Below are 53,350 nucleotides of genomic sequence, written 5' to 3' on the forward strand. Positions count from 1 at the left end.
GTATGCTGCTCCAGGATTTTTTGCCCAGCCCGCCGCTCCGCGACTACGTGCGCCTCATTCAGGTCATCCACTTTGTGTTTCCCGCCGGCGCGGCCCTCCCCTTTAAAGCTTACCCGCCCCGGCCGGAGCAGTGCCTGGCCTTTTACCCGCGCGACGCCGAAGCGGTCGCCTACGACGGCCGGCCGAAGGTGACCCGGCCGCGCGCGGCGCTCATCGGCCAGCACGCGGTGGTGAGCAACCGCTACGTGGGCCGCGAGTTCCTGGCCCTGCAGGTGGTGCTGCAGCCCGGGGCCTTGTACCGGCTGACCGGCCTGCCGCAGGGCGAGCTCACCAACACCTTTATTGACGCCGAAGCCGTGTGGGGCGCCGAGCTGCGCCAGCTCACCGCGCGCCTGGGCAGCGCCGCCGGCTGGCCCGAGATGCTGCCGCTGCTCGAACGCTTTTTGCTCGGCCGGATCGCGCGGCGGCGCGCGGCGCCCCACCCCGCCGACGCGGTGGGGCAGTTGCTGCTGCGCCCCGGCCCCCGGCTGGGCCTCGACGCGCTGGCCGATTATGCCTGCCTGAGCCCCCGGCAGCTCGACCGCCAGTGCGTCCAGCGCCTGGGCGTGGGCCCGGCCCTGTACGCGCGCATTGCGCGCTTTGACCGGGCCTTCCGGCTCAAGAACCGCCAGCCCGAACTGGACTGGCTCAGCGTGGCGGTGGCCTGCGGCTACCACGACCACCAGCACCTGGCCAAGGACTACCGGGCGTTTACCGGCCGCTCGCCGGGGGCCTTCTATCGGCAAGACACCCAGGCCCCCGAGCGGGGGTTCGGCTTGGTGGAGGCCGGAGGCAATGCCAAGCTCTTGCCGACGCAAAACGTCTAAATTGTACCAATGCCGGGGGCGAGAGAGGGCAGAGATTTGTACCTCTTCTCACCCTTACCCCCGTTACGCATGAAACGTCGGCACTTTTTCGTCACCAGCCTGTGGGCGGCTCCTGGCGCGGCTTTGGGAGCCCCCTTTGCGGCGTTCGCCCCCGACCCCTCGGATGCCCCGCCCACCGGCCCCAGCTTCACCGTCGACGCCGGGGCGGGCCGGTTCGGGGAAAAAACATTTGTGGGCCCGAACCCGAACGACCTTAAGATAGCGGGGCAAGACACCGGCGGCGCCCTGGCGGTGTTTGAGTACACCGGCACCGCCAAGGGGGGGCCCTCGCTGCACCTGCACGAGGCCCAGGACGAAGTCTTCTACGTGGTCGCCGGCGAGTACCGGTTTGTGGTGGGCGAAGAGCAGCGCCACCTCCGGCCCGGCGACACTATTTTTCTACCCCGCCAAGTGCCCCACACCTGGACCCAACTCACGGACACCGGCAAACTGCTGTACTTTCTGCAACCCGCCGGGAAAATGGAAGACTTTTTCCGGGTCCGTTCCGGGAGCAAAACCCCGCTTACCGGGGCCGAGCGCGAACAGCTGTTCCGCGACCACGGCATGCGGTTCCTGGGGCCGCCCCTGCCCGTTAAACCCTAAGGCAGGCTCCCCGCGCAGGAGCTGGATGCCCCACAGCATAGGACAGCGTCTCGTTCAGCGAAACGGTCCCAAGGTAAACGAGCCCGTTAAGAATCAGCTATCAGGCGCGCTCCGGCAGCCTGCGGGTTAAATCCTACGGGCCACTCAGTGTGCTCGTCGTATACGGCTCCTTCAAAGGTGGCCTTCTCCAGGTTTGTGCCGAGCAGGCGCGCCCCATGCAGTTGAGCGCCGTTGAACTTGGCGTAAGCGGCCTGCGCCCCAGTCAAGTCCACGCCGCGCATATCGGACTGGCCGAAATTACACCCAATCGCCTGGCAGTCCCGGAAGCAGCAGTGGACTAGCGAGGAGCGGTCTAGAAAGGCCGTGTCCAAGTTCGCCGCCGTGAAGTCGCTGGCATCAAACACGGCCTCAGCCATAAAGGCTCCGCGCAAATTCGCCCGCCGGAAAGAGGCCCGCGGAGCGTGAACGTTGTTGAGCAAGGCGCGGTGCAACTCTTGCTGGTCCAGCACCATGCCCTCGTGGGTGTCACCGGGAATATCAACCGTGTCGTCGTCGTGGGTGAGGCACTGGATTTTCATAACGGGAACGAAGCGGTAGCGGAGTTGGACCAAGGTAGAGCAGGACTAGTAAGAATGGCTCATTACCTGGATTGGCCAGTTTACTAAAACGGTCGGAATGGCAATTACTTTCGCTTGCTACATCTATTACTTATGGCTCTTTGGCACCTGACATCGGAATACGTGACCAGCCTGCTGTTGTGGCGAACGGGCCCAGCGGCCTTCCGGGTCATGCAATACGACGAGCCAACGGAAGTGCTGACCAATGCCGATTACTTCCTCTTCGACCAGAAATACGAAGCGGTGCTGCGACAACTTGAGGGGCAACTAGACTTCGGCCCGGTCACCGTAACCGACGGCATGCGCCACTTTGCCTGGGACCACTACCTAGAAGTGCGCATCCACCGCGCGATCGAAGCCAACGCAATTTGGAACCCAGGCAGTCTTGGCTTAGACATCTACCGCTTCGGGGAGCAGTACCTGTTTGTGTCGGAAGCCCTGAAAACAGAGTTTGAGAAGGTGCACCCGAACGGGCTGCATTTCAGTGCAGGGCTCTCTGAATTTGCTTAAGGAGAAGTTTACTTTAATGGTGGTGCCGTAAACGAACCCTGTTCAAAAAAGGAGCCATCTTGCAAACTCTTTTGTCGATGGTGATGATGCCCTTGATTCGTTTTGTGTGCGGGACGGTCGCGGGGTCTCTGCTCGGCATTCCCCCGCCTGCTTGTGGGCAAGGGCCCGCGGCGCAGGATTCGGTGAACCACGGGCCGGGGCGCGCCTACGTGGTGCTGCGCGGGGCCCCGTTTCCGGTCCACCACGTGCGGGCCGACTGCAGCGGCGAAGGCTTCCTGTCCGTGGCCCCGGTGCGCGTCGACGTCCTCAACCTGCTGGTGCCGCCGGCGGTGTGGCGCCGCTGGGCCGCGCCCCCACCGGGCGTGTGGGGCCCGGCCGACACCTTGCTGGTGGTCTTCTCCGTGCTGCCCGACGCCCGCGGGGCCGTCCACTGGGACCGCCTGGCCCCGGACACGCTCCCCGCCGGCCAGCTCCTGCCCCTACGCGCCCTCGTCCGGGCTGGCGCGGCTGCCGTCGCGGCGTCCCTTCGCCCAGGCGCCTCGCGCGACCACGAGCTGACCACGAGCGCGCGCCTGGTGCCCGTGGTGTACCGCCACGGCGCCTACTGGGCCCCGCGGTCGGGGGTGCTCACGCAGTACGTGCGCGTGCGGACCCGGGCCACGCGGCGCCTGGCCTGGCCGGATTACGCGACCCTCGACGTGGGCCGCCCCCGCGTGGACCGGGACGCCCCCTGGCGCACGATTCGGGCCTTGTTACCCGCGGACGCCCCCTACCCGTTCCGGCGGTTTCTGCCGCCCCTGGGCCTGGCGGTGCAGGAGGCGCTGGGGGGCGTCTACACCGTCTGGTCCCGCCCGGAGCAGACCAGTTCTCACCCCGGCGCGAGGCTCTCCGGCCTCGGCACGTTTGCCTACCGGCCCGGCGTGGGGGTGCTCCACGGGACCTACCCCGGGTACTTGCCCCTGCTGGGCTGGCACCACGTCTTCTTCGACCGCGTCGCGGTGGACGACCCCACCCGGCTACACTAACGGCCGGCTGCCCAATCCACGATTCCGTTAAGCAAAACGCTCCGAAGAGCGAAAGGATGGTCTTCGCTCCCTTAAATGGAGGCGGCGGGCTACCTTTCGTTCTTACTCGCTGTTGCCCTGTGGTTTCTCTTGCCCAACTTCAAGCTCAGCTGCGTCCGCTGGTCGGGGCCGAAGTGCTCGACGGCGACCTGCTGATTTTTCCCACCGACGCGCCCGAGGGACTCTTCGACACCTCCACGGCGTTGTACCTGTCGACCACGGCCGGGGCCTTTGCCCTGGACCTGTTCCCCGACGGGCAAACGCCCCGCGTGCGGCCTGCGGGCCCGTTGGAGGACCTGCCCCGGCAAGAGGCGGGCTTGGCCGCCCGGCGCCCGGTCTGGGCGCGCCTCATCGCCGAACTCAACGCCGGGCAGCCCGTGCCGCTGGGGCACGAACGCTTTGCCTTGGCCACCTTTCCGGACGTGGGCCGCGCCCTGCACGCACGGATTGAGCAGATTGCCGTGTATGCCTTCGCCGACGACCATGCCCCCACCGGCCTCAAGCTCGTCTTCCCGGACGTCGTCGTGCAGTGCGTGCCGGGGCTATCGGGCAACGTGGTCCTCTGCGGGGAACTGCACGATTACTTCGCCTTCCCCGTCCGCGAACATCCGGTGTGAGCCAGACTTGACTCGTTCAGCGAAAGGGTCCGAAGGTAAACGAGCGTCTGGGTTAAGTTTGCTGGCCAGTGGAGCCAATTATACTTGGCTTGAAAAACTAATGGTTACCCTGACCGAGCACCTGTTTACCCAAGTCAATGCCGTGCTCGCGGAGTGGAATCCGATTGGCGTGCCCGACGGCCCGGCCCAGGACGAGTACCAGCCTTACGTAGCCATCGTAGTCGAAACCTGGAACCGGTCGCGGGACGTGGAGGCCGCTTTGGTGTGGGTCTACACACAGCCGCTGGGATATGACATCAACCCGGCTTTTTCCCGCGCTACCCGGCGCTTTGCCAGCCAACTCAATCAGTTGCTGCAGGCACAGGAGGGCGCTTAAACCCGCTGCACTTGTTCAATCAAACGGTCCGAATCGCAAAACGAGCGTTTTCGGCTACCTAAGAAGCATTTCTGGGTCGTGTAGGTAAATCTTCAAAAAGTCATGAAAGGAGTCTGCTACTGCCTCTCTGCCTTTCTCATGCTGATAATGCAAATAGATTCTGGGGTCGTTTTGGTGGCGGCTAAACCCAAAACTGCTCAAATTGATGCAGTAGTCAGCAAAGCAGAGTAGTTCGGTGGGATGGCTGCCATCTACCTCCTGGGCAATGCGTTCCGTCGACCAGAAGGAAAACATAGCGCTGTCCCAGTCAAAGTCTACAAAGCCGTTGGCTCAGCGTAGGTAGGCCGTGAAGCTGGGATCTAAGGACATGTCATAGGCTTGTTCTAGGGCACGAATAGCCTCTGGGAACGCCCCAGAATTATAGGCCACATCTTGGCTTTTCCAAAAGGCCACCGCTTGGTCCAACGTATCCTCAAAAAGCGCGCTCATAGGTCAATTAGCATGGAAGAAGACGGCACACTTCTGAATGGGCAACGAGCATAGAAGTAAGCTGGCAGGGTATCGGGCCGTGTTCACGTAAACGGTCGTTTAAACAAGGAAAAAGCACTACTACACTCTGCAAGCTACGCCCGGTAGAAAAGCTTGTCGGACTGCTTTCGAAATCAGGACGGTTTTTGGCCTGCTTTCAGATAGCCGCCACAGTGGTGCGTTTTTTGTCTAGAGCCTAATTTCAGGGGCGGATTTAGGAGGCTCTTCCTAAGTAAATTCCTGCAGCCTTCTCCCCCAGAACTTCCTGCGCCGGGCGTCCTCCCCCGCCAACGCACCGGCGACCAGCTCAGCGATGCGTTTGAGCTTGGTCGTTTCCTTCACCTGGGGGTGCTCCAGCACGGCTTGCATTGCCCTCAGCCGCTTGCGCAGTTTATATGCCTTGTTTTGGTGCGCTTTGGGCATTTGCTGGGCTATGGCTAATTCCTGTTCCAGCTGCAGCGTCTTGCGGCGCTCCTGCTGCAGTTGGGCTCCTGGCGCAGGGCGTCCGTTTGGCTAACCTGGGGGGGGGTGGTTGTAGTAAGCAGTGGCCAAGTCCAAGGCCTGATTGCCCAATGCCGCCGGAATGTCGGCATTGGGCAGGGCCGCTTTCGCCCGCTGGATGTGGACGGGCGTAATGACGGGCGGCGCTTGGCTCATTGACAGTGGATGGTGGTAAGGGATGGCTCGTATTCCGGTTTGGGGTCTCCCTTGGGATTTAGCTGCCGATACCGCGGTTAAAGGACTGACGGTGGTACCACCCTGCCAGGAGTTAGGAAAGAGTGGTTTTAACCAGCCAGTCCTCCCCATCACGCTTCACAAGAGCGAATCCCTGACTTAAGTAAACAGCCTCCAGGTGCAGCTCAAAAGTGGGTGCCTGCAGCTGTCGTTTCAGAAACGGCCCGGGGTTCTCGTACATATCCCGCACTTCCCGCAACGGAAAAGCAACTTCTTCCAGCAGCGGCCTCTTGGTCTTCGTGGCAGCACTAGCCTTTTTGACTGGAATCATCTTGGGGGCTTGTTGCCCGGCCAAGTATTCTTCTAGCAGGTACTTCTCCACCAACGCTTTGTATACCGCACCCGCCGGTTTTTTTACTTTCCCCAATTGGTGCTGCTTGCCAATGCGCGATAACACAAAATCGACATATTCAAGGGGGTACTCCTTATCCTCCAATTGTTTGGTAATCTGCTTAATGCTGCGCAGGCTTACCCCTATCAGCCGCAACGCTTGGACCCAGGCAGGTTCCTCAGTGGAAACTTTCTTAACATTTTGAGAATGTTGAGAAAGCTTTGTTTTTTCAATATTCTCGTCATCCTGTATTTCTGCCAATTCCTCTGAGCCGGTGTTGGCCGTGTCATAGCCGAACAGGAACTTGATGCGCTGCACCAACTGATTCTGCCGCTCCAGCTCGTAGGTAAATGGCATGTCGGTACGCGCCAGCTCCAGCTGCGCCCGGTCCAGTATGCGCGCTTTGAAGTTGCTAAAGCGCGGGTATTCGTTCTCGGCGATGTTGAGCATGAAGCGCAGCTGCTCCGGCGTGACGGTTCGCTGCCCAAAGTCCGAATACTCTTTCAGGAGCCAGTAGATGCGCACCGAACTGGGGCTCTTCAACTTGCGCAACTCGTCCAGGTCGGCCAGGGTGAAGTTGCCGCTTTCGCGCAGCTGCAGCAGGTACGGCATGATGAGGGGATTAAAGGCCGCCACTATCCCACCCAGGTCCCCGTCGTAACCCGCCTTGGCCATCAGCGGAATGTAGTCGTACTTGGGCCGCCGCCGCCGTTTGCGGGTGCCGTCCTCCAGTATTTCAATGTACAGCTTAAAAGAAGTGATGTCGTCGCACATCTCGTCCAGCTGCTGGTAAGCCGAACCGCCGTGCCGCTCGAACAGCAGTTCGCTGACCGGGATAACGTGCTCCTTGAATTCGGTGTCGTCCAGGCTGATGCGGGCAAGCAGCGCCAGAAACAGGCGCATTTGCAGGGGCACGAAGCTGAAACGCGCGTTGACAAGCGCATTGTGCTGGGCTACTATTTTGTCGGCGTTCTGTTTGGGCGGCTTTTTCATGGGGAATAAGTCGGGCACTGGTAAGCAATAGCCTGCTATTTTGTAGTAATCTAGCGTCCTTTTTGTAGCAACCTGGGCTGGGCAGCGTCCTTTTTGTAGCAACCTGAGTTCGCGTAGCGTCTATTTTGTAGCAACCTAGCGTCCTTTTTGTAGCAACTTGGCGGGGTAGCGTCCTTTTTGTAGCAACCTGAAATCTGCGAGCGTCCTTTTTGTAGCAGCCTGGCGTCTATTTTGTAGCAACCTAGCGTCCTTTTTGTAGCAACCTGACCTCATAAATTATTGTTTGTCAATGCGTTCTGCAGCCTGTAATACTAATGTTATAATTTGAGTTTAAAAAACAACTAGCTAGGGAGTTTTTTTAAGCGTCTATTTTGTAGCAACCCCGTTTTCTTAAAAGTCAAAAAAAGTACAAGCGCAAAGGAATTTCTAGGCGGTTGTACTTTTTTATACTATGTATTGGTAGTCAGTAGGTTACTGATTTATGCTAGTATAAAAGTCATTAGTATTCAATTGCATTTTTAAGGTTCACTAACGGAAATGTGCAATATCAGCAGCAGCTTGAGAAGCATTTGCAGCAGTAGTTGCCGCAAATGCCTCCCTGCACTTGCTATGCGACAGTGATTTTTATGGCTCGGCTACTGGGGGCTGCAGCTTGCGGTTTGTTTTAAGCAGCTTTTCCAGCACGGGAGCGGGCAGCGTCCGCTGCGCGGCGGGCAGCTGCGCCAGGGCGGCTTGCAGGGTGTCCTCTAAGAACTGCCGGATTTCGAAGCCGGGCTCCCAATACTCCGCCTGCTTGAGCTGCAGGTACGTTTCGTCGCGTACGTAGGACCCAAAGGGCACCCAGCGCCCGGTGGGACCGGCCGGGGCGGGTACGTCCGCTGAGGGGATTGGAAGAGAAGCGACCGCATGAGTTGCAGGCAGCGAACTCAGAGCCCCGAACATCAACTCGTCGGGGGTGGGGGCAACGGGCTGGGTCAGCGTGCTGCCGAAGCGCTTTTTGGGGCCGGTGCTCATAGACGGGCGATGATTTCAGTGGTGAGGTTGCGGTAGTCTTCGGCCCCGTTGCTGGTGGGCGCGTAATCGAACAGGTTTTGCTTTTCAATCTGCGCTTCCGACAGCTTGCCGTTTTGCCGGATGCTGGTGGTCATGAGCAGCGGCCCCGTCACGGCGTTGTCGCGCATGATGGCCACCACGTCGTGGTGCAGCGACAGGCGGTAACTGGCCGAGTACTTTGTCAGGAACAGCCCGCCGACCTTCAGGCGGGGGTTGAAGTTCTTGCCCATGATGGCGCAGGCGTCGAGCAGCGTGGTCAGGCCCTCGTAGCCGTAGAACTCGGGCTGCACGGGAATGAACACGGCGTCGCTGGCCACCAGCGCCGCGTAGGTGAGGCTGGTGAGCGCCGGGGGTGTATCAATCAGCACGTAGTCGTAGTCGGCCGCTACTTCCTCCAGCTGGTCGCGCAGGAAGAACTGGTAGGTGGGCTGCTGCCCCAGTATCTTCTCGAGTTGCGTCAGCTCCCGCGCCGACCCGGCCAGGCCCATCCCCTCCCCCACCCCGACGATGATTTGCTTGAGCGTGCGCTCGCCCTTGATGACGGTGCCCAGATGAGTCGCCACGTGGGCGGCAAAGCTCATGGTCAGGTTGTGCTGCGGGTCGCAGTCCAGGAACAGCACCCGCTGCCCGCGGCGGGCCAGCTCCTGACCGACCGTCAGCGTGGAAGTGGTTTTACCAACCCCTCCCTTATGGTTGGCAAAAGTGATAATTTTCATGAGGTAGCAATGAGGGTGATGGGGCAATATTACAAAGCACGGCCCGAATGAGCATACTCCGCATACCAGTAATACTGAAAATGTCCAACATTCTGAGCATGCTAAACATATCAGAAGTTTCGAACTCAGCTAAAGCTTCATTGGGCTGAATAGTGCGTTTTTGCGCGCATTAATCGGATTCTGGCAATAATTAGAATGTCGAGAATGCTGGATATGCTAAGCAAGTAACTGCCTGAAAATATGTTGTACTTGTTGGGCATACCCAGAATGTTGAATATGCTGGGTGTATTTTACACTTTTTCTGAAATCCAGGTATACTCAGCATACCGTGATGTAACAACCATATTTGCCCGCAGCGGCCATGGTGGGGGAGGGGAATGCCTCAGCCCGTTGAATCAGGCCAATGGGCATCGATGAATGCCCGTAAGGAAAAGTAGCCTGGTCCAACGGGCCGAGGCATCAAAGGCAATGCAACCGGTGATGGCATAGTCGAGTAGATTAGGCCGGCGCGGTGGGGCACATTGTCTGATGCACATTGTCTGATTATAGAAATCGAACGCCCCCAAGAGTTGAGTCCAATTCTGTTTTTGATGCGAGATAGTCCACGCAATCACTTCAGGCCCGAAATTCTGAGGCGCTCGAAGCAAAAACGAAAAATAAAATGGCCGTCCATTCCTGCCGGAATGACGCCCAAAATGAGGGAGGCGTTGCCCAACCAGCAGCGTACTTACGCCCCTGCGCTTGGTCAGCGAAAGCCGTCGCTCCAGCGGGTGTTTCCCGGTCTGTCAAAAGCTAAGTTCGAAATCAGCCACAACGTCGCTTAAAACAATACCTAAGGGCAGTAATCGCATATTATCGTTCCACATATTCCACATAACCCACATTATGTGGAATAACATCTTGTGCGTATTTAAACACAAACCTTGTACGTAAATAAGTACAATTATAAGAGCAGTAAAAATTGCGCTTGATGTGCGTATTTAATTACAGATTGTCAATCATTTATATTGGATTTGGGGCAGTCATGACTTGCTAGCTGAAGATAGGTAGAGTAATATTGCGCTGAAATAACTGCGCAATATCATTTTTCCAATTACCTGTCCGTAGCTGATGACCCTACAAGCTCGATTTCCCACCCTTTTTGAGCAGCCCTATTCAGGGGAATGGCTCGCCGAACAAGACGAGCATTTCACACCCAACACGGTTAGCGCCTACGGCCATGCGTTGGTGGATTACTTCCGGTTTTGTGCGATGCAGGGCATCAATCCTCCTGATGCCAATCGGGCCGACGTCTTGGCTTACGTCAGAGACCTCAAGACACGGTCCAAATCCGTTGCGCATGCTAGCCCTGCGAAGCGTCCCCAGTACGCGAGAAACACCGCGCATGAAGGATTTGCTAACGCCACCATACGCTTGAGAATAGCAACCGTCAGGCTGTATTACGACTACTTAACGGATGAAGGAATCAGGGTTAAAAATCCAGTTAAAAAAGGCCAATACACAAAGTTCAGAACGTTTGGTGGGGGGAAGCGCGGCCTAGTTGCTCGGTACGAGAAGCCCCCTTGGCTGCCGAATGAAACGCAGTGGCAGGCACTCTTGAACGCGGCGTCATCCGAACCCATTCGAAACCGTTTCATGCTGGCTTTGGCCTACGATGGGGGCCTGCGCCGGGGGGAGTTGTGCGCCCTGGAGGGCGGCGACATGGACCCTTCCGGGCCATTGGTTCGGTTGCGGGCAGCAACTACTAAGACTCAACGGGCCCGAGAAGTGCCTTATTCGCAAACAACGGCCGACCTGTACAAGGCTTACCTGAAGCACCGCCGGCGTTTAAACCCCACGTCGGACCTGCTTTTTCTGTCAGAATCACGGCGTAACAAAGCTCAACCCCTCACATTTTGGACTTGGTCCAAGGTAGTGCAGGCTCTGGGGAAACGAGCTGGCTTGCCGTTGCTTACAACGCACACGCTACGGCATTTGCGCTTGACTGATTTAGCCCGGGCCGGTTGGACGCTGCCTCAAATTGCGGCTTTCGCTGGACACAGTAGCGAAGACACCACGAAGTTATATATACACTTTAGCGCACAGGAATTGAGCGAGCGGTTCCGTCAAACGCTTGGTTCGCTGCTGGACTGGCGACAGGAAACGTTGAAAGCCTCTCTGGTATGAGTAAACACCAAACCTCTGATACAGTACAAAAGGAGGCCGTTGGGAATTGGCCTTTTCAACCTCCCTCCTTCGACAGGAGTTTCACCTTAACCCCTTTGGAGAAAATCGCGCTGGCCACTTGGAAAGCGCACGACAAGACGGGTAGGGGCAGCAATGCCTTCAAAAAGGAGACTAGACAGCGATTGAATCGGCTCATCCAGCCCATCGAGGCCGTTCTGCTGCACCAAGGAGTCCTCACAGGGGGAGAATTCCGCGTGATGAGTTGCGTTTCATTACTCCTGCACGAGATGCATCGACGGCAAACAAGCCTATGGGCTTGGGACGACACCGCGTGGATAGAAACAGTTGGCAAAACGTTAAGGGAGTTTAAAAGCCTTGACCATGTCACTCTAGGCTCCGCTGTAAAGTCAGCTGCTCGAGACCGTCAGTACCTATTGGCCTGCGCTTATCTCTTATGTAAAATTCCAATTTATCAGTTGGTTGCTGGTCATCAACCACTCATCTCCGCTCAATACATGTTTGGAAGAGCCGCCGTCGAGAAAGCGATGCAGACCCTGACGGCGGAGAGCAACCGAATCGGACGGACCTCATGGATGGTTAGCGTGGCCACCTGTTCGGCACTACTGGCCAATCGGTGCCCAGATGTCGAAAAGCTCACCCTACCTGTTTTAGAAAAGCTGTATGAAAAACATTCTTCGGGCGTAAAATTAAAAAGGAGTTATATTACATTATCTAATATACTATACAGTCTTGAAGTGCTACCCAATTGTCTGCCTACGCCCTGGAAGGGGAATAGGAGTGGGGTGACAACTGGAATGGCCGACTCTATACCCGCTGATTGGGCTCGTTTAATCCAGGCGTGGTATGAGAATTCAGAAGAAAGTGATGATGTGCGTGGTTATGTGAAATTAGTGGTTGCCAAAGCGGCAAGGTGGGCGGCTGAAAAATTTCCAGGCGCCTCAAGTGCACATCAATGGACCCGAGGAACGGCCAGAGCCTATATAAGGGCTGTGTCAAGGATGACGGGAGGACAGTGGCAACACCCGAAGTTCAAAGCACCGCGCAATCAGGGTGAGCCGCTAAGCGCTTATTATCAGGCGCGTTTGCTGGGTGGGTTACGAATGTTTTTCAAAGATTGTCACGAATGGAAATGGTTTCCCATATCCTTCAACCCAGACCGCTCCCTGGCCACTCCCAGGAGCATTTCGGCTAGACAGGGACCTAACCCCCGGCCAATTACTTACGCACAATGGACCAAGCTGTGTGAAGCGGGTTTGTCCCTAACGGAGGAGGATTTCCCTATTGCTCATCCAGCGCTGGTCAACCAGGGTGCTCTTCCCAGAATTTGTTATCCACTGGATTTGAATCGAGCAATGGCGCTCGTTTGGCTCCATACAGGATTGCGCTGCAATGAAATCCACCGGCTACGAGTAGGATGCATACGACCTGAACACCCCGAAGGAAACGAGAGCAGTTCCTCAACCCCCGCAATCTGTTTTTTGACCGTGCCTGTGGGCAAGAATGGTTTTGGTTATTCGAAGCCAGTCTCTCAAGTAGTGGGAAATGCTGTTGAAACATGGGAGAGAAGTCGTCCTTCTGTTCCCAAACAATGGGATGATAAAACGACCGAAGCAGTGGATTTTTTATTTGTCTGGCGGGGGAAACGTGTGAGTTATAATTACCTCAATAACACTATCATTCCTGTGTTATGCCGAAAAGCCGGCATTCCCCTCGAAGACGCCTTGGGGAAAATTACCAGCCATCGCGCTCGACATACCCTCGCCACCCACCTAGGTAATGCTCCAACGCCACTGAGCGCTTCCGACAGCCAGAATTGGTTGGGACAACTAACCCGTGGCTCTCTCGGATATTACGCTGATGAAAACGTGCACAAGCTTCTCGAGGCCTACGCTACGGCGAATCATATTAGTATTGACAAACGCCAGCTGGAGCAGTTAAAAGGACCCTCTACGACTGGCGGTGACCTGGTAACCGCAGGCGAATCCGAGCCCTCCGTCGACCTCGTCCACGGCTTCTGCACCTATGAGTTCTTTGCCAAATGCAGTCAGAAAACGCCGTGCACGAATTGCTCATTTTACAAACCCAAAGAATCGCTGTATAGCCAAGTGCAGGAAGCAAAAAGTAAGTTGTTACACCTGCTGCACCACCTGCCACTCATCAAGGAAGCCCGCCAAGCCGTTGAAGAAGCGATAGCAATGCATGAAACGATGCTTGGCCATCTGCGGTCTAACGAAGGAACCCACCCAAGCTGAAACGATAACACTCGAAAGGAAGAAGGCGACCCGGCTTCCTAGCTACGTCGGCAGCACCCCATGGAACGGATTGCCCAATCCAGGTTGGCTGTATACAGTAATCGCCCCCTGGCATTTTCCACCAAGCGCAGCGTTTATTGGGCCATAGGGTTAAGGGGCACGTCGGCCTAATCGGTGAGGACAGCCGGGTTGTCAGGCGAGAACCCGGATTGGACCAAGATGACACCGGATGGCGAGATATCCAGAAGCGCTGGCCGCAAGCCGTGGCTGGCGGACAGGGTAGAAGGCCGCGCGGCGGGCAAGGTGGTGCATCACACCCGCCTCCATGGGGTGCATCACTTGGCCAAAACGATGTCGGTGCGCAACTGCCCGCGCAGCTAACCCGACCTGATGACGGTTCGAATCTGACGACGGACGTTGCGTGTCGCGATAGCCTAGTACCAACGGATGGCTTTGGACGTGAACATCGCGCTGGCGCACGGGCGATGACGGACTAGCTACCAGCGCCTCGCAGCTTGCTTGACAACGCATACTCGGCTTCCTTCAGGCACGTGTACGGGCGTAAGTAGGTGTCTAGCAAGCAGACGTGGGCTCAGGCCGGATGGGGGAGAGCTTGAGGCGAAGGAGCATTCAGAGGCATTACCCGCGGAGGGCCTATTGGCGCCGCATGAGCAACGATTCCAGGTCTGCGGTGGCAAACTTATTGCCCAAGTCCAACAGATACACTTTCAGGTCTGGGTTGAACTTGCCTGTTACCAACCCTAAGTCCGCATCCACTCGCAGGGTGGAAAATAAAAGCATATAATGCTTTCAGCTATTGCCCTGCCGGAAGGTCTCGAACTTGATAGCTTGCATGAGCCGTTTTGTGGCCACCAACAGCGCAGCATACTGCTTTTCACCCTCAGTAGAGCCCGGAAAAATGTCACTAAATGCCAACTCAAAGGTTAATTGTTGTCCATCCCGAGTCAGGCTTTTCAGGGCCAAGGCAAAGAGGCGGGCTTCCTCTTGGCTGAAAGCCAGGGGGGAACAAATGAACACCTTGCTTAAAACATCAACCTCCGGGTCGTTGGGTATAACCGCATTCATGGCAGCAACGGAAAAATGGGTCGTTAAATATGTTTGTGTGCTTGTGTCCGGGCTTTCGAGCACACGAGGGAACGCTTGAGCGATTACAGCATCACAAGCCTGGCCCGGGAACGGGGAGAATTAGCGCATAGCATTGGGCCGGACGGGTGAGAATTAGCAAAAAACAGTGGAAGCATTACTGCTAGGGCAATGGACTAACATGATGCGGCAGCAGGAGTGGCCGATGGCGCGGAAGAGATAGAAGCCACGCCCTACAAGCGCTGACAGGCTCCGCATTTATTGCTGTTAGAAACCTCCTCTAGGCCCGGGTCATAAGCCAGGTAGGAAACGCGGTCTCCACACCGGGGAAAGGAATCGCCTGCTTCGTAGTAGTGGTAGGGCACTGTGAAGAGCGCCGCCGAGCGCCAACCAGCTAACTGGGCGCGCACTGGGGGTAACTGCCGCTGAAACGCGCGCAGGTCCGCTTCGCTGAGCACCAGCCGCCGGGGAGGCAGCAAGTGGTTCAGGGCGTGGAGGACTCCTTGGCGGACCTTCGTCAGCAGCTGGCGCAACGCATCGGGCGCGAGCGACTGGTCCGCGTCAAGTCCGGCCATCACCGGCTGCAGGAGCCGGTGCAGGTTGGTCAGCGGCTCTCTTGCCCGGGGCAGTTTCTCGTCTTGGAAGATGTCGCGGAACCCTTCCACGGGAATATCCGCGTTGTCAGGGGTTAGTACCCAGGCCAAATTAAAGCCCATGCTTTGGTAAAAGTGAAGCACTGCCGTCAGGACGTCCGTGCTCCCACGGCCGGTACTTTCGAGCCGGGTGTAAGCCGCGCGCGAGACCCCGGCCTTGCGTGCCACCAGGGCAGGTGGCCAATCGTTAGGTACCAGGGACTCGGCAGCCAGCATCGCCCGGAGGTGGGTGAGGCGCTCGCCAATATGGGCTGAAATCATAAGTTAAAGGAGGAAACGCGGAACGGTAAACCCGGCGAATTGCTCAGGCGTGAAAGCAAGGATGGTGAACCTAGCGGCGCATCAACAGCGACTCCAGCTGGGTGGGGGCGTACCCGGCGGCTAGGTCTGACAGGAATTGTCTCAGGTAGTCGTTGAAGACGCCGGTTACCAGTCCTGTGTCCTGGTCGATGCTCATCTCGGTGAACAGGGGAATGCGGTGGCTGAAGCGCTTGCCTAGCCGCAGCCCCTCGTATTTAAGGGGCTGCACGAGCCGCTTCTGGGCCTTGTCCAACCGGACTAACTGGTCGTCTGCGTTCATATCCGGCAGAACGTCTCCAAACGTCAGCTGGAAAGTAAGCCGTTGGGAATAGTTGGTCAGACAACCCAAGGCCATAACAAACAGGTGTGCCTCTACCTCTTCCAAGGCAAGTGGGCAGCTAACGAATAGGTCGTTCGGAAGCACCGGGTGCTCGGCATTCAGGGTGGTGTTTTTTTTGGTAAGCACTAGAAAATGGATTACTAAGTGAGTCCCCAGCGATTGCGGCAACTGAGGGCCGCGTTGGGTCTGCTCGTTAAGACAAAGGCCGCGATGTAGGCAATATTTCGTCGAGCTGGGCCACGTTGAGCAGGTAGTCACGTAGCCCAGGATTGAAAAGCAGGGTAACCAGGCCATCCACGCACCCAATCCGGCGTTCCTGGGTGTCTTCGAGTAGCCGGCGCACGTGGTAGTGCTTAAGGGCGGCCATCTCGAACGAAAACCTAACCGCGTCCAGCTGGTGCAATGCGCAATAGATTTGCTCATCCGGCGTGTTTTCACCCGGTGTGGTCTCCTCTAACGGGAACACGTAGTGGTCGCGAATCACGTAGCCATCGGAACGAATTTGGTGCAGCACCCGGGCCATGAGGAAGAGCACGGGCTCGCCGGGCGAAAATTTGCGCACGAAGTTTTTATTCCAATGCGAGCGCACCATCTTAAAATCGGCCTGTTCGTAAGCCAGGCGCAACACGAAAGGAGTCGAAAATGGAAGCCGACGGGGCGGGGGGTGCATACAACGAATAGAGAAGCAGATACCAGACGGAAAAAAAATAGGCAACCCTGCCGTCCTAGGATAGGGCTTTTACAGGGCGTTGCCTGCCTGCCTGCCTGCCTGCCTGCCGTTGCGCGCTGCTTCGCCAGCTGCACCCGCCGCAGCGGCTTGCTGTATACTTGCAGCCAGCACTGCGCCGGAGACGTCAGCTTTTCGGAGTACATGGCCCATACCCGTTCCCCATCCCAGTCCAATACACCCCTCAGGTCTTTCCGGCCTTTGCCGGGCCCGAAGAGGGAGAGAGCTTGCTCGCGCAGGGCCGTGGGGTTGGACCTGATGTCCATGGTGATGGCTCGGAGCATGGCAAACCGGCCGTCCTGAAACTGGTAGTAGGTTCTAAATTCCTTGGCGTGCTTGCCAAACCAGCCGCCTTCCCGGCTCGGGGCATCCGGTACATCCGCACGCCCAGCTCATCGTCCGCTGAGAAGAGGACGAGCCCGGGAAAATTGCGCAGCGGCTCGCCGAAGGTGTGGCTTTGCATCCCTTTGAGAGAATCAGCCACCGTTCCGGTCGTGCGTTGGGTGGGGTCAGGGGCGGGCGCGTCAGCCAGGGAAGAGTCGGTGGCGGTATCGGGCGGCGCCTGCGAACAAGCGTGGAGCAGCAGGGTGCCGGCTAGGGCGACGATGTGAAGCACGAGCCGGTAGGGGAGGAGCATGATGGAAAGCGATAGCGATAGCGAGGCCAGAAGAGCAGCAACGTAGCTTGCCACAAACATACTATAGTATGTTTAATAAAGTGTGTTTATTAAAATTGGTAACTTTTATTAAGCTGGCGCCGCACATTTCGGTTTTTCCGAGACCTGTGCTTATGGTAGCCGATGCTGACCCGCGCCTACAACAGATTGCCCAAAAGCTCAAGCAACTGCGGCTGGACAAAGGCTATTCCTCCTACGAAGCGTTTGCGTTTGACCACGAGTTGCCCCGCGTCGGGTACGGGCGCCACGAGCAAGGCAGCAACCTCACCCTGAAAAGCTTGTTGCGGCTGCTGGACTTCCACTACGTAAGCCTGGCGGACTTTTTTGCCGATGGGCCGAGGACTCAGGCGACTACAAGCTAGTGCACTACTCCTTGCTTATGGGGATTACAACGGAAAGAACCAGCCCCCGGAAAAGACACCCGTGGTCATCAAATGCCTCCTCTCAGGATTTGAATCGTCGTTAATCCCGTACCGCGCTCGCGCACACTCGGTGCATCGGGCTGCCGCCAGGGGTGGTCGGCACCGATTACTTCTTCCCGGGAATGCACAGCCTTCACCGGCGTTGCTGGCGGGGGAGCGTGCGGTCTACTGCGCAAAAATTGGAAAAAGCGCTACTAGTGCGTCTGGCTACGCATGAGCAATGCCTCCAACTCGGCGGTGGTAAACTTGCCGCCTAGGTGCAGCAAGTGTTCCCTCAGGTCGGGGTTAAACTTGCCCCTTATCTGCTCGGTGTCCACATCCAGGCTCAAGACGGAAAACAGCTGTATGTACAGGCTGCAGCCCTGCTCCTCCCGGAGAGACTTGTCTTTGACTGCCTGCATGAGCCGCTTGATGGCCACCCGCAGCTGGGCGTACTGCTGGCCGCCCGCGTTGCCGCCCGGGACGATGTCGTCGAAGGCCAGCTGGAAAGAAAGCTGTGGCGACTCCGGGAGCAGGCCGCCCAGGGCCCGGGCAAAGAGGCGGGCCTCCACCGGGCTATAAGCCAGCGGGGAGCGGACGAGCAGGTTGTCCAGATACGGGCCCTCCGGGGCGTTGGGGACGGACGCTTTCATGGCGGTAAGAATTGGTTGTAAGGTTAAAATCGGGCGCGTGGGCGTCAAAACAGCGGTCCGCTCAGCAAGGGCGCGGGCGGTTGACCCAGCGGAGCATGAACAGCGCCTCCAACTCGGCGCCGGTAAACTTGCTAGCCAGCTGCCGCCAATGCGGGCTCAGGTGGGGGTTGAGTTCGCCGCTTATCCGCTCGGTGTCCGAGTCCAGGCGCAGGACGGAGAACGGGACGATATATTCGGTGCGGCGGTGGTCCAGCGCGAAGGTCTCGTATTGGAGGGACTGCATGAGCCGCTTAATGGCTACCCGCAGCTGGGCGTACTGCCGGCCGCCCGCGTTGCCGCCCGGGATAATGTCGTGGAAGGCCAGCTGGAAAGAAAGCTGTTGCGACTCCGGGAGCAGGCCGCCCAGGGCCCGGGCAAAGAGGCGGGCCTCCACCGGGTTGAATGTCGGCGCGAACGGGCCGAACAGGCTAACTAGAAAATCACTCTCGGTCACGGGGGGAGGCTAGCCTTCGCGGAGGAAACGGAGAGAGGGCCTTTCGGATTCATCCGGGCGCGTGAGCGCCGCCCTGCGGGCCCGCGGCGCAACCCGTACCGGGGTATCAGGGGGACTCCCGGCGACGGGAGCGGCGGGCAAGGGCGCGCTGACGCTGTCCCGGCAGGCGCGGCATTGGGTGGCGTCGGGCCCCGCTTGCGGGCCCGGGTCGTAGGCGAGGTAGGACACGGGGTCGCCGCAGCGCGGGAGCCCCCCCCCCGCGTCGTAGTAGTGACGGGGCACGGCGTGCAGCGCCGCCGAGCGCCAGCCGTCCGATTGGGCGTGCACGGGGGGCAGCTGCCGCTGGTAGGCGCGCAGGTCCGTCTCGCTGAGCACCAGCCGCCGGGGGGGCAGCAGGTGCGTGAGGGCGTGCAGGATTCCCTCCTGGACCTGGGTCAGCAACGGGCGCAGGGCGCCGGAAGGGAGTGGCTGGCCGGCGTCCAGCGCGGCCATCACCGGCTGCAGGAGCCGGTGCAGGGTGGCCAGCGGCTGCCGCGCCCGCGGGACCGCCTCGTCTTCAAAGACGTCGCGGAAGCCGTGGATGGGAACGTCCGTGTTGTCGGGCACGAGCACCCACGCCAGGTTGACGCCCTGGTTCTGGTAGTGCGCGAGCACAGCCGCCAAGCTAGCGGCTGTGCCGGTTCCCGCTGTTTCCAACCGGCCGAGCGCGGCCGCGGACACCCCGGCGGCGTGGGCAACGCTCGCCTGCGTGTAAGCAGCAGGAAAAAGCGCCTCCTCTGCCAGGGCCGTGCGAAGGTGGGCGAGGCGCTCGCCCAGAAGAAGTGAAGACATGGTGAAGGAAAGGCAAGGAGAAAAAGGCGGGTGGAACGAGCTTGCCGCGGCGGAAAATCCGGCCAGCGTCGACGCCTTGGACGTGCCTTTGCGGAAGGTGCAAGAAGCGCGGGGTGGAGCCCCCGGGCGCTGACGGATGACTTGGACGTGGCCAAGCTCAGGGTGCAGCAAATCGAACACGCCAAGGGCACGCCGACCCGGGACGCGCGGGGTTCAGGGCGCAGGCCTTGCCATTGCCCGTCAGCAGGAGGCCTCATAAGCATTACGGGGGAAGAGGCTACGAGGCATGAGGTGAGGCGAAAGCGGGGCCAAAACAGCTAACGATTGGCTTGCTACAAACATACTATAGTATGTTTAATAATGTGTGTTTATTAAAGTAGGTAACTTATATTAAACAAGCGCCCCACATTTCGGCTTTTCTGACCCGATTGTGTATGGTGGCCGACGCTGACCCGCGACTGAAACAGATTGCCCAAAAGCTTAAGCAACTGCGGTTGGACAAAGGCTATTCCTCCTACGAAGCGTTTGCGTTTGACCACGAGTTGCCCCGCGTCGGGTACGGGCGCCACGAGCAAGGCAGCAACCTCACCCTGAAAAGCTTGTTGCGGTTGCTGGACATCCATCAAGTAAGTCTGGCAGACTTTTTTGCCGATCTGCCGGCACTCCAAGTTGATGCACCGGAGGCCCCGGCCGATATGGTGTAACCGGGAACTGCCCTGGGACCAGGAGTAGCGGCGTCAGCAGCACAGCTGTGCGCCGCCCCGGCAAAGCAAGCCATTCGGCCCGGGCCTCGGCCACCTACGACACGGCGCAGCGCCTGCCGGAGAACCTCAACTCAAGAAAACGGGCGGTGAGGCAGAATGGCCGCGGCTAACCGCCACTGTACCGCATTAGGCATTATAATGCCTCCGGCAGCCAACCCGGGAGTTGCACGAACATGGCATAGTCTTCCAAGCGGTCGTCCTCGCTGCCGGCCTCAAAGGCGAAAAGGTACTGCACTTCGTTGGCATCGGTGTCGTAGGTCAGCTCCACGAAGAATCCGTCCGGCAGGTGGTAGAGCAAGACTGCTTCGTGCACCTCCTGCCAGCGCCGGGCTACGTAAGTGCCGGTTGCGTACACAAGCGCGAACTGACGGTCCTCGGGCAGGGCATTGAACTGGGTCAGGGTCATGGACAGGAAAGGTAAAGCCCGCCGGGCTAAGCGCCTATTCATCTTACAGGGATACCAGGGGGCAAAACGGCAGGCCTTGAATTCCGTCCCCCAGCCGGCGAGCAGCGTTGGCGCGCCGGACCTGGTTGCGAACCACGAGACGGCCGAGCAGCTATACAAAGCCGTGGGGCAAGAATTGCCGGGGAACTGCATGGTCAGGAACAACGAGCCGTTGGCATTGACATTCACCGGGGGCCAGACCGGCAATGTACAGGCAATGAAGGATTGCCTGTAAGGTAGTACAGCACAGGAGCAGCAGCGCACCATTCGCCAACAGGATGGGCATTATCGTGGCATCATTAGCAACGATAAAGTGACCCAGGCCGCGTTGACCGAACCACTTTACGTAGAGCTAACAGAGCCTCCAACCGTGACTGCTTCCCAGTTGGCCGAAGCATTCGGCAATGGTCCGCACGGGCGCCCACCCGGAATGCAGACACCAAGCTTTAAGCACAGCGTAACACAGCTCCATCGGCTGCTTAGTCATGTAAAGCTGCCTAATGTGGCTGAAATGTACTCCGACCTGCCGTCAGGGCGCAACTAAATCATCAGCCAGCCCGGTTGCGAGTGCTTGGAGCCATTTCTGGCTGTGGCCCACGGTGGGGCTAGTCTTATCGGCGGGGCTGATGTGCTGGGCCATTGCCTGGGCTAAGCGGCTGGCAGTACCCCGCTGGATTTCCTGGGTGAGAATGGCTTGCAGGCGGCCATGCAACGCCGGCGACACGGCGACGAGGGCTTGCAACTCCTGGCCTAGCACGCGGATGCCGACCATTCGCATCAGCTCACTTTCTTGCGGGTCCTGGGCAATCAGCAACTCGTAGTGACGCTCGATGATGTCGGCTTCGATGAGGGCGTGGTAGTGCTGCAGTATCAGGCGCAGGTCGGTGCCGTCCTTGCCGCGCTGCTCGGAACGGTCGTCCCAGGCCAGTAACTTGAGGGCCACCAGGCCCGGCAGGGTCACGACTTGCCAGGTGATTTGTTCGTTTACTTTGACCGGTTCGGTGGAGGCCAGCACTTCGGCCAAGCCAACGACCGAAATGCGGCTGAGGCCCTGGCCCGCCACCTGGACGCGGCCCTCCGTGTCGGCAATGCCCCCGAAAGGCATCAGGTCCACCTGGATGCCGGTGGGCTCGTGAATCAGGCAAAAGGCGCTGCTGGCGGGGGCGGTAAATTGCTCGTGGGCTACTAGCCAGGCGCGCAGCCGTTCGTATTCGGCTTCGTGGGCAATGAGCAGGGCCAAGTCCACATCGGTCGTACGGCGGCGCGGGGCGGCTCCGAGAGCCGCATCCAGCCACAGGTCCCGGGCGACGGCCCCGACGAGAAAAAAATCGAGGCCCAACTGCTGAAGGCCGCGCGTCAAGGCCGGTAGCACCCGGTCGAGGCCCGAGGGAAAGCGCCGTTCAGGCGGGATGGTGGAGATATCGAGCATAGATTTTTTGCGCGACTTCGCGGTTGCGGGCGTCGCCGCTCAGGAGCAGGTCGGCATAGACCAGCAGCGGGGGCACGCAGGGACTGGTGGGGTTATGAAAATTCAGGCGCTGGTCGAAAGGCGCCAGTACTTCCACGCTGCCGGTGGGATCGGGCACCAGCCGCAGCTGGCGCATGAGGGCCGGGCGGGTGGCGGTACTGTAGAGGGTGAAAAACTCGGGCACCAAGAAGCCGTCGAGCAGCAAGGTGGCGGCTGGCTCGCCCCCCCACAAGGTTACGGCTCCGAGCGGCTGATTCTGCCAGCCGCCGGTGGCTTGGTCGGCATCAAGCCACCGGTAGCGCTGGCTGAGGAGGTGCGGGCGGAGCGTGTCGCCGTAACCGGCTACCCAACGCTGGGTCAGCTCGTCGCGGCGCAGCAGCTGGCGTGGCTCTTCGTCGAGCAGGAAGCCTTGCTGTATCAGATCGAGCATGACTTGACCCACGGTGGCCACTGGAGTGTCAGTGCTGGTGGCAATGGTGCGGTAGGGCTGCCGGACCAGGTCGGGCTGGGTGAGCAAGTGGAACAGGACGCGCAGGCCGCTTTTGCGAAATGCCCGGCCGGCCGTGGTAGCCGTGCCCTCTTTACGCGGCCGCGGCTGGCCCTGCACGAGCACAAACAAGTCTGCGTCCGGGTGCTGGAGCCACGCGTTGCCAGCGGTATCGGCGTAGCACAGGCCGTGCTGGCGCAGCTGCCGGCCCATCTCATCGGGCACGTAGGCAGTTACCAGTACCCACGGCTGCGCGGTCGTGTGGGGCCACAAAGCCAGCAACGGCGTGACGTTTTTCAGACCTTTCTCTTTTACCTCCACGGTGAAGATGGCATTCATACCAAGCGTCAGCGTGGGTTGCCGGTGCTCGTCAGCGGCTATCCGAATAGTGATTCGCTTGCCCAGCACTGTTTTAAGGGCAGTTTTTACCCGGGTGAGCATGACCTTTGAAGCGGTGCGCTGTCTATCTTTTTCCATGTATCTGTTTTATGTAGACAAGATAGTAAAAGTAGACAAGATGAGCGTTGATACTGCCGAAAGGCAAGCGTAACTGCTCGCTTATCAAGCCGGCCAGCCTATGGACAAGGATGCGGGAGGAATCACGAGCTACTGGCGAGCGGGGATGACCAGCTCATCCAGCCAGACGGATTCGCCCAATGGGTTGATTTTCATAAAGGTCTTGCCGCTTATTGTAAAAACAGAAATTCCTGCTAAGAATGCTGAAGTATGTAAATACTCTGGATGTATGCTCGAAAAAGCAGTTGGTAGAAGCACAAAAATTCCTTAGAACGACACCAGGAAGAAGCATTCGAAAAATCGTCTTGAAAACTGGCCTCAAAACCGCCCTTCTCGGGACCGGCAGGGTCGGTGGCAGAAGTATTAGGGAAAGAGTAGTTAAGTGAATAGCTTACCCTCGGTCTACCAGGGCTAAGGCTTCGGCAGCACCAGAGCGGTAGGCCGGCTGCTGAAGCATTCGGTCGAACGTTTCCATTGCTAATTCCAACTGGGGCGCACCGGCATCTATCTCGGTCAGGACGTGGTACGCGCTTAACAGTAATTCAAGCGGCTTTTTATCGAGCGCATTGCGCTGCATTTCGGGTGCGGCGTGGCCATCGAAGGCGGCGGCTAATTCAATGCATTCCGCTGGATAGTCCTGCACGCACAGTTGAAGAAAGTCGTAGAATGTTCGGCTGCGCCCCATCCCAACTGGAGCGGCTATGTACGCTTGAATGAGCGGTAGCCATATGGGAAAGTCGGCAGCCGTGAGCCAATGGAAGCATATCTCGTAAGCATCTTCCAATTCTTTGTCGTTGTAAGCCAACAGCTCTTGGAACATCTGCTGAGCTAAAAGCTTCTGTGAGGCAGAGAGCTGGCTGTATTCGTGCATGAGTAGGCGTAGCGAGGACACACGGGCGGGTGAACTATGCTGCCAATAGGTTTGCAGCAGTTCGTAAGCCCCGGGAATATTCCACGCCCACGCTAGCGTTAAACTATGCGCTACCTGCTCTTGGCAAACAGGCTCAGCCAAAGCCGCTGTGAATAGCGGTTCTAATTCGGCCAGGTGCGGCCGGAGGAGCGGGCGCAGCGTATCGCTGGTAAATTTAAGTAGGCGGTAGTTCGTGCCGACCAAAGCCAGAAACACATCCACAATGGGCTGGGTGGCGGGTTCCAGTAAGTGCGTAAGCAAGGAAAGCACTCGGAGTGCCGCGGCACGCACCGCTCCGGAGCCATCGTGGCCAATTTGCCGGAGCGTATCCATGATTAAATCGGTGTGCTCTACCATCTGCCAGCAATGGAGCAGGCCGCCGATAGCATGGCCGCCGGTGGTGTTGATGCCGTCCATCAACTCATCAACACTGTCGCCGGTAACAGCATGTTGGTCGTGGCGGTGAGCTACGGCTACTTGGGCCAGCAGTTCAACCACCCGGTCGTCAGCCCGGCCGTCACGCACACATTTTTCCAGCAAGCGCAGACCTTCGGTGTCATCTAGCGAAATCTGGTTGTTGGCAATGCCACGCAAAATCAAGCCGGTGTACTGTGTGAGATTCATGCCTGGAGAATCGGCCAATCCAGCCAGCCCTTCGCGGAGGTGGCGGGCTGGAATATCCTGGTTATCGGGATTGAGCAGCATATCCAACACGACCAACATACGGAGTGGGTCAGCTTTTACGACCTCACCAAAATGGCGAGCCAAGCCCGGTGCATAGCTATCGAACGGGAATTCGCCTTTTGGGCGCTGGTGTTCTCGGAATGCACCAAGCCAATCAGTTGGCTGTAATAGCTTGACTTGCTCGTGCGTGAATGGTGATGGGTCACCAATCCGAGTACGCATGCCCTGTGGTGCTTTGTTTTCGACTATTCCAAATCGCCGATTAAGCTCTTGGTAGCGGCGTTTTACATCAGCGTTATGATGCGTTGCCACGCCGGGAATGGCTGCCAGATAGCCGTAGGTTAAGCGGCCATTTCTGCTGTACATGTGTCGGCAGACATGCTTTGCATCGCGTTCAACTGGTTCGTGCCTCCTATCCCAATCCAGCTTGTACTCTGTGCGCAGGATGCAACCGTGCAGAAGGGCCTGCTGCTCAGAAGTAAAGTGCGGATAGCTGTGCGTGAGTAGTTCGCGCAGGTAATAGTTAAGGTGCCCACCGCCATGAACATCTTCTAGTAGCGCTGGGCGCGACAACAACTCAAAAATATCGGGGATAAAAGCAGTTGGATTAGCGAGATAAGTGGCACAGGTGAGTTGGAGAAGGCTGCGCATGGCACTACGTGGCCAGTCATCCAGCAGCAGCCGCGCCTGTGCTGGGTCAAGACGAGCTGTTTCTTCTAGGTGTTGCTGAGTCAGGTCGTAAAGCTTAGCAGTCAGGCTATAAGCGTTACCATCCCCTGGCGTGTGCATCGCAAACTCGCTGTCGCTGATAATAGAGCCAACCTCAACGTCGTAGCCAGCATCACGCAATCGGTCAACTCGTCGCTCCTCAATCCAATACTCCAATAGCCGTTTTAATACCCCAAATCCAACAGCAGGATGAGCTTGTAGAAGCTTTTCGGCTACCTGCTGCGCTTGCCACTCATCGATGTTGCGGCGGCGCTTACCCTCACCATATCGCAGCCAGGTTTCTTCCTTCAATGCTTCAAATAGCCGTTCAGCAGTGGCCTTTGGGTCAATAGTAGCCCGTTCTTCCAGCGTGTGCCAATACTGCCAGGAATCGGCGGCTTCGGCAGCGCTAGCGAAGCGAGCGAACACTGTGTCGAAGCCAGGTTCTGTAGTCTCGGCCGCCTGCGACAGCATCCAACTGACACGGGGACCGGAATGCTCATCAGGTGTGGCGTGTGTCAGTACCTCAATTGCCAGGGCGGGTTGCTGCCGGGCCAGATACCAGAGGAAGTTTTGCTCGCTGCGCGTTAGTTCAGTTGGGCGCTGAATGAGCTTGAGGACTACGTCTTGTTTAATTAGCCAACTCGCCCAACCGGCACTCCGCACCGATTCGTAAAATATGTCGGCCATGTCGGGGCTGCTGAGCAGGTGGCGCTTAGCAAATTGCTGCTCGGACGCATTGGGGTCAGCTATTGCGCCAAACTGCTGCACTACTAGTAGACGAATGTGCAGACGGTATTGGTCTGGATGAAGCAGCAGTTCCTGCACGTTTTGGAGATAAGCGCGGTCATCGAAGGGGCGCAGGTATTGTAGAACCTGATTCACTGCCGAGCGAATAAAAAGGCCCTGGTGCCCTTCGGCTATCAAGTCGGCTAGTTGCTGGCCTGACTCAACGAACTCGCGGGCAAAGAGGTAGTCGAAGAAGCTTTGGTGAAAGAACTGAATTTGCTTGCCGCCCGGTACTGCTACCAAGAGGTTTTGCGAGAGGGCGTAATCGACTTCGTTCTTATATAATCGGGTGTAACGCGTCAGCGGCACGGCCAGCCGTTGCGACTTATACATTGCCTCTGCTATTTCCGTCAGCAAGCTGCGCAGCTTAACAGGGTCAGGGGCTGAAACTTCACCGGTGGGTGGAGTAGGCCTCATCACTTTCTGCTCATACAGTTGGTCATATAGCGCCTGCAAGGTGATGAGGCCGGTTAGGTCGGTCGTCGCCTCCAACTGGCAGAAAATGCGCAAGTGCAGGGGGATGGCAAGCAAGGCCCGTAGAGTTGGAGTCAGGGTTTGCCCGGCAAATGCAGAGGCAGCCACTACCGTGTCAATCTGCTCGGGGGTAAGGCGAGCAACTTCAAAGCGGGTCTTGCCCTTGTAGGTTTGAAGCAGTGGGTCCGTTTCGAGGTCAAATGTGCGGCACGAAATCAGCACCCGTACATCAGGCTGGCGCAGCAGAAACTGTATCAGTTCGCGGTAGCTGCCTAATGCTTCCCGATTAGCCGACAGGCTTTGAGAGAGAGCATCCAATTGGTCAATTAGCACTACCACCTGTTTGTTATCAGGTTGGCGTGCCCACGCTAACGCTTCGGCAAAGTCATTGGTACCTGCACCGTGTAGTATGCGCTGAGCTAACTGCGCGTAGGTTGGAGCAGCTAAGCGGTCAGCTTTTAACGCCAGGACTATTACCCCCTGTGCCTGCAACCCTGCCAGGACATCCTGCATAATCACAGTTTTACCAAGGCCGGCTCCGCCTTCTAAAACTGCTAGAGGCGTTTCTTGGCTCTGCAGCGCTGTTTGTGTCCACAGTATCAAACGTGCGGTTTCTGCACGGTCGAGGTGAATACCCGCATTAGGAATATCATGGTCAGCTCCCATTAAACTCAACGATGCGGCTGAGAATGTATTAAGCACTCGGGTTGCGCGTGCTATGTCATCCGATTCGTCAGGCTTAGTAGTTACTGCATGTACAATGGTTGTCAGTAAATCGTTTGTAGTGTCTCGCTGCTGCTCGGCCTGAGAATTTGCCCGAAATTGTTCGGCTGCCAAATTTTCAGTGGCATAAAGCGTAAGCAGTTTGCTATCAGCTTCTATAAATGACTTTACACGGGCCGAAAATTCGTCTAATTCCTGCTGGGTAGGCTGAGCCATGTGTTGCAGTAAATCGGCCGGAATGTCAGCAATCAGTAGCTCCCTGTTTTCAGCATAAAAGCGGTGTGACAATGCCCACTTCAGTGCCCATTGAGATTGCCAGAAAGGGAATTTGGCTGCTTGAGTCACCTCCGGATATTTCTGCCGGTACTCATCAAGCAGCCGTTGGACAACGCTATAAAGCCGGTCGCGGAATGGCGATTTAGAACTAGAAGCCTTTTTTAGCTTGTCTACGCCTTCCTTAAGCGCCAAAGAGGTAACGGCTTTGCCAAGTCCTAATTCGGCAAAAAATGCGGCAGCGGTAATGGTCCCTAGCATGTATAAATGTGAAGTCAGCAGGTAGAATTCTAATGGACAGCTGCTCACCTAAAAGCACTCCAATTTTTCTATAGGCCAAACTGACAGACAATAAAGCTTTGATGGTGCGGCACTAAGGTCGCAGATTGAAGCCCTTACTCAGACCCATATGGAGCGGCCATAAAAAAATTAATTGTTTTTATGCAGATGAAGGCCCCTGCCATTGAATAACTGTTGGAACTGGGCTAAATCGTAAGCAACAAAGCGGAGTTGCTTACAGCTCGGCGAGGGGAAACCTTCCGCTTGGCAGGCCGGGGCCCCAGGGGTTGCGCGGGGCACTTTTGGTACCCCAAAGTCCGACTTTTTGGCTTCCCTTTATTCTAGGATGTTAGCACGAATCTGGTCGATTTGCGCATGGTGCCGGTGTGATGGTGGAATTGGGGAGCAAAGAATATATCCTTTTCAAGAAACTTCACTAACGGATTCCTTTTGCTTAGTTGCCACTACGTAGGTCAAAAGAGGCCTTTTGTTTTCTTTATCCTTTTCTAATATCACAACCCCACCGTCAAACGTCCAGAAAAACTTAACCTCGCTTTCTCCATAAACAAATTCTTTCTTTTTTCTCTCAAGTTCCTCCTTATTATCGTAGCCAAAGAAACTTGTAACTCGGTCAATAACTCTTTCGCACTCTGTGTAGTAAACAAAACTTGAATAATTCTTAAAAACCTTTTTAAAAATTAAAGCAAACCCTTCTTGCTTAGGGTACCATTCGTAGATAGCATAATTAAAGAAATCAAAATAAAATACAGGCAACTTGAATGCGCGCGTATCTCCTTCATCTTCATTATTTGACTCGTAATATTCAACAATATTCTCAGCCTCTAGAAGCTCAACAGCTTCATTAATAAAGTGAACTCCTTCTTTGTTTATATGAAGTTTGTCTTTAACAACTTTTATGAACTCATTTGACTCCAATACAATAGTGGGAATATTAAACTCTTTGAATAATACTTGAGTTTTAATGCGAAGCTTTGTATCATCAACAACAAAGTAGTCACAGTAGGCTGAATAGAAAGAATGTTGTCCATCAGCTTGAATGTTCTGCATACTATCTGTTGTCTTTGGAAGCTTATCAGGCTTATATCCCAGCATATCCAACATTAAATACGCAGTCGTATAATACTCAAATCCAGTGGCAGGCTCCTTCTTGTGCTTGAAACAAGTGTTTATGTATTCTCGAAATGTCAATTTCGTGTTTAGCCTTTCTAAAAACTGGTCTATATTTTTAACAACTGTTTCAACATTCCAATTTCCAGAAGCAGGCTCAAGCTTAAACCCTTTTTCACCAATGGATTTTCTAAAATCTTTATAATATTCTCTGTCTTGATGCAGCTTCTGAGAAAAAGGAACCATGCCTTTCATTAAATCCCACATCGAAGAGCTATTAGATAAATTAGGAAACATTTTCTGTAGCATCTCACGATTCTCGTCAGTTACTTCTATTCCTGCAGGCTGAAGCTGAAACAAAGATTTCATCAGACCACCGACAGCTCTTCCTAGCTCATTATCACCCAAGTCATTCAATATTTTCTCCATGTCCATCTGAGAGAAAATATCTTCACTGTCCTTTTCTATTTCAAGATAGTCTTTAGGTGAACCCATCAATATTTCCATTCCTTCTTTACCCCATCTCATAAAATGATTTTCAGAAAGGTATTCAAGACTCTCTAAGTCTGTTCCGAATAAATCATTGTCTGGCCTGTAACTCTTCATTAAATCCTTGAAGTGAGCAGGAGTATATGGAAATTGTAGTGACTTTTTATTTTTAGCAATAAACTCACGGATATCCTTAAACTCATCTCGCTTAAAGTTGCTGACGACATTCCAATCAAGATAAACTCTTATCATAATATTCCTTAATTTATGTTCAAAATGAAGTTAAAATTTTCAGAATCTCTCTTCCACTTTTTGCCCTCGGCCAGCACGGGGCCGTTGGTGAACGGAATGATGCCCTAGTCGTTGCGCACTTGGCGCAGCAGGCCGGTGCGGCGGCTGAAGGTAAGCGTTACGCCATTGGCGGTGGCGGTGTAGAGCGAGTCGGTTTCGGTGAGGCTGGCTGTGACGGGGCCGGTGGTGGGCACCAGGCGCTGGGCCACCTGCGCGGTGTGGGCAATGGGTCAGCACCAGGTTTAGATTTCGCGGCTGGTGGTGTCGGTGGCGATTACTTACAGCACGTCGGCCTGTGCCCAGTCGGCGGGCAGGTTCAGCTTGAGCGAGCCTGCCCGCCGACTGGGCACAGCATTCTTACTGAGGAGCAAGCAGGGATTCTGGCTACTATAGGGCGGAAAAAATTCGGTATGCATCGAAGTATCATTATAATTATATTATTATGCATAAGCCGCAAAGACTGACTATATTCGTTTGACAAACGAGCGTTCTTGCTAAGTAAGCCCCTGCCCAAAGGCCAATTGTCACGTTTGTTGAACGGTCGTTTGGGTTTAGAGACAGCTGGCTTTACATGTTGTAAACGAGCGTTTACAGAATGGAAAGGCAGGGGCCATTCTACAAACGTTCCTCTGTCGATGCTAGACGCAGACGATTAACAAAACGCTGGCCGCCTGAATTGTGTGTTGATTTGGGAACTGGTGGACGATAATGAGAACGCTGGCCTTTCTGCCGAGGATAACTTAATGCTCTTTCTCGCTTTATCAGTGCTAGTGGAAGTCAAGAGGGCCCGTTTCTTGGCATGGCCGTGCGCTGGCTTAAGGCACAGTCTGGTTTCCTTCTTGGTGAGAACGCAACCGGATTACTATGGGTGGAAGCCCGTGCTGGGGAATCCCATCCGGCCCGTGTTCGCGCTGCCATTGCTGTAGCAGGCCGGTGCTTTGCTGCTCGAGTTGCAGGATGACCCGATTGAAAATATCAGCCGCTTCGTCTAGGGAAACTTGGATGTAGGCATGCTTGGGAATTTTGTTGCCCTTTTGCCCCGGCTCGCGCTTAATATAAATCAAGTTGAAATCGTAGACCCCGGTGCAGTTCAGAAAGCGCACGTCGTTGGGCTGCACCTTGGCTTTGGTGAAATCAGCTGGGCCTCGAGTAACCCCCGTAGCCCAGGTAAACACCTCTTCGTTGGCACCCGCCTGGGAACGATACCGCCAGTATATGTCGCCGAACACGGAGTCGCCAGCGTTTTGGAAATAGTGTTCTAGCCGCTCGTCCAAGTGTTGGAAGGAATCACGGATGTCTTTGATATCGCCCATGATTCGTCGCGTCTGAACATCGGCCCCGGACAGCTTAACAAAAGGCCAAAATCGCTGGGCTCGGCGCATGGCGTCCATGATTTCCCACACTTCTGAGATAGCAACTTGCACGTTAAACCAGCGATTATCCTCTTCGCTCGCGGCGCTGTAAACCAACACCCTTTCGTGGAGGCGGTGGGAAACGGCTTCTAACCCTGCCAATACCGTAGCCAAGGCGTTATAAGCAAGCGCAGTTTTTTTGTTCGGATGTAGAAATGGTATTCTCTGGAAGGAGGTGACTCCGGTCAAGGAAATCGTAAAGGACATAAAGAAAAAAGGCTTATGCTTAACCCACGAGACACTGAATGGGACATGGGCACTGATTCGGAATAACTCCGGAAGGTAAGGTTATAACTGCTTGTCGTTCGTGGGTGAGTTGATCCCACGCACCGCGTGGGCCTTGCTGATAGCGGCGTAGCGTCGCTCGATGATGGCGACCTCTTGCTGGCTTTGGCCAAGCTGGTGACAAAGCCCACGAGGGCGTTGACCGACGCGGGCAGGGCGTCATGGTGGTTAGCGCACCACGTACCGAACCGCTTCAGGTACGCCGCGTAAGCCCGGGCCGTGTTAGCGGTCCCGTCGCATTGCGGGCGGCTACGCCGGTGTGGTGGGCCATGCCGACGGCATGCAAGGTTACCGTGTCAGGCTTTTCCAAGTGGTGCATATATTAAGGAGTAAAACCAGCCCTTTTCGGACTTTTCCAAAGACGAAAAATCACTACCGATAATTGATGTTTATCGGTAGTGATTTTGTAGTTTTGGGCACCCGTCGAAAACCGAGGACCTACTCCTTATATATACATTGCATGGAAACGTCGTCCCAACTGCCGGTCCTCATCCCCACCCGGAGCCACTCGCTGGTGGAGATGCCGGCCTCGGTCGGGCGCTACGCCGAAGCCGGGCTGCAGGGCGCGGCCAACACCCAGCGCGGGTACGCCGCCGACCTGCGCAGCTTCGCGGACTACTGCCAGCACCACGGGCTCGGCTACCTGCCCGCCGACGTGAGCACCGTGGCCGGCTACGCCTCGCAGCTGGCCGACCGCGGCAAGAAGTTCGCCACCATCCGCCGGCACGTGGCCGCCATCGCCAAGCTCCACCAGCTCGGCGGCCACCCGTCGCCCACGGCCCACGAAGCGCTGGGCGTCGTGCTCGACGGCATCGGCCGGCTGTTGGGCAAGCGCCAGCGCCAGGCCCCGGCTTTTTCCGTCGCCGAACTCAAGCAGGCGGTGCGGGGCATGGACCTGGCCACGCCCACGGGCCTGCGCGACCGGGCGCTGCTGCTCTTGGGGTTTGCCGGCGCCTTCCGCCGCTCGGAGCTCGTGGCCCTCAACGTGGAGGACGTGGAACTGACCCGGCAAGCGCTGGTCATTCACCTGCAGCGCAGCAAAACCAACCAGTACGGGGAGGCCGAGGACAAGGCCGTGTTCTATTCGCCCGCGGCCGACTACTGCCCGGTGCGGGCGGTGCAGGATTGGTTGGCGGTGCTCGGTCGAACCACTGGGCCCTTGTTTATCCGCATGAACCGTGGCCGCACCGGCGAATCGGGTCGTCCCGGGCAAGCGCGGCTTTCCGACCAGAGCGTGAACGATGTGGTGCAGCGCCACCTGGGACCCGCCTACTCCGCCCACTCCCTGCGGGCTTCCTTTGTAACGGTGGCCGTGGAAGCGGGGCAGTCCAATAAGGCCATTAAAAACCAAACCAAGCAGAAAACCGACGCTATGATTGAGCGCTACGCACGCTTAGATGATGTGAAGCGATTCAATGCGGCGCAGCACCTAGGGCTATGAAAGTCTAGCTCGACTCTGATGAGTTATAAAGTAAATAAGATTTCAAAAATTACTGAATACAGCCGCCGGAAGCATTAGACATATGAACTTGATACCATTTATAAGAAATAAGTATAACCTAAACCTATTTCAAAAAGAGCTTGACTTGCCTGATAAAGGCAAGTCCATATACATTTCATAAGTTTGGTTTGGTCCACTAGATCGGAATACCCGCAGGGTTTGTGCGATAAAGTCTACGGGATGCAACCAATGCTGAGTAGCCTGCTCGTACACAGTTGAGAGTGTGGTAGTAGTTGTGCCGTTGCTTAAGTGGGCAAGTGTAAGATGTGGAACGTAGGCTGAGCCTTCAAAGTAAGCAATTCGTTCTGGCTCTGGTGGGTTAATGATAGCCAACAGTGACTGGTGTAGCGCTACCAACCCTGCAGATTCGACGCGCCAATACACAACGGTGGAAGAAAAATGTCCGATGCCGTCTAGTTGTACGGCTATAGGCGTCGCATCTTGGCAGAAAGACTGCACTGCGGGAAGCCATAGATTCTCATCTGACAATGAGTTAGGAGCCTTAACAGTAATATGAGCAGGCAAAGTAGGCTGTCCCCATTGAGCGCGAAACAACTCTATCTGCATTGCTAATTCAATTGGCGGCACAACAGCAAGAAAATACTTCATATGACAGGATGGCGTTTAAGAAACCTTTGCTAACTGCCAAACCAGTAGGTGAAATTGGCAGTTACGTCTTTTATTAAAAAGCATTTTCGTTCTACACTGCCATTTTAACAACATCGAGAACTAATTTCATTAGCCTAAAGTGCTATGAAGTCCAACTATGGCACTGCTTATGCTAACGAAAGGTAGAGCAGGAAATACCAAAATCACGGTGCTTTTGGTGCATATTCCACTGTTCCCCTTTACTCTATGGCAACTGTACAGAAGTACTTTGACCTGTTTCACGACAAAATTAAATTAGGGCGCTTCGACGAAGAAGACACGCTACGTGACAAGCGCCGTATCGTGCGGGAAAAGTTACTGGCCAACCTGCCGGGGGTGTTTGAAAAACACAAGGAGAAGAATCTGGTGCCGACCTTTCGGGACCAGGGCAGTTACGCCATGAACACAGGTATCAAACCACTAGAAGGCGATTTCGATATTGACCAAGGGGTCTACTTCGAGTCATCAGTCACCGATTACCCAGACCCTGTTGTTTTGAAGGAACGGGTGCACGAAGCACTAGATGGGCATACCAAAAAAGTGGAAATCCGGCGCCCTTGCGTCACCGTGTTCTATCAAGATGGTTACCATGTTGACTTAGCCGTGTATTCGTGTGCATCGGCCAACGCCGACAAGCAGGACTACTTGGCCATGGGGAAAGTGGGGTCGGAGGAAAAGTACCGAGTGTGGCAGTTATCTGACCCCACGGCACTGACAGATAAACTCTTTGAACGGTTCGACGGGGATGATACCGGCCGTAAGCAATACCGGCGCGTCATTCGTTTCATGAAGCGTTGGAAAGATGTCAACTTCGTCAGCAGCGGCAACGGTGCCCCGCGTGGGATTGGTCTGACGGTCAACACCCACGACTACTTCCAGCCTAACTACGATGCTACGAGTTTTAAGCTCGATGATTTAACTGCTCTACGAGACTTAGCACAGGCCATGCTCGATGCTTTTACTAGCACGTGGGTATTTGCTGAGTGGAAGTTCATACGGCGCCTAAAAGCCCAACTGCTGGTTACCCCTTTCAACGACGTGTACGAAAAAATGACGTCTAAGCAGATGGAAACCTTTGAAGCCAAGTTACAGGAGTTATGTGATGCCCTCAATGCGGCTATTAAGGAGGTTGATACCCGCAAAGCCTGTCAGCTACTACGCAACGTCTTCGGGGATGACTTCGATGTGCCGGAAGAATCCGAAACGGCCCGTCCTACGCCCCCGCCGGTTTCTACTCATAGTCAATCTGCCTAGTAAGTGGCGGGCGCGTACGATGGAGCATGGCTCGCCGCGGCGCTTTGCGCTTACGGATTGACTGAGGTAACGGTACTCAACGTTAGTCCAGTGGGAGTTGTATGGGCGCAAGGCGCTGCTTCAATAGAAGGGAAAAACGTTGAGTTGCGCATAGGGCTTCCAGTAGATTTTCCGTCGGTGCTGCCCACTGTAAGACTGCGCCCGTGGGATGCGCTAGGCATTATTCCCCACGTCACCGCCACGGAGGGCGGGGTATGCTACCAGGATGCGGAAGGGCTGCTGCTGGACCAAGACCGGCCGGATGCTCTCGTGAATTGGGCGCTGGACCAGGCGATGGCGGAGCTTGGCCGCGGTGTACGCGGTGAAAACCGCACCGATTTCACGGAGGAGTTTGAGGCCAGTTGGGCGCTGTTGAAGTATCGTGGTGCTCTGTATAACGTTGCGGACATCCCCTCCCTTGCGAGGGAGCTTTCCATCATTCGGCGAACGGAGACAGAAGCATACTTGGCAGAGGATGCCACTCAAGTGCTTTCGTTCCTGCAGTTCGAGAACATCGGCAAGCACAACGTACAGCGAGCCACATTTCTCCCGCTGCCCGCCGGCACCTATATTGAGCCGCCTCGCCCTGACCGTCCTTTCTGGTCCACTGAGGAATTGCGACAGTGGCTTGCGCCAGGTGTTGCGAACCTCAGCAACAAACAGCGACGCGTGTTGTTGGACCGCCGCAAAAGTCAGCATGGGGTGATTATTGTAGCGTTGCCTCGTCCTTCTCAGGGAGTTGCTCTGTTTGCCGTACGCTACCATAGCCCGACCGGGGAGCATCCGCTGTTGCCCGGCGTTGCGGCGACGCTTTGGCCGTTGCAGGTCGCGCGGCGGGAGCGCGCTTATCTGGTTCCCCGAGGAGGTGGTCAAACATCATTGGCTGACAAACACGTGCTGTTGATTGGTTGTGGGGCCGTAGGTGGACGTTTAGCGCACGACCTGGTTCAAAGCGGCGTGCTGCGGCTGACGCTCGTTGATTTTGACCTACACTCAGCTGATAACACTTTTCGTCACGTGCTGGGGTACCCTCGCAAAGGCCTGAGCAAGGTTGAGGCGTTACGGGAGGAACTGCGGAGTAAGTACCCTTACGTGCAAGTAACTACCATTAATGCCACGATTCAAGCCGCCCATCGCAAAGGAGAAGTAAAGTGGAACAATTTCGATATACTCATCGCGGCAACGGGTAACCCGACGGTCGAGCTATGGTTGAATGCCCAAGTACACAGCCCGGAAGTGCGTCAGTCGGCCGTCTTCACTTGGCTCGAAGCATACGGTATAGGTGGGCACGCCCTGCTTACCCACGCCGGTAAGGTAGGTTGCTTGCAATGCTTGTACACAGACCCCAATGAGTCCCAATTAGTCAACCGAGCCGCCTTTGCGCAGGCGGGCCAGAAATTCAGCATGTCGCTGGCCGGGTGCAGTGCCCGGCATACCCCATACGGCTCGCTGGACGCGGCTCGCACGGCCGAAACAGCTACTCGCTTAGCTATACGGGCCCTGTTGGGTCGCGAGGCCTCGGCACCTCTCATTTCGTGGAAGGGCGATCCCGAGGACTTTCTGGCGGCAGGTTTTCAATTGACTCCGCGTTATTCGGCAAGCGAGGAACAGTTGTCACGGAACCGGTACCGCTTCCACGCTTCCACGTGCCCCATTTGCGGGCCACACGCTATTGTTCATGACGCCTAACTTGGAATCGACTTCACCCCTGGTTTATCAGCTGAGCGATGGCCGGCGGATTAAATTAACCGCCGAAGTGGTTGCCCGCCTTCAGCGGCATGCGCAGCATGCCCCCGACGCGGCGGAAGCCGGCGGAGTTCTGCTAGGGCGTTACTTGAGCGACAGTGATGACCTGGTGGTGGACGACATTACAGAACCGCTGCCCGGAGACAAACGGGGACGCTATTTTTTTCATCGCGCCCAAAAAAACCATCAACAAGCCATTGAGCAGGCATGGCGGGCCAGCAACGGCACCCGCACTTACCTCGGCGAGTGGCATACCCACCCCGAAGCCCGGCCAACTCCTTCCTGCATCGACACGTGTGACTGGCGCCGCAAATTGCGCCAGGACCAGTACTTTGAACGGCTTTTTTTCTTCATTGTGGGTACGCATGAAGTGCGCGGGTGGAGCGGCAGCCGCAACCGACCAAAACCAATTGCTTTAGAGCCTCTGCTCGTCTCCTAGTTATTTGTGCAAACCTAACCACAGCTAACCCCTTCCTATGTCGTTTACCTCTATCCCTGAGAAGGTTCGATTCAATGTCTGGCTGCACGCGGGTGGCCGTTGCCAGTACCCCGGATGCAATGAACCTCTGTGGAAGGACACCTTAACCCTTAAGAAAATGAATCGAGCCTATCTGGCGCATATCGTTGCGGATAGTGCCGACGGCCCGCGGGGAGATGCTGTTCTATCCGACCAGTTAAAAGCGGATGCGAGCAACATCATGTTACTCTGTGATATGCACCATCGTCTTATTGACAAGACGCCAGTATTAGAGCATACGGTAGAGCTACTACAGCAGTATAAGCAAGAGCACGAGGAGCGCATTGAGCGTCAAACGAGTGTCCACACCTCAAAGCGGACGCTCATTATTTTGATGGGTACTCGGGTGGGGCACCGTCGAGCAGACGGTGTACTTAACGATGAAGAAGCTCAGGAGGCTGTATTCCCACAGCGATACCCTGCTACGGACCGAGGCATTCATATCAAACTCAACGATGTGCCAATTACCGAGAAAGACTCGCCTTTCTGGAACCTTGCCAAACTTTCCATTGAGCGAGGCTTGGAGCAATTGGCGCGCGGAGAAGACCCCACCGGGCGCCCAATCAATCATCTTTCCATTTTTGCCATAGCGCCTATCCCGGTGTTAATTTTTTTGGGCCAGCAGCTTAGCAACATCACCGCCGCAGACGTATACCAGCGCCACCGCAACCCGGCATCATGGAAGTGGCAGGAGTTTAAAAACGAAGGATTTAATTACACGACAGTATTCCCGGAAGCAGCCGAATCTGAATGCGTCGTCGCTATTAACATATCGTTAAGTGGCCACATTCACGAAGCGGAGATAGCCGCAGCACTAGGTAAATCGCTTCCGACGTACCTATTGACAATTGCGGAACCGAGTGTGAGTTTCTTGCGTGCGCAAGAGCAGCTTGAGCTCTTCACTCAGGAATGGCGGGCCTTGTTAACGAGAATTCGGACCACCCATGGCGAAAAATGCGAAGTGCATGTGTTTCCGGCTGTACCGAATTCTGTTGCTGTTGAAATCGGACGCGCCTTACTACCCAAAATTGACCCTACGATGCACCTCTACAACCGAAATGCGCCAAATGACGTTTTTCGGCAGGTAATGACCATAGAATAAGCGTTTTCTTATGACTATAGAATCTGACAATCCTCGATTATTTACGCTTATTCGTCATGCAGATGAAACTGGTATCAGTGGCACGGGCCGTGTATTAGACGGCACCATCTTTCACACGGGGCAGGTGGTGGTGTGTTGGCGGTCGGATTTGCGCACCGATAAGCCCGGCTTCAGCAGTCTAGTCATCTACAATTCATGGGAAGCCTTCTTAGCCATCCATGTGGAGCCGCACCCGGTGGAGCAAACAGAAATTGTTTTCGGGACAGAGCGCCAATTCGGAAGTTAGAGTGACAGGTATGGAACCCAAATTTTGCCAGTTTCCCAAGAGATGATTGGCATAATAAGTAACCATTATCATAACTTATTCGGCCGGGCCGGTTCTACTCGTGTTAATATTTGCCAAAGCACGTTTAATAAACGTTATACCCCCGGCTGTGTGAGCTCTTGGTGCCCGCGCCTGGGAGCCGCCCCGTTCACGGTCCGGCCGGCTGATCCAACCCGGGTGCCCCGCCGGGGGTACCTTGCGCCGGTGATGACCCTCGACGACTACCGGGCCTTGCCCTACGAGCGCCAGCTCGTGGCCGCGCTCAACGCCGGCACCTTCCTGGCCCGGCGCCACGAAGCAGCGCGCGCGGTGAACCTCTACCACCTGTTCACGTTTTTCGTGGAGGTGGTTTACGACCCGGCCGCCAACGCGCTCGTGGGCCTGCACGCCTTCCGCGACCCGGCCGGGCTGGCCCCGTACGCGGCGGGCGTTACCCTGCCGGACGGGCTCGGCGGGTGAGGGCGGGCTACCTTTGCGCCCCCCCGGGCGGTCACGGGGGCTGTCCCCCCACGAGCACGCATGGCCCGGTTCGACCCCTTTTCCTTGCTGGACCACGCCCCCGCGTGGGTCGAACGCGTTGTGCAGTGGGTGTTGCTGCTGGGCCTGCTCTCGGCCGTGTTCCTCGGGATCCGCGAGGGGCGGCGGTGGCAGGCGGACCTGAACGCAGAAAATGCGCGGCTGGAGCGGGAACGCACGCTGCCTCGGCCGCGCTAGGCGCGGGACCCGGCAGGCACGAAGCGGGGAACAAGGCTCGGAAAGAGGCGAGAGGAAATGACCGTTTATTTGAACCGTGTAAACATTTCGGAACCGTGTAAACATTTCGGAATTGCGGGTTTCCGCGGGGTGGCGTGCTGCGGAACCGCAAGGGCGGCGGGTACCCGTCGTGGGGCGGCACGGGACCGGGCACTGGCTAGCCGGGGCCCTGCGTCGCCCCGGTGCGGCTTACCTTCGTTCCCGTACTACTTTCTCCGTTTCATGCGCACGTCCCGGTTGCCCTTCCTCTTGTGCGTCGCCCTGGCCGGGCTGGTTGCCGGGACGCGTACCGCCCGGGGGCAAGCGCTGCGCAGCAGCCCCGACGGCCTGGGCCCGGCGGCCCGCTTCGAAGAGCCCACGGGCGTGGCGGTGGCGCCGGACGGCACCGTGTACGTAGTCGACCCCGGCCAGGAGACCATCCGCAAAATCACCCCCGCGGGCCTGGTAAGCACCCTGGCCGGCAGTACCTACCAGTCGGGCGATGACGACGGCCCCGGCCCGCTGGCCCGCTTTCGGAGCCCCACCGCCCTGGCCCTGGCGCCGGACGGCACGCTCTACGTGGCCGACAACGGCAACCACACCATCCGCGCCATCAGCCCGGCGGGCGTCGTCTCCACGCTGGCCGGCACGGCCCGAAAGGAAGGCCTGGTCAACGGCACGGGCCCGGCGGCCCGCTTCGCCGTGTCCACGGGCATTGCCGTGGGCCCGAACGGCACGCTCTACGTGGTGGGCGGGTACTACATCCGCCAAATCAACCTGCGCACCCGCGCCGTCACCACCCTGCGGCCCCGCATGGAGACGCGCGGCCTCGACCCGGAACAGGTGCAGTACGCGGCCACCCACTACAACTTTCACGGCGTGGCCGTGGGCCCGGACGGGACCCTGTTCCTGGCCGACGACGTTAGTGGCGTGGTCCGGCAGCTGACCCGCGCGGGCCGGCTGAGCATCCTCGCCGGCGAGGTGGGCGCCGGCGCGTTGGACGCCGGCTATGTACCCGCGGGCCGCGTGGCCGCGGCCGGGGTGGGCGTCCCGCGGGGCATCGCGGTGGGCCCGAACGGCACGCTCTACGTGGTGGGCGGGTACTACATCCGCCAAGTCTCGCCCGCGGGGGAGGTGCGCACCTTGGCCGGCCAAGAAGATGCCCGGGGGTCCGCCGACGGCCTGGGCCCGGCAGCCCGCTTCGAGGAGCCCGCGGGCGTGGCGGTGGCGCCGGACGGCACGGTGTACGTGGCCGACGCCTGGAGCCAGACCATCCGCCGCATCACGCCGGAGGGCGTGGTGAGCACCCTGGCCGGCACCGCCCGGGTGCTGCCCGTGGCCCGGGAGGCCCCGCTGCCGCCCCCGCTGCCCGACGCCGAGGAGCGCGTGTACACGTACGTGGAGAAGATGCCGGAGCTGCCCGGCATGGGCACGGACCGGTCCCCCAGCGCCATCCTGGGCCCCCTGGCGGCCGCCGTGCAGCAGCGGCTGGTGCTGCCGCCCGGCACCCCGGCGGGCGTGGTCGTCGTCCGGTTCACCGTGCGGCCCGCCGGCGCCATCCGGGACGCCACCATCTTCCGGGGGCTCACGTCCGCGGCCGACGCGGCCGTGCTGGCGGCGGTGGCCCAGCTGCCCCTGTTTCGGCCCGGCGTTCAGAACGGGCGCCCCGTGGCCGTCTCGCTCCTCCTGCCCGTGAAAGTCGGGCAGCCTTAACCGGGACGCGGCCGACTTCGCGCCTTCAACTAAACGGGGAGCGGATAGGGCACGACCCTTTGCGTAAACGAACGTACTGCCCCGGCTTTCTATAAATCCCAGGACTGTACCCCGCTACCCTTCCTCCTTTATGAGCAAGTTCGGTGCCCTCCTGGCCCTTTTCTTGGCCTTGCCCTTCCTCGGTTAGGGCAAATTCGAACCTAAGGCTTTCTCCGCCTGAAAGTCAACCAAGCCCGCATCGAAGCCGCGCTGGAAACGGCCCTGCGCACGGGCCGGGTAACCGCCAACGCCGACGCGAGGGCCGCCCTCGTCTACGCCCAAACGGAGCGGCCCCTGCGCGCGGTGGATTCGGCCGGCATCGCCAGCGTGCTCAACCGGGGGTATTTCCTGGACCGCACGAACGTCAAGAACTATTGCCTGTTTCTGCCCCAAGAAGATTCGTTCTACTTGGTGCGGTATGTGGTGGGGGGCTAGGCATTAGCTCGGTGCGGCCGGCCAATGGCGCCTATCCCCCAACTCCTGCCTTAACGAGACGGCAATCCTACCAGCGAGACCGTTCAAGTCGGCAAAACCGCCAACGAGACCGGGCGCAAGCCGAGCACCTGCGGTACTTCTTACTTGAGAAAGGACGACTTCAGTTATAGGCTCGTTTTGATTTCGGACCGATTTAGTAAAACACTAACTTGTCCTCCAGCACCTCTTCAGCAGCATTCATGAGGTAAACGTATTGCCCGAAGTATGCCTCCTGCACGTAGAGCCACAACTGCACTTCCAGTTGATACGTGCCCGGGGTCGCGGGGGAAAACACCGCTTTTACTTCCCCATGCCGAACGCTAATTTCCGACAAAGGAACCGGGGCTTGCGCGTGCAAATGGCCGTTCTCCGGGTGATTGATGCACGCGTCGTACCCTTCCCGGGCTTGGAGGTACAGCGGGGCTAGCTCGTGCGGTTGGATGTGAAGGACCACGGGGAGGATTAAGCAAAAGGGATGTCAATAATAGGCGCCTTTTGCTATTCGGACCGTTTGGTTAAACAAGGATGAGCAGCTAAAAAAGCGTCATTTCTTTCTTTATTCGTACCACGCAACCCGTATCCTGCCACCGGCATGAAGCATTACAGTAAATACAGCATCGAGGACGCGCTGTGGGGCGTGGGGGTGCAATACCTGGAGTTCGACGTCTCGTCGGGGGCGCTGCTTCGCCAAGTCGACGACTACGGCAACATTCTCTTGTACAGCGAGCCCCACCCCACGGTACCACATGAACGGGGCACCTGCCACCTGGGCGAATCGTCCCTGCAACTGGAGTTGGAGTACGAGGAAGACCGCGTGCTCCCCCTGGTGTTCGAAGCGAAGTGGGCCCTGGCCACGGCCTTTTACGACCCCCGGCTCGACGTTCAAAAGCGACCCGCGACGGGCGACGAATTGACGTCGGCAGATGCAGCGGAACTCATCGCCGCATTTAACGGCAGGCCCCTATAGGGCCAGGACCTCTTTACGCGTTCCAATAAGACCGTTTGGTTAGCAATTCCTCCTTTTCCGCGCAGGGGCCCTTTGAAGTGTTCCGGCGCAACGCTGCGGAGCAACCCTGCCGCAACAAAGAACCCCGCCAATCAGAACGGGTGTTGGGCAAAGTATACGGCGCCTGCGGCTCCTAATGCACAAATAACTGAGCCAACGGAATCACCCAGGGGTGCGCTTGCGCGCCGGAAGCGCCGCTCCTGCCAGGTAGGATTTCCCGGCATGCCGCGGCATGGCCTGGACCGTGGCCACGCGCCCGGAAAGGAGCGACGGACCTACAAACACGCCGGTGTCCCCGCGAAAAAGGGCGCCACCCGTTGCCACGTTTGATCCTCTGCCATGTGGTATTCCCACGGCCGGGGCTGCTTTTTCTTGGTTAAACGAGTCAAGGCGGCATTGACTTTTTCGGGGTCCGCCACATAATAATAGAGCTCCCGGTACCCGTTGACGGTCGTTCGCCCGACCAAATGCGCGAGGCCCACTTGCTGGAGCGCCGCCGTGATCCCGTCTTCCGTCTCATTCAAGACGGTGGCTTCTGGCGGCGTCGGGTGGCCATTCGGGTTTTTATTGCGGGTGGTGATGTTGACCGCGAGGCACCACGGGAATTCAGCCTTGTGCGCATAGTCTTGATACCCCCTATTGGCCGTGATGAACACGAGGCCACCCGCTTGGTCGGTTGCTTTCTGAATGCACCAGTTCTCAGCGGGAAGGTTGCCGGACTGCGCCGAACAGGGTGAATTTGCCACGACCAGCAAAGGGAGTAGTAGCAGGTAGATAAGCTTCATTACGCGGGATGATTGATTAAATAAAAATGCAATCATAAAGATACTTTCAAAAGCAGTCGTCAGCGTTTAGCCTCGTCTTTCTATTCGGACCCTTTTGCTGAACTTTCGGTTTAACACTTTTCTCCAAGCGCTGTGGCTCTTCAATTCTGCCCAAACTGTCAAGTCGAAGCGTTTACTTGGGGCATGTCGGAAGACGATGCGGGCCACGAAGTGACCCTTTGGGGGTGCGGACAGTGTCAGTACGAGGCCGTGGAATACAACGAACGCGAGGCGCGGCCTTGCCAATACTGCCACCTAGGAGAAGAATCAAAGCTGACTGACTCAGCGCAGGTCTATTGGTGGTGTTACAAGTGCCACCAAACGACCACCATTGAACGAGTAGAGTAATGCTCCTTCAATTGAATGGAGCGCCTTCAGTGCACCACCGTGGCTGTTGCAGCAGTCCGCAGACAGCTCAAAATCGGCCTGTGTCCGACCTGATAAAGGTGCAAAAGCCTGTTTTAGCGCATTGCGAGCCCCCTTTATCCTTTGAACCGCCTGTCTGCCGAATCAAATCGGGGTGCTGCAACAGCCACCACCGTTGAAATAAGCCAAACCTAAACTGCTGGGCACGTCCTCAAACACTGGTTATGAGTTCGTCGGGGATGCTTTCTAGGCCGACAAAGAAGGTGCTGCCCGCGGTCACCAACGTTATCTTTACACCTCTTAGCGAGCGTAGAATCAGGCCCCATTGGTGGGCTCCACCGACCGAATTAGCTGCCCTTCGTGCCATACTCCGTCTTCTACCGCCGTACCACCCCAGCCGCCTTGCTCGTGTGTGCGGCGGTTCTTGGCTCGGCGGCGTACGCCCAGGGGCTGCGCCCGCCACCCGCCGCGCCCGACGTGAGCCAGCCCCCGGCGGGCGGGATACTGGTCGGGCTCGCGGGCCTGGCGCCCTACCTGCTGTACCTGCTGGTCCACCTCCTGGTTTTCTTGGGCTTCCTGCTGTTTGGGTTGGTGCTGGCCTTGGTGCTGCTCTCGCCCGTGATGCTGCTGGCCATCCAGCTGCTCCGCTACCGCCGACGAAAACGAGCCGAACGCGACGCGGGCCTCCACAAGGTGCGACGACGCCCGCCGTTTCCCACCCCCGTCGCCCTGCCCCTGGAGGAGCCCCTCCCGCTGCTGCAACGCCGGTTCCGACACTAGTGCTGCGGACGCATCTTCTTTTCAGCGAGGGCGTCCACCGGTAGCACCCACCCTTTCCGTGAACACCCTTTCTTTAATCGAGACTTGCCTACGCATCCTGCCATGACGCTTCTCTCCCTCGCGGACTACGGACAGTACCTAAAAAAGGAATTTGCCGGCGTTGAGCCCGCGCTGGTGGACGACTTATTGCTTCGTGCGGCGGAGCTGCCCGCCACGGAAGTGCCGCAGGTCGAGCGCTTGCTCAACCTCGGTCCGTTCCCCCGCAGTTTCACGGACCTGCTCCGAACCCACGACTTCAGCTGCTTTTCGATCAACAACGCCCAATTCGGGGGGGCGCGCACCGGCTCGTTGGCGTGGCTGCTCGAGAAAAACGACGCGACGGCCTTCGGGTTTGAATCCTTCCTGCAGGCCGTCCACCGCCAAGGCTTCATTCTGCTCGCCAACGGGGACCCCTTCGCGTTCTTCCTGCACGTGCCGACCGGCCACGTGACGGCGCTTACGGACGAGTTGCCGCTCGCCGATATGCTGCCCGTGGCGGTTTCCTTTCAACACTTTCTGCAGGGCATGGGCACGGCCTATTGGGCGAAGAGAACGCAAGCGGTGACCGAGTTTCGAGAACTGGCCCGTCGGGAGTTCGGGGAAGCGGCCTATCCCTTTTGGCACGACCTGACGGTGTAATGCCCTCCTTCGACTGACTGGCCGCGTTTACCTTCGGGCCCTTGCGCTAAACCCTGGTGCCTACGGCAGCTGGTATTTCACTTTGAAACCACCCTGCTTACCGTGAGGTCGCACGTTGCTGTACTTTTGAGCGATGGTGATTACCCTCTTGTTGGACCCCCAGTGGCGCGGGATAGGCCAAACCATGGCCCGGGTGTTTCTCGGCCCACCGCTCTTGCTGCTCGTTGTCTGGATAGTCCGGCGAGCCCGCCGGCTGCTGCGAAGCGAATTCGTCGAGGACCGGAAAGCGGGCTGGATGTTGTTAGTCCTCACGGCGGTCATAACGGCCGGGTTTCTCTTAGCGACACAAAGTCCATAGCCTGGCTCTAGGTAACACCAGATTGCTCCTTCAACTGAACAGCGCGCGTTCACGGTGGGACCGTTTTCGTGAACACCTAGCCGAGGGCATGTTTTAGGCGGCTATCCGATAAAGGATAAAAGCCAACGCAAATAGGTAAAAGAGCGCACCCGGTAGTAGGAAGAAAGAACGGCTGGTTTTGTAGTGCTGCTCAATGGCCTTGCTCTTAGCGTGAAACAGCAAGAAATTGAAGCCCAGCACGGCTATCAGCGTCGTCCCAAGGGCAACGGCCCGGCCGTCGGGGTTGCACAGGCCGCACGGGCGGGAATCGGCGAAGAAGGGCTGGAGGACCAGCAGGTGCAGGGCACAAATCCCCACAAACGACAACAACACGGTCGCGTTCTCGTCGGAAAAATCAGCATACGTAAACCGGTTCAATTTTCTGAAAAACCGCTTGGCTACGTAATGAAGATAATAGTAGGGATTGGACATGGTTACTATTTTAAGGTCAAGCCGGTATAAGGAGGAGAACCCCTCCTTACTTTGAACAGAGCGCGTTTACCTTCGGACCGTTTTCGTGAACGAACTATTAGAATAGTTGGCACTTCCTAATTGCGGAACAACTGGCTCTTTTGACTAAGGAAAGAGTTTAGGTTTGTGGCGAATACCTGCTTAAAGTCAGCCGTTTAATCCCCCATAGCGGACCAGTCTCCGAACACCACCCACCCCAGGATAGACGCCACCCACAATGCCCACAACAGCCCCGCCACCCGCAAGGGGCCTTTGCTGACGTGGGAAGCTAACGCCGCGCAGACATAGCCCACCACCGGCAGGAAAAGGACCTTTGCCGCCTCCGCACCGATTTTTAGCAGCAGCTGCAGCAGGGTCGTATTGCCGCTTCGCCCCATCATCGTCCGATGCCCGTTTGCTTTATCCCACATCACGTCGGGAGGATGGGTTACAGTTATCACGCTCACCACTGCGAAGGCAAGGAGTGCCCCCAGTACCAGGGCCCGCGTGCTCCGCTCCGTGTTAACCAGTATCGGCATAAAACGAAAGTAGGTTTTTCCGCCAAATTCCAGCGTCTGTTTCAGTACGTAGCGAGCCAGGTAATTCCACTTTTGCGGGAACCGCCTCCTTTGGAAACGCAACCCCGTTGGTGGCCAGGACACCTCTCAGGGGGCGGGGGGCCGGCCCGGGCCAACGGTGGCGCGGACGCGGTATACTTCGGGGTCGTCGGTCTGCGGGCGGAAGTCAGAGGCCGACAGCCGCCGCCGGAACCGGCCCTGCTGCACCAGCAGCTCGGCAAATGGGAGCGGGCGCCGGCGCTCTGCGGCCCAGTCGCGGCTGGCGTAGCCGGAATGGGCCAGCTGCTGCGTTTGCCCCGGGGCGAGGGCGTACGTGACGCGGCCCCGCACGGCAACGACCCGGGCCAATTGCACGGTATCCTTCGTGGGATAGTCCACGGCGACCACAATGCCCGTGTACGCTTGGTCGTGGACCAAGTACCACGTCGTGCCGTGGCGCACCAGCCGGTGCAAGGGCCCAAACCACGGATCCGGCTCGAATTGTTGCGCCTCGTCCGGGGTGAGCACCGTCGAGTCCAGAGCGTAGCGCGTGGTGACCCGCAGCGTGTCGGCCGTCCGATTGCACACCTCCCAGCTCAGGTGCCGGGGCGGGGGCAGGGGGCAGCCGGCGAGGCTGGCGCCCAAGCCGGCCAGCAGGACCCACCGTCCGAGTTGAGGGGGGAGCAGGCTTACCAAACGAATCATGCGCAGCAGGAAAGGGGGTTCGCAAAGGGTGCGAAAGGCTTCCGTTGATAGAGGAACGAACCAGAAGGTCACCCTCCTCAATCTGAACGGAGCGCGTTTACTTTCGGACCGTGGCTGTTGCAGAACTCCACCGAAGACCTGAAAAGCTGCCGAAAAGGGAGGCGAAGCCGTCGAAGGCGCAGAATACGCCGTTGTTGAACCGTTGCAAACGCGACAAACCAATTTATGGGGCCTCGTGGCAAGTTCTGCAACAGCCACGACCGCTCCACTAAACCGGGCACAATTACCGAAAAGCGGCTACGCCTCTTCCGCCTGGAGCTGCCCCACCCACACCCAACCGACCTGCACGGCGATGTAGGGCGCGCCGTCCCCAGTGGTTGCCTCCCAGTGCGGCCGGCGTTTGGTCTCGGCGCCCTGGGCCGCGAAGTCCTCGGGTGAAAAGGCCGCGACGTCCGCGTGCCGGCGCCACGTTAACCCGCGGATGCCCGGCACGTCCCGGTACTCGGGGGGCAGGTTCCGGGCCGGCAGCGCCCGAAACGCCCCGGCGTCGCCAAACAGCCCCGCGTAGTGGGCGTGGCGGTCGGCCACCGCGGCGACCAGTTGGGACTCGCCAAAGTGGGGCTCAAACAGCCACACGGCCAAGTAAAACGCCGGGTGCTCGGGGCCCAACGCGGCCCGCCACCGGTGAAAATCGGTGACCAGGCGCGTGACCCACAAGCAGCGAATCGCCCGCGGGGGCCGCTGATCGTTATGCCAGGGCGCAATCCCGATTTTGGCGTAGTCCACTCCGTAGCAGGCCACGCGTTCGCGGTCGAGGGCGGCGGGTTGAGCGGCGGCGAGCTGGTGACGGCGCAGGTGCCGTCGCCGCCCCCGAATGCGTTTGCGCGACATGGAACACGGGAGAGGATGGAACGACTCAGCACCCCGGCGGGGCGCTTTGGCTGGCAAAGAAGCGATCCGCAAAATCCCGGGCTGGGAGGGGAAAGGTACCGCTCCTTTTGTAATTTGGACTCTTTCGGTAGACGGTAATGCCCACCCTCCCCCCTACTGGATATGGGGGACAGTTTTCGTCCTCATCGTGCCCCGCAGGCAATGGCCGGCATACGCGTAGTGCTTTCCACAGCCTTGCAGGTCGGTCCGCGGGCACCCATCAGCACTTGCGCTGGGCCTCCTGGACAAAAGGCACACGAGCCGGGCTGCCATCGACGCTGGCTACCCAAGACCCTTGCTACCTTGCGTCCCGGATGCTTAACCCCCGCCTCTACGACGTGCTGGCCGACGCCCTCGCCACCAACACCGGGCGCTTCGTCACGGGCGTTTTGGTCGCGCTCGTGCTGGTAACGCTGCTCGCGGGCGTTTACCTGAGCTACTGACGTGCGGGCACACCTCCTTTTTTGTGAACTTTGCAACATGAAGCGCTTACTCTGGTCCGCGGGGCTGTTGCTGTTGTGCGGCTCCTGCTCCCCTGCCGAGGAATTTGACCGGGGGGTGGCCGCCTACGAGCAGGGCCGGTATCAGGAGGCCAACCGGGTGTTTTCCGCGTGCCTCAAGCAGCACGAGCGCGTGTCCGAAGCCCTGTTCTACAAAGGCCGTTCCCTCTACGAACTGAACGAACGCGACAGCCTTCCCGCTGCGGTGACCGCCTACCGGGCCCTGCTTGTCCAGGAGACGGGCCACGACACCGCCCTCGTGTACCGCGCCCTGGAACACCTGGGCCACGCTTACTACCGACTCGAGCGCTACCCCAAGGCCTTCGACAGCTTTTACCTGACCGCGCTGGGGAAGCCGAACACCAAAGCAATTAATTTCAACCTGGGGGTCTGCTTGCTGGCACTGGACCGGCCTGGCGAAGCGAGCCAATACTTGTTGCGCGAATGCCAACGCGGCGAAGCCTCCGCGCCCGCACTGGCCGCGCTGGCGGAGGCGTATCTGCGGAGCCAGCGCCCCGATTCGGCCCGCTTCTACCTGCAGCAGACCCTGCGGCAGTACCCCGCCTACGCGCCAGCCGTGGCCCTACAACAGGAACTTGATTCACTGACGAAGAATCGTTAGCCATAAAAAACTCCTTCAACTCAGTACCCTGTTTCTTTACTGGTTAAGGATGCTTGTCTGATGCGTAGTTTGAGGGAATCAGGTAATGACAGGTTCTGGTCTTCGTTTGTCTTGGTGAATATCATGACCATCGTGTTGTGCCTGAAAGTGCACCAGTACGCCAAGGGTGTTAATTCCTTTTTGCTGGCGGCATACCAAATACTGGGGACGATTGCCTTTTTGGTGCTGGTGCTCGGGTTATCGGGACTTGCAGTCACCAGCGACGAGAGAATGTGGCGCAATTAACGCTTGGCAAAAAACGAAGCGTTCGGCTGGTCGCCCATTTCGCTAATTGGCCGTTTCACTGCTCACAGCTTTAAGCGAGTGGGCCGTTTGGACCTTACTTGCGGCCCCAACTACCTTCTGCTCATGAATAGCGCCTCGTTGCCCTGGTTACTGGCGGGCAGTGTTCTCCTCCTGGCACTCCTCTGGCTGTTTCGCGGCCCCTCCCAGCCGGTTCGCCCGGCGTCAGCCGGTCCGGAACAAGCGGTGCGGCCACCAGCCCCCTCTGCCACCGACGTGCCGACGGCCCCGGATGGACCCGAAGGATTCGGCTACAAAATGGCCTGGATCGCCGTGCGCACCACGGACACGGCCGCGCTCCTGCAGGCCCTGCCCGTGGACCAGCTCCAGCGGTGTACCTGGCAACAAGGCGTCGCGGGGGCGTACGGGCCGAGCGTCTTCGTCACGCCGGCCGTGGGCGCGTGGACGCTGGTGGCCGGAACCAGCCTGCCCTTCCTCGATCGCCCGGCGGCCGTCCAAGCAGCCCAGGCGCTGCTCCTGCCGCTGAGCCGGACGTTTGGCGAAGCCCAGTACTTTTCCTCCCACCGGGTCGTCGAAGCCCACGGGTGGATGAAGGCCGTGGACGGCCAGCTGGTCCGCGCCTATGCGCACGTAGGAGACCAGGGCGAGACGGTGGTGGCCTCGGGAACGCGCACTGCGGCCGAACCCGTCACGCTAGTGAACACCCTCTCCGCGGCGGCACAACGGGATGCCGCGTACCGGGAGCGCCCCGACGTGACGAGCCCCGACGAGGAACTGGTCATGCAGGTGGCGGGGCGGTGGAGCGTCGACCCCACGACCTTGGAAGAGCGCCACGACGTCGCCCCCGGTCTGGGCTGGCAAGGGCGCTTCACGAGGCAGTAACCCCCCCTTTCGCGACTTGGACCGTTCAAGTGGACTACCTGACACTTCTTCTTTATCGGCGAAGTGGCTCGTTGATTAGGTCAATTAAGGGTTCCAGACATAAGCCATAGCCATTGATTTCGTCGTTGGTCATGTCTTTGGTGCACAACAGGTCCCCCAGGGCTTCTAGCATGGCTTCGGCCTGGTGTCTCGAGAGATGGAGTTTTTTTTGGTGGTTGGGCAGCTCGGCCTGTTGCTGGAGAAAAGTGGCTGAGGCATCGTCTTGTAAGGCCAGCTGCTTGTAGGAGTTGGCATCTAGAACGAGGGAGAACCGCGCAGACATCATCCGAACTTTTTGGAAGGCAAAAATTACGCTCCTTTCACTGAACGGGCCCAAGTTTAGGGCACCACCGTTTTCGTGAACGTTGCGTGGCCCATTCGCCGCTGGACCTGGTAGCGGAGTTATGCGACCGCTATTCTTCCGGTTGGCGCGGGTTTTCCTGGGCGGCGCGCAACCCCCGCATCAGGTCTGCAAACGAAGGAGAAAGAATTTCCATTGAAAGCGGCTCGTGATAGAGCAGTTCGTGGTCAATCATCACGATGGGGCAATCGTTGTCTTCGGGGCGCTGGTGGTTGGTGTCAAAACAGACAATGCCCCAGTCTGAATAATCCGCGAAGCAGACATACCCCCGCTTGATGAGTTTGGCCGGGTCCCACGAGTGGAAGTAGGCATTGAGCAGGGTGTCTTTCCACTCGTAAACGCCGTGGGAAAAGAAGTTGACTTCCTGCTCGGGACGGAGCTCATAGAAGTGTTGGTAACGCAAAAAAGCCTTGTACAAGTCCGGGTACCGCAGGTTCATCTGCTCCTCTAACTGCTGAACGTCGTGCTCGGTAACCGTGCTGGGGATCGGTTTCCACGGGATCCAGTCGTCCTCTGCGGCCCTGGTCTCGTCTTGCATCTCCACTGGCATGGCAGGATGCGGCCGATGCATTAGGTCGTTTTGGCGCAACGATTCCAGGGCTACGTCTACAAACTGATGCACTACGCGGAGGTCAACAGGGGTCATTGGTTTTTTAAAAAATAGCAAGCCAAGATAGGGTGATTTCCCCGGCTACCTTTTCGTTCGGTTTGCTCTTCCGGCCGTGACTGTTGCAGAACTCAGCGCAACATGCCTACGCACGGTCTCTTGGCAACAACTCAAGCTAAATGGGCCTTGAAACGGGCTTTTATCAGAAGCTTGGCAGCTGGCGTACCCGCTTTCTGAACTACTCACAGGGTTCTGCAACCGCCACGACGCTGTGGCTAAACGGTTTCACGTCGCCGTGAAGTGCGCTTGGCAATAGTTCATGGCGGCCCGGAAACGCGGGACGCATCCGCTCGTACTGGCCGTATAGGCGTGTTTGGTGGCATGCTGCTCCCGGGTGGAACGGTATTGCTCCCACAAGCCGCCCGATGCCATGAAAGGGCGAGCGTGGTCCGTGCCGCGCTGCTCATCAAGCCAGAGCAGGGCCGGCAGGGCCCATTCTTGGTCGTACGCCAAGTCCGGGCGGGGGAGGAATTTTTCCAGGTACTGCGTCAGCCGTGACGCCCCGGCTTCCGTGGCAAAGCACGCGAGCGCAAAACAGTGGCCTTGCCCGGCAAAGCACGTCTTGCTGGCCACCAAGAGGTCCCCGATGACGGGCCCAAACTGGTGCCACCCTTTCAGGCCGCATAGCCAACTGCCAATCAATTGTTCCCGCCAATGCCCGTGCAGCAGGCGCTGGACGACGCCTTCCTCCAACGCGGGCAACGCGGCGGCGACCCAGCGGTTGAACAAGACCTGTTCGTTCGTGGGCGCATGTAAGTAATTGGCGCCTAACACCAGCAAGTGATGAGGCGTTACCCACCGGCTTATAAACTCTTGGTCCCACGTCTTATTGAGCATATCCCAAACATACCCTCCTTCAACTGAACAGGGCGCGTTTACCTTGCCACCGTTTGGCTGAACCGTCAATGATGCAGTCTACCTTTAGTGGCACGCTTCCTCGTTCTGTCCCGGCTTTATGCGCTCACTCTGGCTTCGTCATAGGTGGTGGCTCCGCGCCCCGTTGCACGCGCTACTGCTCTTGGGGGTGCTATTCTGCGCTAATGCGTTGCCGTTTCTGCCCGGTCCGGGGCGTGCTGCTGCGTGGGTGAACGGGGCCACGGACTGGTTCAACGGACTTTGGTATGACTGGAACGTCGCCCTGCCGGGGGCGGCGGTCGCCTGTGGGGCTGCCATGCTGGGGCTACTGGCCGGCGCCTTCGTACCCGCGTGGCGCCGGCGCGGTCAGCCCGTTGCCCTGTTCGGGTTGGTGCTAAGCGCCGGCCTGCTGCCGGCCTCGTTCGCCAGCTCCGGCTGGCGCCAGGAACGGCTCGAGCCCTGGAGCCGGCGCTACTCCATTCGGCGCGCGCAGCCGCTGCTGGACGCGCTGGCCCACTACCGCCGACGCCGCGGCAGCTACCCGGCGA

The 53,350-nt window shown here is 57.8% G+C and carries 62 protein-coding genes (1 of these 62 cut by a window edge); 29 read left to right on the top strand and 33 right to left on the bottom strand.

All coding sequences use genetic code 11. The annotated features are described in order from the left end of the window. Both BMZ66_RS23140 and BMZ66_RS23145 read left to right on the top strand, forming a co-directional pair. On the top strand, positions 1-866 hold an 866-nt coding region (locus tag BMZ66_RS23140), incomplete at its 5' end, for an AraC family transcriptional regulator (protein WP_092678758.1). Between the two features lie 69 nt (positions 867-935). Next, positions 936-1,508, top strand: a complete 573-nt coding sequence (locus BMZ66_RS23145) for a cupin domain-containing protein (protein ID WP_177204876.1) — start codon at positions 936-938, stop codon at positions 1,506-1,508. Between the two features lie 86 nt (positions 1,509-1,594). Here BMZ66_RS23145 and BMZ66_RS23150 read toward each other — a convergent pair whose 3' ends face one another. After that, the gene (locus tag BMZ66_RS23150; RefSeq protein ID WP_092678760.1) at positions 1,595-2,086 is read right to left on the bottom strand and encodes a pentapeptide repeat-containing protein; all 492 of its coding nucleotides are present in this window, start codon (positions 2,084-2,086) and stop codon (positions 1,595-1,597) included. A 132-nt stretch (positions 2,087-2,218) separates the two neighbouring features. Between BMZ66_RS23150 and BMZ66_RS23155 the strand changes: the two genes are divergently transcribed. Further along, on the top strand, positions 2,219-2,635 hold the full coding sequence (locus BMZ66_RS23155) for a hypothetical protein (protein WP_092678761.1): 417 nt from the start codon (positions 2,219-2,221) through the stop codon (positions 2,633-2,635). Between the two features lie 205 nt (positions 2,636-2,840). Here BMZ66_RS23155 and BMZ66_RS25320 read toward each other — a convergent pair whose 3' ends face one another. Beyond that, on the bottom strand, positions 2,841-3,089 hold the full coding sequence (locus BMZ66_RS25320) for a hypothetical protein (protein ID WP_143080381.1): 249 nt from the start codon (positions 3,087-3,089) through the stop codon (positions 2,841-2,843). Between the two features lie 295 nt (positions 3,090-3,384). Here BMZ66_RS25320 and BMZ66_RS25325 point away from each other — a divergent pair, with 295 nt between their 5' ends. The 3 genes from BMZ66_RS25325 to BMZ66_RS23170 all read left to right on the top strand — a co-directional run bounded on the left by BMZ66_RS25325 (position 3,385) and on the right by BMZ66_RS23170 (position 4,692). Continuing rightward, the gene (locus BMZ66_RS25325) at positions 3,385-3,660 is read left to right on the top strand and encodes a hypothetical protein (protein WP_143080382.1); all 276 of its coding nucleotides are present in this window, start codon (positions 3,385-3,387) and stop codon (positions 3,658-3,660) included. A gap of 119 nt (positions 3,661-3,779) precedes the next feature. After that, the gene (locus tag BMZ66_RS23165) at positions 3,780-4,316 is read left to right on the top strand and encodes a hypothetical protein (RefSeq protein WP_092678763.1); all 537 of its coding nucleotides are present in this window, start codon (positions 3,780-3,782) and stop codon (positions 4,314-4,316) included. Between the two features lie 100 nt (positions 4,317-4,416). After that, the gene (locus BMZ66_RS23170) at positions 4,417-4,692 is read left to right on the top strand and encodes a hypothetical protein (protein WP_092678764.1); all 276 of its coding nucleotides are present in this window, start codon (positions 4,417-4,419) and stop codon (positions 4,690-4,692) included. A 756-nt stretch (positions 4,693-5,448) separates the two neighbouring features. Here BMZ66_RS23170 and BMZ66_RS23180 read toward each other — a convergent pair. From BMZ66_RS23180 to BMZ66_RS23195, 5 genes are all read right to left on the bottom strand, one after another. Next, positions 5,449-5,643, bottom strand: a complete 195-nt coding sequence (locus BMZ66_RS23180) for a hypothetical protein (RefSeq protein ID WP_092678766.1) — start codon at positions 5,641-5,643, stop codon at positions 5,449-5,451. A 90-nt stretch (positions 5,644-5,733) separates the two neighbouring features. Next, positions 5,734-5,877, bottom strand: coding sequence for a hypothetical protein (locus BMZ66_RS25665; RefSeq protein ID WP_177204877.1), 144 nt, complete (start codon positions 5,875-5,877; stop codon positions 5,734-5,736). Positions 5,878-5,989: 112 nt separating this feature from the next. Further along, positions 5,990-7,279, bottom strand: a complete 1,290-nt coding sequence (locus BMZ66_RS23185) for a replication initiation protein (protein WP_092678767.1) — start codon at positions 7,277-7,279, stop codon at positions 5,990-5,992. Positions 7,280-7,903: 624 nt separating this feature from the next. Next, on the bottom strand, positions 7,904-8,293 hold the full coding sequence (locus BMZ66_RS23190; RefSeq protein ID WP_092678768.1) for a hypothetical protein: 390 nt from the start codon (positions 8,291-8,293) through the stop codon (positions 7,904-7,906). Continuing rightward, positions 8,290-9,048 (bottom strand): ParA family protein, encoded by a 759-nt coding sequence (locus BMZ66_RS23195; RefSeq protein WP_092678769.1) that lies wholly within the window; start codon positions 9,046-9,048, stop codon positions 8,290-8,292. Before BMZ66_RS23195 ends, BMZ66_RS23190 begins: the two co-directional genes overlap by 4 nt. 1,110 nt (positions 9,049-10,158) lie before the next feature. Here BMZ66_RS23195 and BMZ66_RS23200 point away from each other — a divergent pair. The 3 genes from BMZ66_RS23200 to BMZ66_RS25670 all read left to right on the top strand — a co-directional run bounded on the left by BMZ66_RS23200 (position 10,159) and on the right by BMZ66_RS25670 (position 13,868). Then, the gene (locus tag BMZ66_RS23200) at positions 10,159-11,214 is read left to right on the top strand and encodes a tyrosine-type recombinase/integrase (RefSeq protein WP_092678770.1); all 1,056 of its coding nucleotides are present in this window, start codon (positions 10,159-10,161) and stop codon (positions 11,212-11,214) included. A gap of 95 nt (positions 11,215-11,309) precedes the next feature. Beyond that, complete coding sequence (locus BMZ66_RS23205; RefSeq protein WP_177204878.1) at positions 11,310-13,487, top strand: tyrosine-type recombinase/integrase; 2,178 nt, start codon at positions 11,310-11,312, stop codon at positions 13,485-13,487. A 219-nt stretch (positions 13,488-13,706) separates the two neighbouring features. After that, positions 13,707-13,868, top strand: coding sequence for a hypothetical protein (locus BMZ66_RS25670; protein ID WP_177204879.1), 162 nt, complete (start codon positions 13,707-13,709; stop codon positions 13,866-13,868). Positions 13,869-14,141: 273 nt separating this feature from the next. Here the strand turns inward: BMZ66_RS25670 and BMZ66_RS25330 are convergent, their stop codons facing one another. From BMZ66_RS25330 to BMZ66_RS23225, 5 genes are all read right to left on the bottom strand, one after another. Further along, positions 14,142-14,288, bottom strand: a complete 147-nt coding sequence (locus BMZ66_RS25330) for a replication initiation protein (RefSeq protein WP_143080383.1) — start codon at positions 14,286-14,288, stop codon at positions 14,142-14,144. Between the two features lie 9 nt (positions 14,289-14,297). Then, positions 14,298-14,636 (bottom strand): hypothetical protein, encoded by a 339-nt coding sequence (locus BMZ66_RS23210; protein ID WP_143080384.1) that lies wholly within the window; start codon positions 14,634-14,636, stop codon positions 14,298-14,300. Positions 14,637-14,824: 188 nt separating this feature from the next. Beyond that, positions 14,825-15,505, bottom strand: a complete 681-nt coding sequence (locus BMZ66_RS23215; RefSeq protein ID WP_092678773.1) for a L,D-transpeptidase family protein — start codon at positions 15,503-15,505, stop codon at positions 14,825-14,827. 70 nt (positions 15,506-15,575) lie between these two features. Then, entirely contained in the window at positions 15,576-16,010 is a 435-nt protein-coding gene (locus tag BMZ66_RS23220) for a RepB family plasmid replication initiator protein (protein WP_092678774.1), read from the bottom strand. Between the two features lie 67 nt (positions 16,011-16,077). Next, entirely contained in the window at positions 16,078-16,554 is a 477-nt protein-coding gene (locus tag BMZ66_RS23225; protein WP_143080385.1) for a hypothetical protein, read from the bottom strand. 846 nt (positions 16,555-17,400) lie between these two features. Here BMZ66_RS23225 and BMZ66_RS23235 point away from each other — a divergent pair. Beyond that, positions 17,401-17,649 (top strand): hypothetical protein, encoded by a 249-nt coding sequence (locus tag BMZ66_RS23235; RefSeq protein WP_092678777.1) that lies wholly within the window; start codon positions 17,401-17,403, stop codon positions 17,647-17,649. Positions 17,650-17,903: 254 nt separating this feature from the next. Here BMZ66_RS23235 and BMZ66_RS23240 read toward each other — a convergent pair whose 3' ends face one another. The 3 genes from BMZ66_RS23240 to BMZ66_RS23250 all read right to left on the bottom strand — a co-directional run bounded on the left by BMZ66_RS23240 (position 17,904) and on the right by BMZ66_RS23250 (position 19,665). Next, complete coding sequence (locus BMZ66_RS23240; RefSeq protein WP_092678778.1) at positions 17,904-18,341, bottom strand: replication initiation protein; 438 nt, start codon at positions 18,339-18,341, stop codon at positions 17,904-17,906. Between the two features lie 61 nt (positions 18,342-18,402). Beyond that, positions 18,403-18,834: a RepB family plasmid replication initiator protein gene (locus tag BMZ66_RS23245; protein WP_092678779.1), complete on the bottom strand. Its 432-nt coding sequence runs from the start codon at positions 18,832-18,834 to the stop codon at positions 18,403-18,405. 9 nt (positions 18,835-18,843) lie between these two features. Continuing rightward, complete coding sequence (locus BMZ66_RS23250; protein WP_092678780.1) at positions 18,844-19,665, bottom strand: hypothetical protein; 822 nt, start codon at positions 19,663-19,665, stop codon at positions 18,844-18,846. Between the two features lie 434 nt (positions 19,666-20,099). Between BMZ66_RS23250 and BMZ66_RS23255 the strand changes: the two genes are divergently transcribed. Next, positions 20,100-20,369, top strand: coding sequence for a hypothetical protein (locus BMZ66_RS23255; RefSeq protein WP_092678781.1), 270 nt, complete (start codon positions 20,100-20,102; stop codon positions 20,367-20,369). 193 nt (positions 20,370-20,562) lie between these two features. Here BMZ66_RS23255 and BMZ66_RS23260 read toward each other — a convergent pair whose 3' ends face one another. From BMZ66_RS23260 to BMZ66_RS23290, 8 genes are all read right to left on the bottom strand, one after another. Beyond that, complete coding sequence (locus BMZ66_RS23260; RefSeq protein ID WP_092678782.1) at positions 20,563-20,835, bottom strand: hypothetical protein; 273 nt, start codon at positions 20,833-20,835, stop codon at positions 20,563-20,565. Between the two features lie 568 nt (positions 20,836-21,403). Then, the gene (locus BMZ66_RS23270) at positions 21,404-22,303 is read right to left on the bottom strand and encodes a nucleotidyl transferase AbiEii/AbiGii toxin family protein (protein ID WP_092678784.1); all 900 of its coding nucleotides are present in this window, start codon (positions 22,301-22,303) and stop codon (positions 21,404-21,406) included. Next, on the bottom strand, positions 22,275-23,306 hold the full coding sequence (locus BMZ66_RS23275; protein ID WP_092678785.1) for a type IV toxin-antitoxin system AbiEi family antitoxin: 1,032 nt from the start codon (positions 23,304-23,306) through the stop codon (positions 22,275-22,277). The genes BMZ66_RS23270 and BMZ66_RS23275 overlap by 29 nt, the downstream gene beginning before the upstream one ends. Before the next feature lie 430 nt (positions 23,307-23,736). Continuing rightward, complete coding sequence (locus BMZ66_RS23280; RefSeq protein ID WP_092678786.1) at positions 23,737-28,167, bottom strand: NACHT domain-containing protein; 4,431 nt, start codon at positions 28,165-28,167, stop codon at positions 23,737-23,739. Positions 28,168-28,608: 441 nt separating this feature from the next. After that, complete coding sequence (locus tag BMZ66_RS23285; protein ID WP_092678787.1) at positions 28,609-30,054, bottom strand: hypothetical protein; 1,446 nt, start codon at positions 30,052-30,054, stop codon at positions 28,609-28,611. A 104-nt stretch (positions 30,055-30,158) separates the two neighbouring features. Next, entirely contained in the window at positions 30,159-30,302 is a 144-nt protein-coding gene (locus BMZ66_RS25675) for a hypothetical protein (protein WP_177204880.1), read from the bottom strand. Positions 30,303-30,371: 69 nt separating this feature from the next. Beyond that, entirely contained in the window at positions 30,372-30,509 is a 138-nt protein-coding gene (locus BMZ66_RS25680; protein ID WP_177204881.1) for a hypothetical protein, read from the bottom strand. Between the two features lie 399 nt (positions 30,510-30,908). Next, positions 30,909-31,712 carry a hypothetical protein gene (locus BMZ66_RS23290; protein WP_092678788.1) on the bottom strand — a complete coding sequence of 268 codons (804 nt, stop codon included), beginning with the start codon at positions 31,710-31,712 and terminating at the stop codon, positions 30,909-30,911. A gap of 538 nt (positions 31,713-32,250) precedes the next feature. Here BMZ66_RS23290 and BMZ66_RS23295 point away from each other — a divergent pair. Continuing rightward, a complete protein-coding gene (locus tag BMZ66_RS23295; protein ID WP_234795217.1) occupies positions 32,251-33,231 on the top strand; it encodes a tyrosine-type recombinase/integrase in 981 nt (326 codons plus the stop codon). A 129-nt stretch (positions 33,232-33,360) separates the two neighbouring features. Here the strand turns inward: BMZ66_RS23295 and BMZ66_RS23300 are convergent, their stop codons facing one another. Next, entirely contained in the window at positions 33,361-33,900 is a 540-nt protein-coding gene (locus tag BMZ66_RS23300; RefSeq protein ID WP_092678789.1) for a 2'-5' RNA ligase family protein, read from the bottom strand. 246 nt (positions 33,901-34,146) lie between these two features. Between BMZ66_RS23300 and BMZ66_RS23305 the strand changes: the two genes are divergently transcribed. The 9 genes from BMZ66_RS23305 (at position 34,147) to BMZ66_RS26310 (ending at position 41,841) form a co-directional block, all read left to right on the top strand. Beyond that, a complete protein-coding gene (locus BMZ66_RS23305) occupies positions 34,147-35,193 on the top strand; it encodes a nucleotidyltransferase domain-containing protein (protein ID WP_092678790.1) in 1,047 nt (348 codons plus the stop codon). A gap of 90 nt (positions 35,194-35,283) precedes the next feature. Continuing rightward, a complete protein-coding gene (locus BMZ66_RS23310; protein ID WP_177204882.1) occupies positions 35,284-36,921 on the top strand; it encodes a ThiF family adenylyltransferase in 1,638 nt (545 codons plus the stop codon). After that, positions 36,911-37,417, top strand: a complete 507-nt coding sequence (locus BMZ66_RS23315) for a Mov34/MPN/PAD-1 family protein (RefSeq protein WP_092678792.1) — start codon at positions 36,911-36,913, stop codon at positions 37,415-37,417. The genes BMZ66_RS23310 and BMZ66_RS23315 overlap by 11 nt, the downstream gene beginning before the upstream one ends. Positions 37,418-37,454: 37 nt before the next feature. Next, positions 37,455-38,597 carry an SAVED domain-containing protein gene (locus BMZ66_RS23320; RefSeq protein ID WP_092678793.1) on the top strand — a complete coding sequence of 381 codons (1,143 nt, stop codon included), beginning with the start codon at positions 37,455-37,457 and terminating at the stop codon, positions 38,595-38,597. 10 nt (positions 38,598-38,607) lie between these two features. Next, entirely contained in the window at positions 38,608-38,883 is a 276-nt protein-coding gene (locus tag BMZ66_RS23325) for a hypothetical protein (RefSeq protein WP_092678794.1), read from the top strand. Between the two features lie 150 nt (positions 38,884-39,033). Beyond that, a complete protein-coding gene (locus BMZ66_RS23330) occupies positions 39,034-39,381 on the top strand; it encodes a hypothetical protein (RefSeq protein WP_143080387.1) in 348 nt (115 codons plus the stop codon). A 60-nt stretch (positions 39,382-39,441) separates the two neighbouring features. Next, positions 39,442-39,636: a hypothetical protein gene (locus tag BMZ66_RS23335; RefSeq protein ID WP_092678796.1), complete on the top strand. Its 195-nt coding sequence runs from the start codon at positions 39,442-39,444 to the stop codon at positions 39,634-39,636. Between the two features lie 261 nt (positions 39,637-39,897). Next, the gene (locus BMZ66_RS25685) at positions 39,898-41,367 is read left to right on the top strand and encodes an energy transducer TonB (protein ID WP_177204883.1); all 1,470 of its coding nucleotides are present in this window, start codon (positions 39,898-39,900) and stop codon (positions 41,365-41,367) included. A 342-nt stretch (positions 41,368-41,709) separates the two neighbouring features. Continuing rightward, positions 41,710-41,841 (top strand): hypothetical protein, encoded by a 132-nt coding sequence (locus tag BMZ66_RS26310; RefSeq protein ID WP_262507618.1) that lies wholly within the window; start codon positions 41,710-41,712, stop codon positions 41,839-41,841. Positions 41,842-42,034: 193 nt separating this feature from the next. Here the strand turns inward: BMZ66_RS26310 and BMZ66_RS23345 are convergent, their stop codons facing one another. Further along, on the bottom strand, positions 42,035-42,334 hold the full coding sequence (locus BMZ66_RS23345; protein WP_092678798.1) for a hypothetical protein: 300 nt from the start codon (positions 42,332-42,334) through the stop codon (positions 42,035-42,037). Positions 42,335-42,472: 138 nt separating this feature from the next. Between BMZ66_RS23345 and BMZ66_RS23350 the strand changes: the two genes are divergently transcribed. Beyond that, positions 42,473-42,847: a hypothetical protein gene (locus BMZ66_RS23350; protein ID WP_092678799.1), complete on the top strand. Its 375-nt coding sequence runs from the start codon at positions 42,473-42,475 to the stop codon at positions 42,845-42,847. A gap of 314 nt (positions 42,848-43,161) precedes the next feature. Here BMZ66_RS23350 and BMZ66_RS23355 read toward each other — a convergent pair whose 3' ends face one another. After that, positions 43,162-43,671 (bottom strand): DUF695 domain-containing protein, encoded by a 510-nt coding sequence (locus BMZ66_RS23355; protein ID WP_177204884.1) that lies wholly within the window; start codon positions 43,669-43,671, stop codon positions 43,162-43,164. A 765-nt stretch (positions 43,672-44,436) separates the two neighbouring features. Between BMZ66_RS23355 and BMZ66_RS23365 the strand changes: the two genes are divergently transcribed. Together BMZ66_RS23365 and BMZ66_RS23370 are read left to right on the top strand one after the other, a co-directional pair. Further along, complete coding sequence (locus tag BMZ66_RS23365) at positions 44,437-44,856, top strand: hypothetical protein (RefSeq protein ID WP_143080389.1); 420 nt, start codon at positions 44,437-44,439, stop codon at positions 44,854-44,856. 102 nt (positions 44,857-44,958) lie between these two features. Then, positions 44,959-45,534, top strand: coding sequence for a hypothetical protein (locus BMZ66_RS23370; protein WP_092678803.1), 576 nt, complete (start codon positions 44,959-44,961; stop codon positions 45,532-45,534). A gap of 451 nt (positions 45,535-45,985) precedes the next feature. Here BMZ66_RS23370 and BMZ66_RS23380 read toward each other — a convergent pair whose 3' ends face one another. The 4 genes from BMZ66_RS23380 to BMZ66_RS23395 form a co-directional block, all read right to left on the bottom strand. Continuing rightward, the gene (locus tag BMZ66_RS23380; protein ID WP_143080390.1) at positions 45,986-46,363 is read right to left on the bottom strand and encodes a hypothetical protein; all 378 of its coding nucleotides are present in this window, start codon (positions 46,361-46,363) and stop codon (positions 45,986-45,988) included. Between the two features lie 194 nt (positions 46,364-46,557). Continuing rightward, positions 46,558-47,022: a hypothetical protein gene (locus BMZ66_RS23385; protein ID WP_143080391.1), complete on the bottom strand. Its 465-nt coding sequence runs from the start codon at positions 47,020-47,022 to the stop codon at positions 46,558-46,560. A gap of 24 nt (positions 47,023-47,046) precedes the next feature. Beyond that, a complete protein-coding gene (locus BMZ66_RS23390) occupies positions 47,047-47,643 on the bottom strand; it encodes a hypothetical protein (RefSeq protein ID WP_092678807.1) in 597 nt (198 codons plus the stop codon). A 297-nt stretch (positions 47,644-47,940) separates the two neighbouring features. Further along, complete coding sequence (locus tag BMZ66_RS23395) at positions 47,941-48,534, bottom strand: hypothetical protein (RefSeq protein WP_092678808.1); 594 nt, start codon at positions 48,532-48,534, stop codon at positions 47,941-47,943. A gap of 353 nt (positions 48,535-48,887) precedes the next feature. Here BMZ66_RS23395 and BMZ66_RS26315 point away from each other — a divergent pair, with 353 nt between their 5' ends. From BMZ66_RS26315 to BMZ66_RS23410, 4 genes are all read left to right on the top strand, one after another. Next, complete coding sequence (locus BMZ66_RS26315) at positions 48,888-49,016, top strand: hypothetical protein (RefSeq protein ID WP_262507619.1); 129 nt, start codon at positions 48,888-48,890, stop codon at positions 49,014-49,016. A 37-nt stretch (positions 49,017-49,053) separates the two neighbouring features. After that, the gene (locus BMZ66_RS23400) at positions 49,054-49,695 is read left to right on the top strand and encodes a tetratricopeptide repeat protein (RefSeq protein ID WP_092678809.1); all 642 of its coding nucleotides are present in this window, start codon (positions 49,054-49,056) and stop codon (positions 49,693-49,695) included. A gap of 123 nt (positions 49,696-49,818) precedes the next feature. Next, positions 49,819-49,980, top strand: coding sequence for a hypothetical protein (locus BMZ66_RS25690; RefSeq protein ID WP_177204885.1), 162 nt, complete (start codon positions 49,819-49,821; stop codon positions 49,978-49,980). 123 nt (positions 49,981-50,103) lie between these two features. Beyond that, positions 50,104-50,880, top strand: a complete 777-nt coding sequence (locus BMZ66_RS23410; protein WP_143080392.1) for a hypothetical protein — start codon at positions 50,104-50,106, stop codon at positions 50,878-50,880. 52 nt (positions 50,881-50,932) lie between these two features. On the opposite strand, the gene BMZ66_RS23415 is transcribed toward BMZ66_RS23410, so the two are convergent. From BMZ66_RS23415 to BMZ66_RS23425, 3 genes are all read right to left on the bottom strand, one after another. Beyond that, positions 50,933-51,202: a hypothetical protein gene (locus tag BMZ66_RS23415; protein ID WP_214607061.1), complete on the bottom strand. Its 270-nt coding sequence runs from the start codon at positions 51,200-51,202 to the stop codon at positions 50,933-50,935. A 130-nt stretch (positions 51,203-51,332) separates the two neighbouring features. Then, positions 51,333-51,926 (bottom strand): SMI1/KNR4 family protein, encoded by a 594-nt coding sequence (locus tag BMZ66_RS23420; protein ID WP_092678813.1) that lies wholly within the window; start codon positions 51,924-51,926, stop codon positions 51,333-51,335. Between the two features lie 246 nt (positions 51,927-52,172). Beyond that, complete coding sequence (locus tag BMZ66_RS23425; RefSeq protein ID WP_092678814.1) at positions 52,173-52,784, bottom strand: DUF6000 family protein; 612 nt, start codon at positions 52,782-52,784, stop codon at positions 52,173-52,175. 181 nt (positions 52,785-52,965) lie between these two features. On the opposite strand from BMZ66_RS23425, the gene BMZ66_RS23430 reads away from it, so the two are divergent. Then, on the top strand, positions 52,966-53,350 hold the 5' portion of the coding sequence (locus BMZ66_RS23430) for a hypothetical protein (RefSeq protein WP_143080393.1). 272 nt of this gene lie beyond the right edge of the window; 385 of the gene's 657 nt are visible here — the first part of the coding sequence; its start codon is at positions 52,966-52,968; the stop codon falls past the right edge of the window.

The sequence above is a fragment of the Hymenobacter arizonensis genome (assembly GCF_900115775.1).
Lineage (GTDB): Bacteria > Bacteroidota > Bacteroidia > Cytophagales > Hymenobacteraceae > Hymenobacter > Hymenobacter arizonensis.

What these genes read in the sequence shown, in the direction of transcription:
- BMZ66_RS23145 (WP_177204876.1), top strand. Translation starts at nt 936, where the DNA reads ATGAAACGTCGGCACTTTTTCGTCACCAGCCTGTGGGCGGCTCCTGGC.
- BMZ66_RS23150 (WP_092678760.1), bottom strand. Translation starts at nt 2,086, where the DNA reads ATGAAAATCCAGTGCCTCACCCACGACGACGACACGGTTGATATTCCC.
- BMZ66_RS23155 (WP_092678761.1), top strand. Translation starts at nt 2,219, where the DNA reads ATGGCTCTTTGGCACCTGACATCGGAATACGTGACCAGCCTGCTGTTG.
- BMZ66_RS23170 (WP_092678764.1), top strand. Translation starts at nt 4,417, where the DNA reads ATGGTTACCCTGACCGAGCACCTGTTTACCCAAGTCAATGCCGTGCTC.
- BMZ66_RS23180 (WP_092678766.1), bottom strand. Translation starts at nt 5,643, where the DNA reads ATGCCCAAAGCGCACCAAAACAAGGCATATAAACTGCGCAAGCGGCTG.
- BMZ66_RS25665 (WP_177204877.1), bottom strand. Translation starts at nt 5,877, where the DNA reads ATGAGCCAAGCGCCGCCCGTCATTACGCCCGTCCACATCCAGCGGGCG.
- BMZ66_RS23185 (WP_092678767.1), bottom strand. Translation starts at nt 7,279, where the DNA reads ATGAAAAAGCCGCCCAAACAGAACGCCGACAAAATAGTAGCCCAGCAC.
- BMZ66_RS23190 (WP_092678768.1), bottom strand. Translation starts at nt 8,293, where the DNA reads ATGAGCACCGGCCCCAAAAAGCGCTTCGGCAGCACGCTGACCCAGCCC.
- BMZ66_RS23195 (WP_092678769.1), bottom strand. Translation starts at nt 9,048, where the DNA reads ATGAAAATTATCACTTTTGCCAACCATAAGGGAGGGGTTGGTAAAACC.
- BMZ66_RS23200 (WP_092678770.1), top strand. Translation starts at nt 10,159, where the DNA reads ATGACCCTACAAGCTCGATTTCCCACCCTTTTTGAGCAGCCCTATTCA.
- BMZ66_RS25670 (WP_177204879.1), top strand. Translation starts at nt 13,707, where the DNA reads ATGACACCGGATGGCGAGATATCCAGAAGCGCTGGCCGCAAGCCGTGG.
- BMZ66_RS25330 (WP_143080383.1), bottom strand. Translation starts at nt 14,288, where the DNA reads ATGCTTTTATTTTCCACCCTGCGAGTGGATGCGGACTTAGGGTTGGTA.
- BMZ66_RS23215 (WP_092678773.1), bottom strand. Translation starts at nt 15,505, where the DNA reads ATGATTTCAGCCCATATTGGCGAGCGCCTCACCCACCTCCGGGCGATG.
- BMZ66_RS23225 (WP_143080385.1), bottom strand. Translation starts at nt 16,554, where the DNA reads ATGCACCCCCCGCCCCGTCGGCTTCCATTTTCGACTCCTTTCGTGTTG.
- BMZ66_RS23235 (WP_092678777.1), top strand. Translation starts at nt 17,401, where the DNA reads ATGGTAGCCGATGCTGACCCGCGCCTACAACAGATTGCCCAAAAGCTC.
- BMZ66_RS23240 (WP_092678778.1), bottom strand. Translation starts at nt 18,341, where the DNA reads ATGAAAGCGTCCGTCCCCAACGCCCCGGAGGGCCCGTATCTGGACAAC.
- BMZ66_RS23250 (WP_092678780.1), bottom strand. Translation starts at nt 19,665, where the DNA reads ATGTCTTCACTTCTTCTGGGCGAGCGCCTCGCCCACCTTCGCACGGCC.
- BMZ66_RS23255 (WP_092678781.1), top strand. Translation starts at nt 20,100, where the DNA reads ATGGTGGCCGACGCTGACCCGCGACTGAAACAGATTGCCCAAAAGCTT.
- BMZ66_RS23260 (WP_092678782.1), bottom strand. Translation starts at nt 20,835, where the DNA reads ATGACCCTGACCCAGTTCAATGCCCTGCCCGAGGACCGTCAGTTCGCG.
- BMZ66_RS23270 (WP_092678784.1), bottom strand. Translation starts at nt 22,303, where the DNA reads ATGCTCGATATCTCCACCATCCCGCCTGAACGGCGCTTTCCCTCGGGC.
- BMZ66_RS23275 (WP_092678785.1), bottom strand. Translation starts at nt 23,306, where the DNA reads ATGGAAAAAGATAGACAGCGCACCGCTTCAAAGGTCATGCTCACCCGG.
- BMZ66_RS23280 (WP_092678786.1), bottom strand. Translation starts at nt 28,167, where the DNA reads ATGCTAGGGACCATTACCGCTGCCGCATTTTTTGCCGAATTAGGACTT.
- BMZ66_RS23285 (WP_092678787.1), bottom strand. Translation starts at nt 30,054, where the DNA reads ATGATAAGAGTTTATCTTGATTGGAATGTCGTCAGCAACTTTAAGCGA.
- BMZ66_RS25680 (WP_177204881.1), bottom strand. Translation starts at nt 30,509, where the DNA reads ATGCATACCGAATTTTTTCCGCCCTATAGTAGCCAGAATCCCTGCTTG.
- BMZ66_RS23290 (WP_092678788.1), bottom strand. Translation starts at nt 31,712, where the DNA reads ATGTCCTTTACGATTTCCTTGACCGGAGTCACCTCCTTCCAGAGAATA.
- BMZ66_RS23295 (WP_234795217.1), top strand. Translation starts at nt 32,251, where the DNA reads ATGGAAACGTCGTCCCAACTGCCGGTCCTCATCCCCACCCGGAGCCAC.
- BMZ66_RS23300 (WP_092678789.1), bottom strand. Translation starts at nt 33,900, where the DNA reads ATGAAGTATTTTCTTGCTGTTGTGCCGCCAATTGAATTAGCAATGCAG.
- BMZ66_RS23305 (WP_092678790.1), top strand. Translation starts at nt 34,147, where the DNA reads ATGGCAACTGTACAGAAGTACTTTGACCTGTTTCACGACAAAATTAAA.
- BMZ66_RS23315 (WP_092678792.1), top strand. Translation starts at nt 36,911, where the DNA reads ATGACGCCTAACTTGGAATCGACTTCACCCCTGGTTTATCAGCTGAGC.
- BMZ66_RS23320 (WP_092678793.1), top strand. Translation starts at nt 37,455, where the DNA reads ATGTCGTTTACCTCTATCCCTGAGAAGGTTCGATTCAATGTCTGGCTG.
- BMZ66_RS23325 (WP_092678794.1), top strand. Translation starts at nt 38,608, where the DNA reads ATGACTATAGAATCTGACAATCCTCGATTATTTACGCTTATTCGTCAT.
- BMZ66_RS23335 (WP_092678796.1), top strand. Translation starts at nt 39,442, where the DNA reads ATGGCCCGGTTCGACCCCTTTTCCTTGCTGGACCACGCCCCCGCGTGG.
- BMZ66_RS25685 (WP_177204883.1), top strand. Translation starts at nt 39,898, where the DNA reads ATGCGCACGTCCCGGTTGCCCTTCCTCTTGTGCGTCGCCCTGGCCGGG.
- BMZ66_RS23350 (WP_092678799.1), top strand. Translation starts at nt 42,473, where the DNA reads ATGAAGCATTACAGTAAATACAGCATCGAGGACGCGCTGTGGGGCGTG.
- BMZ66_RS23355 (WP_177204884.1), bottom strand. Translation starts at nt 43,671, where the DNA reads ATGAAGCTTATCTACCTGCTACTACTCCCTTTGCTGGTCGTGGCAAAT.
- BMZ66_RS23370 (WP_092678803.1), top strand. Translation starts at nt 44,959, where the DNA reads ATGACGCTTCTCTCCCTCGCGGACTACGGACAGTACCTAAAAAAGGAA.
- BMZ66_RS23380 (WP_143080390.1), bottom strand. Translation starts at nt 46,363, where the DNA reads ATGTCCAATCCCTACTATTATCTTCATTACGTAGCCAAGCGGTTTTTC.
- BMZ66_RS23390 (WP_092678807.1), bottom strand. Translation starts at nt 47,643, where the DNA reads ATGATTCGTTTGGTAAGCCTGCTCCCCCCTCAACTCGGACGGTGGGTC.
- BMZ66_RS23395 (WP_092678808.1), bottom strand. Translation starts at nt 48,534, where the DNA reads ATGTCGCGCAAACGCATTCGGGGGCGGCGACGGCACCTGCGCCGTCAC.
- BMZ66_RS26315 (WP_262507619.1), top strand. Translation starts at nt 48,888, where the DNA reads ATGCTTAACCCCCGCCTCTACGACGTGCTGGCCGACGCCCTCGCCACC.
- BMZ66_RS23400 (WP_092678809.1), top strand. Translation starts at nt 49,054, where the DNA reads ATGAAGCGCTTACTCTGGTCCGCGGGGCTGTTGCTGTTGTGCGGCTCC.
- BMZ66_RS25690 (WP_177204885.1), top strand. Translation starts at nt 49,819, where the DNA reads ATGACCATCGTGTTGTGCCTGAAAGTGCACCAGTACGCCAAGGGTGTT.
- BMZ66_RS23410 (WP_143080392.1), top strand. Translation starts at nt 50,104, where the DNA reads ATGAATAGCGCCTCGTTGCCCTGGTTACTGGCGGGCAGTGTTCTCCTC.
- BMZ66_RS23415 (WP_214607061.1), bottom strand. Translation starts at nt 51,202, where the DNA reads ATGTCTGCGCGGTTCTCCCTCGTTCTAGATGCCAACTCCTACAAGCAG.
- BMZ66_RS23420 (WP_092678813.1), bottom strand. Translation starts at nt 51,926, where the DNA reads ATGACCCCTGTTGACCTCCGCGTAGTGCATCAGTTTGTAGACGTAGCC.
- BMZ66_RS23425 (WP_092678814.1), bottom strand. Translation starts at nt 52,784, where the DNA reads ATGCTCAATAAGACGTGGGACCAAGAGTTTATAAGCCGGTGGGTAACG.